Source organism: Anabaena sp. CA = ATCC 33047 (assembly GCF_963870205.1).
Classification (GTDB): domain Bacteria; phylum Cyanobacteriota; class Cyanobacteriia; order Cyanobacteriales; family Nostocaceae; genus Trichormus.
Genome location: NZ_CAWMSA010000054.1, coordinates 1,602 through 47,444 on the forward strand (window position 1 = coordinate 1,602; position 45,843 = coordinate 47,444).

The window sequence follows — 45,843 nt, forward strand, 5'->3', positions numbered from 1 at the left end:
TCTTGATTGCTCCCCTGCTCAATATCTCCCCAACGTTGATTAATTCCTTGCTGCACTGCTGCGGGTAAGGAAGAGAAATATTTTTGATACTTGACAAATGATAAACTTTGTTGTATTGGTCGCCAGTCTCTACCTTCTGGGTCGTTGGTGACACCAGATGTTAAACGTGCAATTAATTCATCGCTGTTATCAGGGGGATTTTCGACTATGTACCCAGCCGACTGCAAAGCTTTGAGGATTTCGATACAACTGGCTGGGGTGTCTAGTCCGACACCGTTGGCTAAACGTCCGTCACGGTTGGGGTAATTAGCTAAGATGAGGGCTATTTTCCGGTCTTGGGGGGGTTTATGACGCAGTTTGACCCAATTAGCGGCTAATTGAGCCACAAATTCAATGCGATCGCTCACTGGTTCATAAACTACCACATCTGTTTCTAAGTCAGGATTGCGGGTTTGTACTGCCTTAAAGGAGACAGCACGGCTAATTATCCGCCCATCTACCTCTGGTAATGCCACATTCATGGCGATGTCACGGGGAGAAAGTCCGTTTAACTGTGCTTCCCACTGTTCCAAAAATCCGCCACTGAGAATTACCTGTAAAACTGGCACATCTAACTTTTCCCACAGTTGAGTTTGGGGTGATTCTGTGTCTAAACGGGCTAGGGAAAAGCTGGTGGTATTGAGTAACAAGCCGATTTGTTCTGAGTCTTTCGGCTGGAAAAACTCACATAATTCTACCTGCACATCAGGATCACGTAAGGAAGAAATAAACACTGGTACAGGCTGTAAGTTTCTTTGCGCTAAAGCCGTACATAGTGCATCAATTACCTTAGTGTTTCCTGCCAAGTAGTGGGCGCGATAGAATAATATACCCACTTTGGGGCATGGGGCATGGGGCATTGGGCATTGGGCATTGGATTGTTCTTCCCCTGCCTCCCCTGCTTCATTGTCCCTAGTCTCTAGCAATTCTTTAATTTTGAATTTTGTAGGCTTGCCTTCCCGTAGGGTATTTTGAATTTTGAATTGATTTGTCCCAATTCCCCAGTCATACAACCCCACACGCGGAACTGGTTGCGCTGGTGGTGGATTATATGCAGTTGCTAGGCAGGTATCAGAAATAAATTTCAGGGCGTTAACAGCATTTTCTACGCCGCCTTCATGGAAATATTGCCATATTTGGTTAACAGTAGCCACTGGCAAGGTAGACTGAGACATTAGTTCAGGATCTAGAGCATCGTCTCCTGGCATTACAATTAAGTTTGTACCAGTACGTTGCACAATTTCCTGCACTACTTCTAAACCGTAACTCCAATATGAACGTCCTCCCAATAGGCGTAAGATAATTACCTGGGCAAGTTCTAATACTTGTTCGCTATAGGTATCTATACTAATCTGCTGCTGCAATAGCAACAAATTAGCCACTCTTAATCCCGGAAATGTTGCTGGTAATTTGGGGAATGCAGCCGCTAAGGTTTGAATGTCAGTATCAGCAGCCGTAATAAATACCACCGGAGCAGGAGTTTGTTCCAGAAAAATTACACCTTCTGACTGATTCCATCCGACCGATGTGCTATTTATTCGGTGCATATCCTTAATTACCGCCTTAAATTATTAGTTAGAACTAAATTTAAATTATTATTTCAGCCCAGCATCCAACCCCTCTTACCAGATATTTGAAAATGCTTAGTTCTCCTGATTTGAGCTTTTCTCGAAACTTGTCTTCAGTTGTGTTTAATCAACTTGGGGAACTGTTGCAGCAAATGGCTCAATCATCAGAAACTGCTGCTTTGGTTCTCACAGAAGCTGTTTTGTCACGGATTCGCATACCTGGGGAGTGGGAAAGACAAAGGTTTACTTTGGTGGTGTCTGAGGGATTTAGTGCGCTGTTGCTAGGAGAACAAGACGAGACGAGTCTCTGGGAAGAATTGACTCCTGTTACCCCAGACTCAACCCATGTTACAGGAGTTTACAGCAATCAAGACTCCATACTCAATACTAAGTTAACTTTTCATGCAGAGGCGATCGCCTCGTTTATCTGGAAATTGAAGGATTTGTTTGGGCGTGATTCGGATACTTACCAACATCTGGAACGTTATCACCAAATTATCAGCCCTAATAATGCTACGCTACAAAGTCAATTTTCGTTGTTGTTATTAGATTTTCTGTTACCACAACCACAAGCAGAATTAACAACGTCTACAGTTGATACTATTCCTGAAGTTTATGCCTGTCAAGCAGTAGAAGATGCTTTAAAAAAACAAATTGCTCAAGAGAGACTGCTGAATCAGGTAACAACCCAAATCCGCAAAAGCCTAGATTTGTCTGTAATCATGACAACGGCGATCGCTAAGGTAAGGGAGTTTTTAGAGTTAGACCGATTAGTAATATATAAATTTCAAGGGTCACGAGTCAATCGGCAAAACTCCCAGTCATCTGTAAGCGCAGATTATCAAATCAAGGGGGGTTGTATAGTCTATGAGGCTCGTGCTACAGATGCGATTAAGTCTGTGCTACATTTTCAAGAAAAAGCTTGCTTTGCTAGAAATTCTCCATGTTGGGAGAAATATCGTCAAGGCTTTACTTTAGTTGTCGATGATGTAGAACAAACTTACGCTCTAGAAGAGTGTTTGTTGAATTTTTTACGAGAAAGTCAAGTTAGGGCAAAATTAGCAGCACCGATTATGTTTGAAGATAAACTATGGGGGTTGCTAATTGCTCATCAATGTTACAGCCCTCGTCAGTGGAATGAAAGCGATAAAATTTTACTGATTTCAATAGCTGAACAATTAGCGATCGCCATTCATCAATCAGAATTAATGCGATCGCTTACCCAAGAAAAACAAACTCTCGAACAACGAGTCATTGAAAGAACAATGGCTTTACGTGATGCTTTACTAGCGGCGGAAGCTGCAAGTCGTGTCCGCAGCGAATTTCTAGCCACTATCAGCCACGAATTACTCACGCCTTTAACTTATGTAATTGGGATGTCATCTACTTTGTTACGTTGGCCTTTGGGTGAATTGAGTCAACGACAACGGGATTATTTACAAACTATCCACGATAGCGGCGAACATTTATTAGAAATGATTAATGATATCCTCGATTTGTCACAAATTGAGGCTGGGAAAGCTGTTTTAAATATTACAGATTTCTCTTTAGCCAACATAGCAGAGAATACGATAGAATCATTACTGGATAAAGCGAAAAGTGAGCAAGTTAGTCTCAAGCTAGATTTACAAATTGACCCAAGACGCGATCGCTTCACTGCTGATGCTCCACGGGTAGAACAAATCCTTTGGAATCTTTTGACTAATGCAATTAAATTTACCCCCGAAGGCGGTAGCGTAACTTTGCGTTTGTGGGTAGAAGATGACACCGCTATTTTTCAAATTGAAGATACTGGTATTGGTATTCCTGAAAATCAATTACCATTACTGTTTGAAAAATTTCAGCAACTCGATACACCCTACCGCCGTCGCTACGAAGGTACAGGGCTGGGTTTAGCATTAACTAAACAATTGGTGGAACTGCACCGGGGTCGAATTGAAGTAGAATCCACAGTGGGTATTGGCTCAATTTTTACCGTCTGGATACCGTTTCAAAAGGGAATGAGTAAGGGCGGGTTGAACAGTGAAAATCTGTAGTCAACTAATTCTTCATCAATCTGCCCGGACTTTAGTCCTGATGCTAAACCAACCTCGCTAATACTTCAGGGTATTCTCAAAATCAATAAAAATTTAAGGATAGTTTGTATACTCTTGCAATATGCTGTGAGTAGGTGATTGCAATTTGAATGTAGTGCAACAACGCAATTGCAAGGCTTGGGAAAACTTTACTATTATTTACATAATCAGGTTTATTTATGCCCACATAATTATATAGTTGGTGCCTGATATTAATACTATGACTTTGATTTGATCAGGTTGGGAGCAAGAGGAAAATGAGTATATTAAAAGCTAAACAGCTATCTCAAATAGTTTCTGTGAGTGTAGTTGCTACATTCGCTGTAAATTTTGATATGAAACCTACTCAAGCCGCAATTTTTCAATATCACTACTCTGGTGTAGTTACCGAAGTTTATGGCGAGGGTGAAGAATTACCACCTAATTTTGAGATATTAGGCTTTCGTGAGGGCGACTCAATTAGTGGCAGCTACGGCTATGATGATACGGTAGCTTTAGGCTCAAACATTTTTCCTTTGACTGAGTTTACTTTAAAAAAAGGCTCAAATGTCATTCAAAGTTTAAATAATTTCCTCGGTGTCCCAGGCCAAGGTACGATAAATTTAAATACTGGAGAGATAAGTATAAATGGGGCAGAAGGATATTTTGTCCCAGGATATATTTCTATCAATCAAGATACTTTATGGTACGGAGTTCACGGTGTAGCTGTGAGGGCTAGCTTTAATCGATCTTCTGCAACACCTATTCACTCTATCCCAGAACCTTCTTATACGCTGTCATTAATTGCTTTCGGTATGACAACTATATTCTGGCGTTATCAACATTTTGCTAAACGTTAGTTATTTAACCTAGCGTTGAAAAATAATCATCTCAGTACCGACAACGGGGTTGCGCCCTACTAACCTATCTTGAGTGTCAATAATTTCTAAATGGGCAAAATCTAATTCTTGTGAACGCTGTAAGATTTCAGCAGCGAGTTGATTTTGTGCGGACGCTTTGAGATTGTACCAGTCATCATTAATTTTCACAGTTAAACTGCTGGTACGAAAGTTAGCTTGAATTGATTGTATTAGTCCAGAAGCAACTTTATCACTAATTTCTGCCACTTGATTTTCAATGGCTGCTATTAAAGTTTGTTCTGGGGTTAATTCTAATTTAGGTGTGGGTTCTGGCTTTGGCGTTGGTGTGGGCGTTGGTGTGGGCGTTGGTGTGGGTTCTGGTGTGGGTTCTGGTGTGGGTTCTACTTCAGGTGGTGGGGGAATTTGCGCTGCTGGTGGTGGTGTGATTTCCTCTGGTGGTTGTGGTTCGGGTAATGTTGGTTCTGGTGGAGTAGTAATTGTTGGTGTGGGGGTGGGGGTGGGAACTTCTTCCACTGGGGGAACTGTGGCTATTTCTGGGGGTTTATTGCTCAAGACAGTTGCAGTTGTCCACAGGATAACCACGGCGATGCTAGCAATGATGCCTGTCAATGCTGTATCCGTCAACTTTGTAGACACGTTGGATGGTAAAAAAGGACGGACTTGCTTAAGTAAAAATCTACTCCATCTTGAAGGGAGCGATGGGCGCAGCCCCGCTTCTGCTTCTGTACCCGGTGGCGGTGCTGTCTCTAATTTCTCTACAGTTGCTTCTAATACTCCTATCGTTCCCCTCAGCAGTTGAATAATTTTCGCCTTCCAAATAGGTTGATTTCTCAACTCATTTGTCGGTTCGGGTTGATTAGCTGGGGATTTAGGGGTATTGTCTTGTGACATGGAACTTTCACCAAAACCAGAAAATCACAGTTAAATAACTGCCCCTAATGTATCACTTCATGGTTAATTGCTTGGGCTAAACTGACTATTTAATCATTGCATTTGGTTAATTATGAAACTCAACCGCCGCCAATTCTTATTTTTAAGCAGTCTCTCTACCCTGGCTACTGGTGTCTTAGCTGGGACAATCACTCGTCAACATGACAAAATTAACTTGGTTGACTTAGCAACCGCTACCACACCAGCTAAAAAAGATTTATTACTACGATTTGTATCTGTGGCTGACACCGGAACGGGAGCCAAAGGACAGTATGCTGTAGCTAGGGCGATGAAGCTTTATCACCAGCGCAATCCTTATGATTTGGTAGTGTTAGCGGGCGATAATATTTACAACAACGGCGAAATTGAAAAAGTTAATGCTGTATTTGAGCGTCCCTATCAACATTTACTTCAGCAAGGTGTGAAGTTTCACGCTTGTTTAGGTAATCATGATATTCGGACTGATAATGGTAATCCACAGGTCAAATATCCTGGCTTTAATATGAATGGTCAGAGGTATTATACTTTTCGTCGCGGGGGTGTGCAATTTTTCGCTTTGGATACTAACAATAATGCCGATTGGAAAAAGCAAATTCTTTGGTTAGAAACAGAATTAAGTCTTAGTAATGCTCCTTGGAAGGTGGTATTTGGACATCACCCAATTTATTCATCTGGTGTCTACGGTAGTAGTCAATCTTTTATTAAAACCTTTACGCCGTTATTTAAAAAATATGGTGTGCAATTATATATTAATGGTCATGAGCATAGTTATGAACGGACTCGCTCTATTGATGGGACTACTTATTTAATTTGTGGTGCGGGTGCTGGTAATCGTCCTGTGGGGCGTTCCGTTTGGAGTGAGTATTCTACCAGTAATTTAAGTTTTGCTGCTTATGAGGTTTATTCTGATAGAATTGAGGTGTGTGGTATTGGTACTAATCATCGGGTTTTTGATCGGGGTGTGATTCGGGTTAGAGATTTTTAAACGCGGAGGGGCGCGGAGGAAACGCGGAGGGGCGCGGAGGTTTGAGGAGTGTTTGGGGGTGAGGTTATTTCAAATTAGATATTAGGCTTTGTATAAAGATGAAAATTATTAGGGCTACGCTGCTTAGTAGGGAAATACTCAGGGTAATTAGAACGGGTATATTCATTGCTTGAATTATGGCGATCGCTCCTAGACTGAAAAGTATTGCAGCTATGAAACTTATACAACTGATCAGATTTTTATTCAAAGTCTACCCCTCTGGTTTATTTATTCATTCTCAATTTACTAATAAATTATTAGTCTGAGTAAATGCTGTAAAGGGAGTTACTTAAATTTGAATCAAATTGTTTGCTAGCAATTACAAAGCTATATACTATTTGAAATTTATTAATTATTGTTGTTAAATATGGCAAGAAGTTTAAGCATCTTGAGGATTTAGCTTTATCATTTGCCAAGTGGTATATGTGCCGATGGGACTCCAAAGTAAGTAAGGTACTAATAATAGTGTCGCCCAACCTGAAACGGTTAAGACGGCGATCGCTAAAATAATACAGATGGTAAAACCTGTACCACCAAGAAGTGTTCCTACCTGAAGACTGCGAATCCGAAACATTACAGGGGTATATGCAATTGTGACAATTTCTAAGAGTAGGTATAATCCCATCAGTAACCAAGTTTTATTACTGTCTGGATCGGTTTCCCAAACAATATAAGCTGACCAAGCTCCACAAGTAAAGATGGTAATCCAAATTAAGGGAATCGCTGACTCAAAGGTTAGCCATCTCGGTCTACGCAAGCGTTTGAACCACTGGCGATCGCTGGGTGTAATCCAGTTAGCTGCTAAAGCTACTAAAATAGCCACCCCCCCAATCACCATCCAAGATTTTATCATGCCCCCGTTTCCTTGCGATCGCTACCTACGACTGAAGTATGAGTGTTGATGTACAAATTTTGTCAGTTGACGGCTGTTTCCCCATCAATCTTAAGTGGGAAATTGGGCTGATGGTATCGGGCATGAAGTTTTTCCCCTCCGCTTCCTCCGCTTCCTCTGCTTTTCCCTCTTTCAACTGTGGCGACTTATGTCTGTAGGTGGGGGTAGAAGCACAGAATTACTCATATCTTTGGGTTAGGGGAGAAGGCTAATTGAGATGAATAAAAATATGCAAGCAGAATCACAAACAGAAACGGGGTTAGTCCATACTACGCCCAAGCTGCATGACATTGCTAAAATGATTCGTACCACAGGCAGGATTGCCTTTTGGGTACAGTTGACACTGGCGGTAGTTACTGCCTTAGCTTTGCTGTTCGCTGCTACTGGGCGGGACTTTGCAGATCGACAAACTTCAGGTTTAGGAGTGGGAATATTTTGGGCGATCGCTGGATTACTCGCCTTATTTTTTAGTGTATACTGGGATTATCGCTATAGTCGCATTGGTAAACTGCTAGACAATCCTAACCCCACCCTGCACCCTAGCAAAGCAGATACAACCAGAGCGATTCGATTGGGAATTCTAGCTAGTTTAATCGGAATTCTACTAACCCTCTTAGGTGCTGGCGCAACCCTAGCAGTATTAACAGCCAAAGTTGTCTCCCAACCCCCAGGAGTAGCCATCATCGATCCCAACAAAATTATCCGCGCCTTAGATGTCTTCGTCATGGTAGCAAACATCAACGGTATCGCCGCCCACTTCATCGGTGCAGTTTCCTCAATGTGGCTACTAGAAAAAGTCCACCAACACTAAAATTAAATCTTCTCCGCGCCCCTTTGCGTTTCCTCCGCGCCCCTTTGCGTTTAACTCCTTCCCACCCACTCCCAACACAATCGCCGAAAATCCTCTCCCCGCACCTCAAAATTCGGGTACTGATCAAAACTTGCACAAGCCGGAGATAACAACACCACAGAAGCGTGATGCTGCTTCGCTAACTCCGCCCCCCTGGGTACAGCCCTCGCCATAGTTTCCACAACTTCATAACTACTATAACCCACCGCTTCTAAACGCTCGGCAAAAGCGGAAGCTGCCGCACCAATCAACAACACAGCCGCCGCCTTACTTTGAATACTTGCCAACCAAGCTGTATCATCCCCTGGTTTCGCTTCACCACCAGCAATTAACACCACAGGACTATTCACAGATGCTAGCCCGACTTCCGCCGCGTCATAGTTCGTAGCTTTGCTATCATTAATAAAGTCTATACCTTCCCAAGTGCAGATATGCTCTAACCGATGACTAACACCGGGGAATTCTCGCACGGCTTTGTCTATCGCTTCTGGGGCAATTCCCGCCAAACGTGCTGCACCTACAGCCATGAGTAAATTCTGTAAGTTATGGCTTCCCACCATCCGCAATGCTGAAGCTTCTATAATTCTTTGCGGTGCAGAGTCGGGTTGTAATTTTTCTACAAGCCAACCATCTTCTATATAAAAGCCTTTCTCACTGACTAGAAAATCTTTCCCTTTCACACTTGTCCAGTAAGCGTCAGGCCAGTGACTTAAACCAACTTGATGCAGGTAAGCATCATCACCGTTGAATATCTGCAAGTCTGACTGATTTAATAGTTTAGCTTTGATGTTGTAGTAATTTTCTAAAGTTTTGTGTCGAGCCAGATGATCTGGTGTAAATGTTGTCCAAATGCCGATGCGAGGAGCGAGAGAAACAGAGGATTCTATCTGATAGCTGCTAATTTCTCCAATCACCCAATCTGGTTGTTTTTCTGCTAAAGCTACTTCACAGGCAGCATAACCAATGTTACCACAGGCAGGGGCATCAAATCCGGCGGCTTGAAAAATGGCGGCGACTAAGGCGGTGGTGGTGGTTTTGCCGTTAGTACCTGTGATTGTTACCCAAGGAAGCGATCGCAAATGTCGCCAAGCTAGTTCCATCTCGCCAATTGTTTCTATCCCCATACTTCGCGCTTGCACTAATACGGGAATATCCCAAGGTACACCGGGACTAACCACAATTAAATCGGGGACATCCGCACCGTCTAATTGTAGTGCGTATCCCAGTTTAACTGTGATGTCTTCCTGAGCAAGTTCTTGTTGTTGGGCGAGGAGGGTTTCGGAGGTGTTGCGATCGCCTAGCACTACCTCCCAACCTTCCCGTTTCAACAATCTCGCCGCAGCAATACCGGACTTTCCTAATCCAATGATCTGAGCTTTGGACATAGACTGTGGCAGAGTTCCCTGGTTAAGCAATCATCATAGTATCGCTTCTTGGCAAAAATTACACCTGTTTTTTGTTGCTTTATATTACAAATTTTTGACGATCGCCCCAAAGTCAGCTAGTACACGGGCATGATTTCGCAATAATCCCAGTAAATTCAAGCGATTGCGCTTAATTTCTGGATTTGGATCCATGACTAAAACGCTATCTGCACCATCAAAGAAGTTACTCACTGTCGGCGCAATATCGGCTAGTGCGGCTACTAACAGTTGATAATTGCGTGATGCTTGTGCGGCTTGAGTTTGGGGGACTAGCTGCACTAAGGCTGCATAGAAAGCTGATTCTGATGACTTTTGGAATAGTTCGGGACTGACTACAGTTGTAGGATCTAGCTGTTGGGTGTCTAAATCACCTTGGGCGGCTAGACGTGTAGAACGGTTGACGGTTTCGTAGATTTTATCGAGTGTACCATCTTGGCGGATTTGTTGCAAGTATAAGGCGCGATCGCGTACATCTAGTAAATCCTGCAATGCCCGTTCTGTGTATTCTGGGTCATTATCTCCCAAAACTGCGTTGACTAAATCATAGTCAATCTGCTTTTCTTCTTGCAACAAGGTGCGAATTCGTTGTAAGAAAAAGTCTTGTAAAGCGGTGGTTAAAGATTTCGCATCTTTATTATATGTTGCTGTAAAATCGGCGATGATTTGACCCAATAGCTGTGATAAATTTATTGGTAAATTTGCCGCCCAAGTAATGTTAATTACCGCATTTGCCGCCCGACGCAATGCAAAGGGGTCAGAAGAACCAGAGGGAATTAAACCTAAGCCAAAGATACTGACTAAAGTATCTAATCTATCTGCTAAACCAACAACTTGACCTGTGAGGGTGTTCGGTAAACTAGCACCTGCACCTGTAGGTAAATAATGTTGAACAATTGCCGTTGCCACTTCGGCATCTTCGCCACTGGCGACAGCGTATTTTTCTCCCATAATGCCTTGCAATTCTGGGAATTCATACACCATCTGGCTGACTAAATCAGCTTTACATAATAAAGCAGCCCGGTGGATTTTTTGGCTTTTATCTGACTCTAATTGTAATTGGTTAGAGATATAATCAGCGATTTTGACTATTCTATCTACCTTGGCACGTAATGAACCTAATTCTTCTTGGAAAGTAACAGTTTCTAATTGAGGTAAATAGCTTTCTAAGGGTTTAGCTAAATCAGATTCATAGAAAAATCTGCCATCAGCTAATCTGGCACGAATCACCCTTTCATTACCTACAGCAATAATGTCTGATTTTGTGGGGTTGCCGTTAGAAACTGTGATAAAATTAGGTAGTAATTTTTCCTGTTCTGCACCGTCTTGGAATACAGGGAAATAACGCTGGTGAGTCACCATGACTTCTGTAATTACTTCTGTGGGTAATTGCAAAAATTCCGGTTCAAATTTACCGACGACGGCGGAAGGATATTCTACTAAATTGGTGACTTCTTCTAACAAGTCGGGGTAAATGACTGTCGAACCGCCAGAGGTTTGGGCAGCTGTGGTTACTTGGTCTTGAATTTTGTGGGCGCGTGTTTCTGGGTCAACGATAACATAAGCATCATTGAGGGTGTCTACATAACTTGTAGCTTGGGGAATGGAGACAGGTGAGGGATGTAAAACGCGATGACCATAGGAGATGCGATCGCTGATAATAGTTTTAGAACCATTCTCTAGTGTAATTGGGAGAATTTCCGCATCTAACAAAGCCACTAGCCAACGAATGGGACGAGAAAAGCGCATATCTCCATCACCCCAACGCATCAAGCGTTTACCTTCTAGCTTAAAAATCCATTGCGGTACAAGTTCCGTGAGAATTTCCGCCACAGGACGACCGGGGGTTTTTTTCTGGACAAATACAAAATCGCCTTTGTCAGTGGGACGCACTTCTAAAGCTGCAATGTCCACACCTTGCTTTTTAGCAAAACCTAAAGCGGCTGGGGTGGGTTGACCATCTTTAAAAGCCGCTTGGGCGGGTGGGCCTTTGATTTCTTCTTCCCGGTCTGGTTGCTGGGATGGTAAACCTGTAATTAGTACCGCCAAACGCCGGGGAGTACCGTAAACTGCTACAGATTCACTGCTGAGGCTATGATCTGCTAAACTTTGAGGGATGAGCGATCGCCATTGTTCCATAGCATCGCTGAGAAAGTTTGCAGGTAGTTCTTCTGTACCAACTTCTAATAAAAATGCCGGCATAGGACTCTGTTTTTAACTTTGCGTAGCTTAACGTTATTGGTCAATTCCAACAGTTTACCTCGCCACAAGGCTGACGTGACGTAGACCATGCAAAGCTGTACAGTTAATTCTTGTCATTAATGACAGATTAGTGGTTCTATGACTATTTAGCTGTTGTTGTCACAAATGGATGTTTACTTGTTCGCCGCCTGAACAACATCTGAAACTCGCAGAGGTTGACAAACGGGACTAGAACCAGTTTGTCATGGTCAAACTGTGACTCCTTTGTAGTTTCATCCTGTGGATCAACAATTTATGGATAACTCACATCTTGCACCAATAAAAATCGATGTAATTTTATTACTCAGTAAAAAGACAAAAGCCTTGATTTATCGACAAAAGCCTATAAAAGTAAGGTATCTTTATCGCGCATCTTTTTACTTTACCTGCGGTTGTACGTAGAGGTGCAAGATATGAGTCTCCGACTATCGGACTACGCCGCTAGTGATATATGAAAGAAACACAGTAAGCTAGAGGAAAATTTAATAGTTTGAGGCTATAATTCATGCCTACCTTGACAGCTAAAACCGTCGTTTGCATGGTGCTTGTTTCGCCCGTATATGAGTCTGGTTCTGAGTGATATTGGTGAATTTATTGGTGAAGTGATGGTTGAACTACCACTATCCCGTTTAGGAGATTAGATTTGGACACCTCACTCAGGTCAGGGTAGATCATTACTTTCAAAAGCGCGATTGCCATGATGGAGATTACCATGAGCAAATTTAAATCGCAGCCAAACTCACCAAGTTCTAACTTACCATTAATTAACCCGAATGCGGCAGGTATAGATATCGGCGCAGACAGACATTGGGTTAGCGTTCCTGTTGATAGAGATCAAGACTCAGTACGCAGTTTTGGCTGTTTCACTGCTGATTTGTACGCAATGGCAGCCTGGCTAAAGACTTGTCAAATTGAAACTGTGGCAATGGAATCAACGGGAGTTTATTGGATACCTGTGTTTCAAATTTTAGAAACCAAAGGCTTCGAGGTTAAACTTGTTAATGCTCAATATGTAAAAACTGTACCTGGTCGCAAGACTGACGTACTAGATTGTCAGTGGTTGCAACAGTTACATACTTATGGATTGTTAGCAGGTTCGTTTCGTCCAGACGATCAAATTTGCGTCCTGCGTAGCTATATCCGACAACGAGATAACCTGATTAAAAGTGCTTGTATCCATGTACAAAGGATGCAAAAAGCTATGACTGAAATGAACATACAACTACATCGGGTGATTAGCGATATTACAGGCACTACAGGTATGGCAATGATCGAGGCAATTGTTTGTGGTGAGCGCAACCCTACTAAGCTAGCTGCTCTAAAAGATCAACATATTAAGGCAAGTTGTACAAGTATTGCTGCTGCTTTGACTGGAGATTATCGACCAGAACTTGTGTTTATTTTGTCACAAGAATTAGGACTGTATAAATTTTACCAGACACAAATTACTGAATGTGATGCTCAAATCGAGCAGTGTTTAGCTCAATTCACAGATAAAATAGACGTTAAAACTAACCCTTTAGGTAAGCCAAAGCGCAGGGGTAAAAAGCAACCAGGAAACGCCCCTCAATTTGATTTACGTACTCACTTGTACCGCATTACGGGCGTAGACTTTACTCAAATTAACGGCTTTGGTGCTTTAACCGTATTGGTTATATTGTCTGAAGTCGGATTAGACCCGTCTCGTTTTCCCACAGTTAAGCATTTTGTTTCTTGGCTAGGGTTATGTCCTGGTAATCGTATTACTGGTGGTAAGGTCAAAAGTTCCAAAACTCGCCCTGTTATCAATCGGGCTGCCAATGCTTTCCGTATGGCAGCACAAACTCTTTGTCGTAGCAATTCAGCCCTAGGTGGATTTTACAGACGGATGCAGTCTCGCATGGGAGCGCCAAAGGCAATTACTGCGACTGCCCACAAACTCGCACGTATTTTTTATCGTCTCTGGACATCAGCAGCCGCCTATACAGACCCTGGTGTTGATGCTTATGAACAAAAGTACCATGAACGTATGGTGAACAACTTAAAGAAAAAAGCTCACGCTTTGGGTTTTGATCTAGTTGTTCAACCTACAATTAATGAGGAACTGTGCGCTGTATAAGATGCTTTCATTACCCCAGTAATAGAAGCGTTACTCAAAAATTAACCCATGACCAAGGCGACCCATTAACTCCCAATTACTTTGTGCATTATAAAAACAGTCATATAACGCGCTGTTTGTTGATCATCAAGCGTGATAATTACCATGAAAATTAAGCGCGTTCTTCAAATCGTTACGCCCCTACCAAATAAAGCTGCGATGGGATGTGTTTCTTAGGAGATAATCTCCAAAACTATGCTAAATAAGTGGTATGCTAAAATCAATTTACTTGTGTCAAGTTTGACTTATTATTTTTTATGATTTTATAATTGATTAATCAAATTTATGAATCGAGGCAATACTAACAAACATGAAAATTATGAAATACTTAATCTAATTGGATATGGCTTGGCAAAATTTGATTCAGATTTTGTTAGAGAATTTGGCTTTAAAACTAAGCAAGAGTTTTTTCTATATATTGTAAGCATTGGCATTGCTAAAACTACAGGAACAGTCAAAAATAGGCAAGATTTATTTGACCATTTTTTTGATAATCCCAGAAAAGGATGGTGGCAGAAGGGAGATACATATATTCATCGCAAAATACTTATAGATTCTCTATTTGGTTCAGAAGATTGTAAATCTTATACAAACATAATAAAATTATATTTACACCAAAAAATTAGTAATAGGGAAATCTTAGATGCAAAATCTATCAGCCCTATTTTAAATAGTAAATTTAAACATTTACAAGATACTGGAAAAGCTGCCGAAGTTTATTTTATAAAAAATTACCAAATTATTCAAGAATTTAAAGATGGTTTTTTAGAAGATGCCCGAACATTTGGAGATGGGTATGATTTTCAAATAGATGTTAAAGAAAAATCATTCTTAGCAGAAGTAAAAGGCATTAAATCTAATTATGGAAGCGTAAGATTAACCAATAAAGAATTTTTGAAAGCCCAGGAATATAGAAATGATTATGCACTTGTTGTAGTAAGTCGTTTGGAAGATGTTCCAAAAATCAGCATTATTGTTGACCCTGTAACCAATATTAAATTTACACAAAACACTATAGTGCAGACACAAATAACTTTTAATTCAGAAGCTATGATCTGGTGATATACAGACTAATTTGGCTAATATAATGCCTGTCTATGTTTGATAACGTCTGTCGCTTTTTAGCCGAGTCATTTTCAGCCGATTTTGCCACCTGGCTACTCGGAGAATCGATTACACTCACCCAACTCAGCCCATCAGAATTATCCCTCGAACCGATTCGAGCCGATGCGTTGATTCTGTTACAGTCTGACGAAATTGTGCTGCACATCGAATTTCAAACCGAAGCCAAAGCCGAAATTCCCTTTCGGATGACAGATTATCGGTTAAGGGTGTATCGCAGGTTTACCCAAAAGCGGATGTGTCAAGTTGTGATTTATCTGCAACCTACCACATCGGAATTAGTTCAGCAAACTGCTTTTGTTTTAGAAAATACCCGCCATGAATTTGGCGTGATTCGTCTTTGGGAACAACCCAGCGAGATATTTTTAAATACTCCTGGTTTATTGCCATTTGCAACCCTAAGTCAAACAAAAGACAAAACCGGGATACTACAACAGGTTGCAACAGCTATTGCACAAATCAACGACACCCGCATCCAAAGTAATATTGCTGCGTCAACGGCAATCTTGGCTGGGTTAGTATTAAACAAGGAACTGATTAAAAGGTTATTGCGGAGTGATGCTATGCGCGAGTCTGTAATTTATCAAGATATCCAGCAAGAAAAAGCCTTAGCGATTGTGAAGCGACAAATTAGCCGTAAAGTCGGAACTGTTCCACCTGCACAGTTATTGAAAATTCAAGCTTTAGATTCTACACAGTTGGATGATTTAGCCGAGGCTTTACTTGATTTTTCGAGTTTAACCGATTTAGAAGCTTGGTTAACGCAACATCAAGGTTAAGAAGATGTTTGTCAAGGTGCAAAGCAGACTAAAAACCCCTCTCCAAACCTCTCCCCTACAAGGAGAGAGGCTTTAAAACCCCCATTCCCTTGTAGGGAAGGGGGGTAGGGGGGTTAGGTCTGTCCAGAGGAATTACTTTCAATCCAAGCGGCGTAAGGTGCATAGATGTGTTCTAATGCGAAGGCGTGAATCGCTGGTAGTTCGTAAGAGTGGAGTTTTCTGATTGCATCCTCAACGGCTTGGTAGTTTGCGTCAGTGGTTTTGAAAAGTATGCGAAACTCCTTTTCGTTGTGAACTGCGTCATTCCAAACGTAGAAGCTTTCAATCTCGGAAATTTGGGCGCAAGCGGCTAGTTTTTGTTCTACCAAAGTGCGGGCTATGTGTTGCGCTTCGGCGAGACTGCCAATGGTTGTGACAACGGCGATGTAATTCATCTGTATAAAAATGCAAACTTCCCCGTGAGACTATCTTACTGGATACCGATGCGGAGTATGATATTTTGACGCATCCCGTAATTTGGGTATTTACCGTCAGTTTTTTGTAGTATGTACAGACGACATTTACTAAAATGTCTGGGAGCTAGTGCATTAGGAAGTGCGATCGCCTATAGTAGATCATTCCCAGCATCAGCTACCACTTTAGATCAAATTCACTGGGGTTATATTGGCGCAGCTAGTCCCGAACATTGGGGAGAACTATCTCCAGATTTTCAACTGTGCCAAACCGGAAGACAACAAACACCAATTAATCTTGAAGATACAACCGTAACTGAAGCAGAAGCCCTCATCTTTAATTATCGCCCCACACCACTGAAAATTATTCACAATGGTCATAGCATACAAGTAAACTACGCACCGGGTAGTGCGATGACATTTAAGGGTGAAAGCTTTAACTTGGTTCAGTTTCACTTTCATCATCCCAGCGAACACCAAATTACTGGACAACCTTTTGACTTAGAAATCCATTTAGTACATCGTAGTCAAGCTGGTAAGTTAGCCGTTGTCGGGATATTTGCTCAAACAGGCACATTTAACCCAGTTTTGCAAAGTATTTGGGATGTCATGCCTATTCAGCCACAACCTGAACAAATCACGGCTAATACCAGCATCAATGTTAGCCAATTATTGCCGAGCGATCGCAGTTTTTATGAGTATCGCGGTTCTCTCACCACTCCACCCTGTTCTGAGGATGTACTGTGGTTCGTCATGCAGCAACCCATAGAAGCATCGAAACAACAAATACAACAATTCGCCGCCCTTTTCCCCCACAATTCCCGCCCCCTTCAACCACTCAATAGCCGCACTGTACTGCATTCGAGTTAAAATAGTGATTGGGGACTGGAAGGGACTGGGGACTGGGTGAAGGATTCTTTAATTTTGAATTTTGTAGGCTTGCCTTCCCGTAGGGTATTTTGAATTTTGAATTGATTTGTCTCCCTACTTCTCTCCCTTTTGCTGTTGATAACGCAACTTAAATAGCCGTTGTTGTTTTTGATGATCAACTATCGGTTGAGGATAGCCCACAGCACGACGTTCTAAAGGTGTAATTTTACCAGTCACTAAAAATTCCGTATCTATAGACCGCAATTCTGGCAACCATTGGCGGATATACTCAGCATCAGGATCAAATTTTTGCGCTTGACTGGCTGGGTTAAAAATCCGCACAGGTTTAGGATCCATTCCACTAGATGCACTCCATTGCCAACCGCCATTGTTCGCAGATAAATCACCGTCAATTAGCTTCTGCATAAAATATTTTTCTCCCCACTGAGGATTAATTAACAAGTCTTTGGTGAGGAAACTTGCAACTATCATCCGACAACGGTTGTGCATCCAGCCAATTTCATTCAACTGGCGCATGGCTGCATCAACGATGGGATAACCGGTTTTACCTTCACACCAAGCCTGAAAATGTGCTTCGTTATTTACCCACGGGAAATTTTTAAAGATATCGCGGTAAGCACCATCAGCTAGTTCGGGGAAGTGATACATGGCGTGTTGATAAAATTCCCGCCAAGCTAGTTCTTGTTGATATGTGCGGATGCTGGCGATCGCTTCTTCGCTATTGCAATTTTCTAATAGTTCTGTTGTCGCTTGCCAAACTGTGCGGATTCCGATTATACCAAATTTTAACGCCGCACTCAATTGTGATGTGCCATCAACAGCAGGAAAATTACGCTGTTCTTGGTATTCTGTAATGGCTTTGGCGGTAAATTCCTCTAGTTTTGCTTGGGCTGCTGCTTCCCCTGGCGCAATTATCAAGTCTGCATCCCAAACAAATCCTAAGTCTTTGGCTGTCGGTAAAGCTTTAACACCTGCTTGTTTAGCTAGTTCTTGTTCTTTTTCGGTTAGCCCTTCCGCATTTTGCAGAGTTGCGACTGGTTGCGCCTTGGGTTTGCTAACCCAATTTTTCCAGAAGGGGGTGTAAACAGTGTAAGGTGTATTGTTACCTGAGTAAATTTCTGCTGGTGAGTGGAGAATTTGATCCCAGTTGTCGGTGAGAAATGCGATACCTTTGGCCTTTAAGGTTTCTATGATAGCGCGATCGCGTGTTTGCGAATATGGTTCAACATCCCAATTCCAAAACACAGCCTTAGCTTGCAACATCTCGGCTAAAGCAGGAATCACCTCTACAGGTTCACCATGCAGGATTAATAACTGACTTCCCGCTTCTGCATATCGCTGTTGTAATGCTTGCAAACAGCCAATCATGTAAGTCACTCTAGCCGGTGCAACATCATCTCGTTCTAAAATATTAGGATCAAGACAAAACACACCCGCCACTTTAGAACTTTGCTCTCTTGCCAAAGCTAAACCTGTATTATCAGCAATGCGTAAATCGCGACGATGCCAAAACAAAATTAAGTCAGACATTGGAGTTTTATATATAGTTCACTCGTACTAGCTTAAACTCTACTAGCACTATTTAATGTAGCTAAGGCTTTTTTGATACGGTTCAGTAATACAACTCCAGTAACCCTATCGGAAATAGTGGATTATTGAGTCAAAGTTATGTATACTCTTGTTAAGAGTAAATTTAATGTTTCTGTCATGGCAACCTTGTTACTGGAAGACGGCACAATAGAGAGCGAGTTACCAGAAATAGTTCGAGAACTTGAAGCTCTTGGTATCTATTTAAAACACTACGACCCAGGAACATCGTTGCTATTTCCCGACCTGTTAGGGCAGGAGTTATTGACAGATGGCGAGAAGCACCATATTGTAGATTTGCATAACAGTGTGTTGGAATTTCTCCAACAGGAAAACGGCTCTCTGTGGTGTGATTTGTTGAATGTGCATCCAGGGTTGCCAAATCTCGACACATTCATCACTACTTATAGTCAGTATCACACTCACACCGCCCCTGAATCATTATATGTGTTGGCTGGAGAAATGATTTTTGGTTTTGTGAAACCAGACGGTAGCCAAATACAACTGTTAGTTGAGTCTCAAGATTATCTGCACATCCCGCCTGGGGTAGAACATTGGTGCAGTCCCACTGCTTCACTACATTGCAAAGCAGTACGCTATTTCAGCACCGCCGATGGTTGGCTTCCCAATTATACAGGCACTCAGTTGAGTGATTCTATGAACAAGCCCGGCTACTGATTCCAAATTAATTCTAACCGTTCTTGTGCTGTTTTGAGAGCCTTTTCGGGAGACTCACCTAATAACGTGGCTTCAATTGCTCGACCTAGACTATCAGATAGGCGACTATATCCCGCAATTATCGGTCGAGAACCCGCTACAGACATCTGTTCTGTAAATACTTTTAATACTGGTTGTTTGCTGATGAATTGCTGATAAGCTTCACTTTGAGTAGCTTTGATATTCACTGGTAAAAAACCCGTGCCGATACTCCATTCTGTTTGGAATTCTTCACTCAACACATATTCCAAAAACTTGAGTGCAGCTTGTTCTCTGGCTGGCGTAGTTTTCATCAAATACATCACGCCCGTAGCTGTCACTGTCGCCCGTCCATCTTTTGCAGGTATGGGAAACACATCATAATCAACGTTAGATTTCATGATATATGTCCAAGGCCCTGTAATTTGCATCGCCACTCGACCAGAAATAAAAGCGTCCTCTTCATAACCGCGTTCTGGCACAGAAAGGGTTGCAGAACCATCTTTCATCAAGTCGTTCCAGAATTGCAAAGCATTAATAGCTTCTTGGTTTGTCAAATTGGGTTTATTATCTGTTACTATCTCGCCCCCAGCACTCAATAAAAAAGGAAACCAACTAAACACAGTCCATTCTTGCTTTCCTAAAGGTAGTAACATTCCATACTGTTCAGGTCTGTTATCACCATTGCGGTCAATAGTCAGCTTTTTAGCAACTTGCCTTAATTCTTCCCAAGTCTGAGGCGTTTGTGTAATTCCCGCAGCTTGGAACAGCTTTGGTCTGTAAAAAATACCGAGATTGGCAGTACATAGGGGAATTGACCAAATATGGTCATCTAACTGCAATTCTTCCCATAAGTTGGGAAGGACTTCCGACTTCAACGGTAATTTGTCTAACCATTCATCTAAAGGTTGAATTGCTCCTAATTCGGCAAACTGGCCTGTAGTTTGTGGGTCATAAGCCAGAATATCTGGAGCCGCATTACCCACAACAGCTGTTAAGATTTTCGGCAATTGTGGTTGACCGATAAAGATAGAATCAACCTGAATATCGGTGTGAGTTTGATTAAATTTGTCTACTAATCTGTTAAACACATCCCGATTCACAGGGGGATTGATTGATTGCCATAGTTTGACATGAATTACTTTGTCATCCTGCTGATTTATCCCCTGACAACCAGTTAAAAATATGAGACATATACTCAGAACAATCCCCAGCAGTGATAACCGCCTAGCTAAATTGAGCATCTGACCAAAAAAAATCGGAATTTTGGAGGGAAACAGGGTAAAGTTCATGCTAATTAGTTATTTTTACCTTACCTATAGTTATTAGTAAAATTCTTACTTACACTACTTTCTGCTCTTGTATAAACATAAGTTTCTGGTTCTTTGATTTTTTGTGTTTTGAATATTTTTTCGGCTCGTTCCCATAAATCTGTGTCTTCTCCATAAGCCATGTGATTAAATCCCTGTAATTCAAAGAATACCTTTCTTTTTCCAAAAAATGTAGCACCTAAAACACATTCTCGCAAATCAATGAGTTTTTCTGGCTGATAATAATCTGCAACTAAAATTTCTTCTTCGCTAAAAACTCCCCCTTGAATCAAGTCAATTTCTGGATGAGCTTTCATATATGCTAACCGTGGTTCTAAATGATTTGGTTTATATGAATCATCACTATCAAGGAAGGTGAGATATTTGCCGAAAGATGCCTGAATACCGGCGTTTTTAGCGTAACATTGTTTTTTATTTTGATGTTTTAGATAACGGATATTATTGTATTTAGCTAGATATGGATTGACAATTTCAACGGTATTATCACTGCTGCCATCATCCACTATCAATAGTTCCCAATTTGTAAAAGTTTGATTCAGGACGCTATCAATGCATTTATTTAAGTAACGAGCGCGGTTATATGTACAGATGATAATGCTGATTTCTGGGCTGATGTCAAAAGCAATAGGACTCATAATGTGTTATTTGCAGATACAAGATAGGTTATTAGCAGAGATGCTCAAGAAGCAAAACACACTTTTGATATTATCATAATTTGCTGGAAAATGAACTATTTCAATACGTTGTTACTAATTACAGATCATGCTCAAGGTCGGGTTTTAGATTTTGGTGGTGGAATTGGGACGCATACCCTTGGTACGGCAATGTATCCACAGGTTGAGCAGGTTGTATATTGTGATATTAATCCGATTAATCGTGATTTGGTTAAATATCGGGCTGAACAGTTGGGGTTAAGTGAAAAAATTGTGTTTTGTCAAGAGTTGCCTGATAAAGAAACTTTTGACACTATTATTTCTTTTGATGTTTTAGAACATTTGCCAGACCCTAGCCAGCAGTTATTAAAGTTTCATCAAGTTCTAAAAGATGAGGGTAAAATTATCATGAATTGGTGTTTCTTTAAAAGTTATAATCAAGAGCATCCTTTTCATCTTGATGATCCTGATTTGGTAGAAGTTTTCTATCGTACCCTTCAAAGTCAGTTTTTAGAGATATTTCACCCTCACCAAATTACGGCTCGTTGCTACCGGAAGTTAGTTTAGTTGCATTGATTATGGCTGATGTTTAACTATTTTTGATTTTCAACAGCCATTGCAATTTTTCTAGATCAATTTATTGTTGAATTTCTAATATCCCTGCATTTGCATCTAAAGTGACTTGTATTCCAACGGGTAAAGCTGCATTCGGGCTATCATGACCAAAGGGTAAATCTGAAACTATGGGAATACCTAAATCAGATAAGCGATCGCGCAATACTTCCTCTACACTAAAACTAGGCAGGTGGGCTGGGGCTTCGCATTTAGTAAAGCCACCTAACGCAATACCTTTGACTTTTGCTAAAATCCCACTTAAACGCCATTGTGTCAGCATTCTATCAATGCGGTATGGTGCTTCGGTGACATCTTCTAAAGCTAAAATTACACCATCAAAGTTAGGTTGAATTGGTGTGCTTAAAAGATGGGTAGCCACTGTCAAATTTCCTGGGAGTAAAATCCCAGTAGCCACACCACCACCCCAACCGCATCCTTTCAGGGGTGGCAGGGTTTTTCCTTCTACCCAATCGAAAAGACGCTGAATTGACCAGTCTGGTTCATCAGCTAAGGTGGTTAATACAGGGCCATGTACACTAGATATACCTGCGTTGTAAAGACTCCATAATAAAGCGGTGATATCAGAAAAGCCAATCAGCCATTTAGGAGTGGAGTTTACTTGCCAATGCCAATTTTCTAAGATGCGAGTGCTACCAAAACCACCTCTAGCACAGAGAATACCACGACAGTCTGGGTCTTGCCAAGCGGCTGCTAATTGATATCGACGAAATTCATCTTTGTGGGCGAGATATCCCCAACGATGAGCAATATCAGGACTTACTTCTATACGATAACCGCGCGATCGCCAAATTTCTATACTTTGCTCAAAGGCTGCAAATTCTCGCAAAGCACCACTGGGGGCAATAACTCTTAGTAAATCTCCGGGTTTGAGAGGTTCAGGTAAGATAGTCGATTTCATTTATAATTCTGACAAAGTAAAAACTTAGAATAGCCGAGAGAAAACTTTATACCAAGTTTTCAATCGTAATATCCTACACTAAGTTGTCTTGTCAAATACCATGACTGATATCATGTCCGTTTGTCCGTTTGAATAGTTATCATATCTGTTGGGGTAGCTGATATCTTGCACCATTCTCAATAACCGTAGGGCGATGCACTGCCAACAACGTAAAAATCAGGGTTTGAGGGAATTTTTGGCATTGCCCACCGCCCTGTAATCGCAATAAAGCAACTGGTGCAAGATGTCAGGTAGGGAACTCTGAACAGGGAACAGGGAACAAGAAAAGATCAGCATCGAAAACTGATCACCAGTAATTAGCCGGACATGATATGATTTTTTAGCCCCACAAACGAAATTTTCAGCAGCTTGTAGAGACTAACCATGCTGATTGTCTACACCTGTGGTTTAATTAACCAAAAACTGCTGTAATCAGCGTGGGTGGGTTAACCGATGCTATGAACTGCATACTTGAGCAAAGATCAACTAATTTTCCTGGTACAATTGCTGTGCATACCTTGACACCAGCATAGACATTTTTGGGTAGAAGCTTTTGGTAACGAGGCTATTGAAGCGTTAGCCTGTGATGTACCGATGATAGCTGCTCGTCATGGTGGACTCACTGAAATTGTCCAAGATTCTCAAACCCCAATGGGCGATCGCATGGAGCAGTGGTTGAGAGATATTTTAACATCTGTAGCGAAACAACCAACTGTAAAATTATAAGAAAGATGGTCAGGGCATAACAGGCATGAAATCAGACACTATTGAAAACCGATAGAGTTAATCGGGTGAAGGTGTAGGTGTAGGTGTGGGTGTGGGTGTAGGTGTAGGTGTAGGTGTGGGTGTAGGTGTGGGTGTAGGTGTAGGTGTGGGTGTAGGTGTGGGTGTGGGTGTGGGTGTAGGTGTAGGTGTTTCTTGGGCAATTAAATCTGATTTTTGATTGACTGCTTGAGAACTGTAAACTACTAACCCTGTGAAAGCAGTTCCCAAAAACATTGCTACAGCAAGGGACACTAAATTTCTCATAAGTTACCTTTGGTGAGATGATGCTCATCTATTGTGAGCAATCTTGAAAGTCCCTATCTCTCTCTGACGATAGAAGCATGAGTTTTTAGTTCCGACAAAAGACAGTTACGGTAGAGGGCGATCGCTCCCTACCGTAAACTATTCAACTATGCAATCACTGTCATATTAATATTGCTCAGGACTGCGTTATTGGAGAGTTGAGCAATTCTGACTTGTGCTGTACCACCGAAACCATCGACATCAAAGAATAGATTACCTGTAGATTGGTCATAGATCAAGCGATCGCTTGCCGTGGTTGCAGTTGTCCCCAATCTGAATACACTCACATCCAACACACCCAAGGCTTGACTTAAACCAAACTCCGCTTTGGAAAGGAGGATTTTGTCATCGGCAACATTGAAATCGGTGATGGTATCAAAATCACCAAACAGGGGAAGACTTAATTGGAAATTATCCTTACCAGCACCACCAGTTAAGGAATCACTACCACTACCACCGATGAGGGTATCGTCACCATCATTACCATGTAGGGTATCATTACCATTGTCACCGATCAGGCGATCGCTACCACCCAACCCAGAAAGCCAATCATTGCCATTACCGCCTGACAACACATTCGCCGCCGAGTTACCAATCAGGATATTATTACCACTGTTACCAGTACCGTTAATGGCATTACTTCCTGAAAGTGTTAAGTTTTCTAGGTGATTGCCCAATTGCCAACTGATAGTAGAGATAACTGCATCTGTACCACCATTTGCCTCTTCAACGATGGTGTCTCCTGAATTATCTACAAAGTAAATATCATTGCCACTACCACCTACCAAACTGTCTGCACCAGCACCACCATCTAGCCAATCGTTACCAGTGCCACCACGCAGGGTATCATTACCTAACTCGCCATACAGCTTGTCATTACCGTCTAAGCCGTCAATAATATCGTTGCTAGCTGTACCGTTGAGGGTTTCTGATGCTGATGTGCCAATATTCTGCTGAATGGGAGCAGGTAATTGATATTCTGCAACTAGGCCACCAAATCCGAATAAATTAGGCTTGCCACTGCCTGCAATGTTAAATGATACGGAACTGCTTCCTAGTTGGTATCTAAAGCTACGTACATCCTTGAGGTCATACAAAGCAGATTGCCCCCAATACTGTCTTAAATCTGCATGAAATACTGATAACTCAGACTTATCTATAAATCCGTTATCATCAGTATCTTCTCCAGTAAAGTAATTTAGACCAAATGGGTAAATTCCAGGAGAATAAAACGTAAAAGTTTTGAACTGAGTAGTTGGAGGTGCGATTTCGGCAACAGTGATGTTAGTATTGGCAAGGGCTGGCTTATTCGACAGTTGAGCAATTCTGACTTGTGCAGCACTACCATTACCATCGGCATCAAAGAATAGATTACCTGTAGATTGGTCATAAATGAAGCGATCGCTTGCCGTGGTTGCACTTGTCCCCAATCGGAATACACTCGCATCCAACACACCCACGCCTTGACTCAAACCAAACTCCGCTTTGGAGATGATAATTTTGTCATCGGCAACATTGAAATCGGTGATGGTATCAAAATCACCAAACAGGGGAAGACTTAATTGGAAATTATCCTTACCAGCACCACCAGTTAAGGAATCACTACCTCTACCACCAATCAGGGTATCGTCACCATCATTACCATGCAGGGTATCATTACCATTGTCACCTAAGAGGCGATCGTTACCTCCTAACCCAGAAAGCCAATCATTGCCAATACCGCCTGACAATACATTCGCCGCCGAGTTACCAATCAGGACATTATTACCACGGTTACCAGTACCGTCAATAGTATTGTTGCCTGTGAGTGTTAAATTCTCCAGGTGATTGCCCAATTCCCAACTGATAGTAGAGATAACTGCATCTGTACCACCATTTTCATGTTCAACGATGGTGTCTTGTGTATTGTTGACAAAGTAAATATCATTGCCACTACCACCTACCAAACTGTCTGCGCCAGCACCACCATCTAGCCAATCGTTACCAGCATCACCATACAGAGTGTCATTACCAGTATCACCTAATAAGGTGTCATTCCCTGCGTCACCATACAGACTGTCATTACCAGTACCACCTAATAAACTGTCATTCCCTGCGTCACCATACAGACTGTCATTACCATTATTGCCTGACAATACATTCGCCGCCGAGTTACCAATCAGGACATTATTACCATCGTTACCAGTACCGTTAATGGCATTACTTCCTGAAAGTGTTAAGTTTTCTAGGTGATTGCCCAATTGCCAACTGATAGTAGAGATAACTGCATCTGTACCACCATTTGCCTCTTCAACGATGGTGTCTCCTGAATTATCTACAAAGTAAATATCATTGCCACTACCACCAATCATCTCGTCTGCACCTGTGCCACCACGTAGGGTATCATTACCTAACTCGCCATACAGCTTGTCATTACCGTCTAAGCCGTCAATAATATCGTTGCTAGCTGTACCGTTGAGGGTTTCTGATGCTGATGTGCCAATATTGTGCTGAATGGGAGCAGGTAATTGATATTCTGCAACTAGGCCACCAAATCCGAATAAAGTAGGTTTGCCACTGCCTGCAATCTTCCATGATACTGAGTTACTTCCTAGTTGGTATCTAAAGCTACGTACATCATTGAGGTCATACACGTATCCCCAATATCGTCTGGAATCGAAATAAAATGTTGATAACTCAGACTCATCTATAAATCCGTTATCATCAGTATCTTCTCCAGTAAAGTAATTTAGACCAAATGGGTAAATTCCAGGAGAATAAAACGTAAAAGTTTTGAACTGAGTAGTTGGAGGTGCGATTTCGGCAACAGTGATGTTAGTATTGGCAAGGGCTGGCTTATTCGACAGTTGAGCAATTCTGACTTGTGCAGCACTACCATTACCATCGGCATCAAAGAATAGATTACCTGTAGATTGGTCATAAATGAAGCGATCGCTTGCCGTGGTTGCACTTGTCCCCAATCGGAATACACTCGCATCCAACACACCCACGCCTTGACTCAAACCAAACTCCGCTTTGGAGATGATAATTTTGTCATCGGCAACATTGAAATCGGTGATGGTATCAAAATCACTACCCACAGGACGACTTAATTGGAAACTATCCTTACCAGCACCACCAGTTAAGGAATCACTACCTCTACCACCAATCAGGGTATCGTCACCATCATTACCATGCAGGGTATCATTACCATTGTCACCTAAGAGGCGATCGTTACCTCCTAACCCAGAAAGCCAATCATTACCATTATTGCCTGACAATACATTCGCCGCCGAGTTACCAATCAGGACATTATTACCATCGTTACCAGTACCATTGATGGCATTGTTGCCTGTGAGTGTTAAATTTTCTAAGTAATTGCCCAATTCCCAACTAAAATTAACACTCACTGTATCTGTGCCACCATTTGCATCTTCGATGATAGCGTCTCCTGAATCATCTACATAGTAAGTGTCATTACCACTACCGCCAATCATCTCGTCTGCACCAGCACCACCATTGAGCGAATCGTTACCAGTGCCGCCGTACAGGGTGTCATTATCAGTACCACCTAATAAACTGTCATTTCCTGCGCCACCAACCAGCCAATCATTGCCACTACCGCCTGACAACACATTCGCCGCCGAGTTACCAATCAGGACATTATTACCACTGTTACCAGTACCATTAATAGTATTACTGCCTGTGAGTGTTAAATTCTCTAGGTGATTGCCCAATTCCCAACTGATAGTAGAGATAACTGCATCTGTACCACCATTTGCCTCTTCAACGATGGTGTCTCCTGAATCGTCTACAAAGTAAATATCATTGCCACTACCGCCAATCATCTCATCTGCGCCAGTACCACCATCTAGCCAATCGTTACCAGTGCCACCACGCAGGGTATCATTACCTAACTTGCCATACAGCTTGTCATTACCGTCTAAGCCGTCAATGATATCGTTGCTAGCTGTACCATTGAGGGTTTCTGATGCTGATGTACCTGTAATCACATTGTTGATAGTTAAGTAAACAGTCGCAGTGTTGTTACCACCCTGCCCATCACTGATACTGTAGGTAAAGCTATCTGTGCCGGAGTAGTTTTGATTGGGGGTGTAGGTGTATGTACCATTGTTGTTATCGATCAGGCTGCCATTAGTTGGCTGTGTGATGGTTGTAATTGACAGAGTGTCCCCATCTGCGTCGGTATCGTTGGCTAGCAGTGTCGCCGCACTAATGATGATGGGTGTGTTCTCATTAGTAGTGATGCTGTCGTTGCTTGCGACAGGAGAGATATTAACAGACTCAGGATTTACAAGAAATGCCCACAGTTGACGGTTGTAGTAGCCACCACTGCTAGATGCCAAAAAGTAAACAGTGTTATCGACCTGGTAAATATCACTGGGAGAAGAAGAAGCAGACCCCGGATTAATGATATCTGTTAGTTGTACTAGGTTGGCAGTATGCTTGTCAAGCACCCACAATTCAAACCCTGTAGATCCATTATTCGCCGTGAAATATAAATTACCATTGATATTGGTGAGATTACTAGGATTAGAAGATCCAGCCCCCGGATTTATATCCTTAACTTGTACAACAGCGTTTGTAGTCAGGTCAAGTTGCCAAAGTTCTTGGCCTGAATTACCATTATCTGCAATGAAGTAAACCTTGTCATTGACTTGAATCAGGTTAGAAGGATTAGAAGATCCAACTCCCGGATTGATATCTGCTACTAAGACAGGGTTGCCTGTGCTATTGTCAACTTTCCACAGTTCTCGGCCAGTATTACCACCATTGGCAACAAAGTACAATGTGTTATTGAATTTGCCCACGAAGCTGGGATTAGAAGATCCAATCCCCACATTGATATCTGCTACGAGTACAGGGTTGCCTGTGCTGTTGTCAATCTTCCACAACTCATTGCCCCTGATAGCGTCATTGAGAACTAAGTAAAGAGTGTCATTGGCACTGCCCAGAAAATAGGGTTGATTATTGTATCCACTTCCGGGACTGATATCCGCTACAAATACAGGGGTGCTTGTACCGTTGTCAATTTTCGACAAATTATACCCATTACTGCGGTTATATCCGATGACGTAAAGTGTGCCATTTACTTCGTCAAAGTCAACAATATTATCCTGCTGTTGGATTACCAGTACAAAGTCTTTTGTGGTGTTGTCAATTTTCCACAATGAGATATTCCCGCTTTCATAACTATAATCTACTCCTATTGTTGTTAGGTAGAATGTGCCATTTACATTTTTCAGCGATTCATTAAAAGAATAATTTGTCTTAAAAAATACTAAATCACCAGAGGCTTGAATCCTTCCTCCAATCTCTACAAACTTTCCTGTGGAATTATCCAGTTTATAGATTGATGAGATTTGATCAGTTGATCTACTGATGCTAGCTAGGTAAAGAGTGTCATTTATTAATGCTAAACGACCACCAGTAATCTCACCATAACCACTAACATACTCTACATTGCCGGTAGTCTGGTTAATTCTCCAAATTGCCGTTGTGTCTCTCTGTCCGAATGAGCTAATGTACAAAGTGTTATTAACTGTGGTCAGCTTGTTAATGATGTAATAACCATCGTCTAGGCTATCCACAACGACGTATGGTTGAGAAACATTGATGTTGACTGTGGCAGTGCTGACACCCCCTTGTCCATCACTGACGCTGTAAGTAAAAGAGTCAAAGCCATAGTAGCCAGTATTAGGCGTGTAAGTGTAAGTGCCATCGTTGTTATTGACTAAGCTGCCATAGCTAGTTTGACTTACCCCTGTCACCAACAAATCATCATCATTGGGATCTGTATCATTAGCTAAAAGAGTAGCTAGGCTAATGGTGATGGGTGTATTGGCTGCTGTCTTCACCAAGTCGTTTTCTAGAATGGGATTGAGATTAGGCATATCAGTGGCTAATTGCTTATTTTCAGGATTTATGCCCACAGAATTTTCCCAGGTAATTGATCAGGTAAATATCTCATTTATAGGGGGTTGATCTAGGATTAAATTGACTCTACTTAAACAGCAGATTAGTTAAAAAATTTTCTAATTGCTACCCTATAAGTGAAATTCACCTCATAAATTACTCTCGGTAAATTCGGAGGCTATGCAAGATTATTTAGTAAAAATTTTAAAATAATCCAGAATTTAATTTTTACTTAAATTTTAAAGTTTGTATAAATTTTTGCTCTCTTAATATGCCTGAAATTAACCAAATTGATATAGCAAAATCATTTCTGCTTCCAGGTAAAAGGCTGATTAATTACATTGTGACCAATATAATTTAATTTATATAAAATTTATTTTTAAGAATTAAATTAATGCTATGACATCCATTTTTTTTCTAGGAATAAATATAATTTTTTATTTAATAAAAGAATAAATCAATTTATTTTTAGATAGAAAAATTGCACATACATATTTTCATCTGAGATATTAAAAAATATTAAATATTCAGGTGGGTAACACCCACCTGATGATAGGTTTAGACTTTGGCTACAGCAGTATGAGGAAGATTAACTTTTAACCTTTGAAACATGGCTTCTCTGGCTTGTAGGGCTAAATCATCATTTAATGGCTGGAGAGTAATAGGTTGCTGATACTTTAACCGCAAGGCTGTTTGAATGAGCCAGTCAGCGACAAAGGGATTTTTTGGTAATAAAGGCCCGTGGGAATAGGTGGCTATGGCATTTTGATAGAATGCGCCTTCTGTACCATCTTCGCCATTATTGCCTAAACCATAGACGACTTTTCCCAAGGCTTCGACTTTGCCTAATTTGGTACGTCCACCGTGATTTTCAAACCCGACTAAATAGGGTTTAGTTCCAGTCATCTCTTCTAAGTCTCGCGCTAGTCGGCTAGCTGTGACTTCTATGACTAAGTTACCAATGCAACGCTTGGTGTTTTCGCCGGGATGGACTGAGACTAAATCGAGTATACCTAAACCTTGAATACGTTGCCCTAGTCCGGGTTCGTAATAGTGTCCTAATAGTTGCGGTGAACCACAAGTAAAGACTCCTGGTGTACCAGCTTCGATTTTTTCACGGATGGCTTCAGCTTTCGCGCCTTGTAAATCGCGCATGACGATTTCTTGCTGTCTGTCTTGTGCGCCACCTCCAACTATGACATCTACAGATTTAATATCATCTGCGGTGGCGTTTTGGTCGAGGGGTATGACTTTAACACTATATCCCCGCCATTGAGCGCGACGTTCTATAGTAATGACATTACCGCGATCGCCATAGGTACTCATCAGTGTAGGATATAGCCAACCGATTGTTAATTCTAATTCTTGAGAATTCATAGTTTTAGCGACTGGGGACTCTTGACTGGGGACTGGGGACTCTTGACTGGGGACAAGTCAAGTCAAAAGTCAACCTCCCCAATGAACTAATGACTAATGACTAATGACTAATGACTAATGACTAATTTAAAGAATTTTACGTCCTGTGAGAATTTCTCGCACTTCTAGCATGGCTGAGTAGGTGGGGAGAATGTGCAAGGTTTCATTGGCTGGTGTGTGTTCTAAGGCAGTGGCGATCGCTTGCCGCAAATCTTCCTCGACAATTAAATTTAGATGACTCTGGGGTGATTTTTCACTGTAACGCAGACGTAAGGCCATATCATAGACGCGATCGCCACTCACCACTAATGTCCCTCCTCTTTCGACTAATTTCTCTGTATCTACATCCCATATCCACGATACATCTGTACCATCAGGAGTGCGATCGTTTAACACCATTAATGTTGTCTTATCGCTGCTTTGAGTGACAACCCGAATTGTCTCATTCGTTCCCACAGGATTTTTTGATAATAAAATTCTGACTCGTTTACCATCAATGACTAAATCTTCCGCCCTTCCGAAAGCAGCTTGAAAATTATTAATAGTATCTCGAATGGTACTTTCATCTACGCCTAATTCTTTAGCGGCTGTGACTGCGGCTAAGGTATTGTATTTGTTATACAAACCAACTAAAATCTGTTGCCATTCCTGACTTGCTAAGGTTGGCTGACTCTTACTAAATCCACAGCTAGGACAAGTAAAATCTCCTAAATGAGATAAATATACACCTTGATAATCTAAAGAATGCCCACAGCGAGGACAATATATCGAATCAACGGCGTGGGGAATAGCTTCTAAATAATGTTCTGGCTCATTTAAACCAAAGAATAACACCTTTTGCGCTAGCTGTTGACCGAGATAAGATAAAGTAGGATCATCAGCATTGGGAATGACTACCGTTTCTGGTGGAAGAGTTGAAATAGCTTTTGTCCATCGCTTGCTGATGGTGTCTACTTCACCGTATCGATCAAGTTGATCCCGAAATAGGTTCAAACAGAGGATGATTTTTGGCTGGAGTGGTGTTAACACCTTGGGGACAATATTCTCGTCTACTTCCAGAATTCCATAATCAACATCCAGCGTCCCTACTAAGTTAGTGCTTTCTAGCAACGCTGTCATCAAACCATTTTCCAGATTTGCACCTGTGGAGTTATGGGAGACGCGATAGCCTTGGTTTTCTAAAATTGTGCGTAAGAGTAGAGACGTTGTAGTTTTGCCGTTAGTACCAGCGATGATAATTACGCCGTTTTTGACTTGCTGACTGAGTAATTGTAACAGACGTGGTTCAATGCGACGAGCAATAGACCCTGGTAATACACTAGCAGCACCGAGACGGAGCGATCGCACCCCAAACGTCACACTTTTCGCTGTCAACACCGCAAACCCTAAACGCAGTCTATCTATGAGATTGATTTTATTACCCACATTCGTATCCTCAATATTTTAGTTAATAGTCATTAGTCATTAGTCATTCGTCAAGAGTAATTGATTAATTCAAAATTCAAAATTCAACATTCAACATTAAAGAATTCTGGGGTAAAAATCTTCCTCATCCCCCTCATCCCCCTCATCCCCTCATCCCCTACTCCCTGTAAATTCCCCCAAGAGGTATCTTAAGAATAGTAGACGGGTGTCATATATCCAGCCCTGTTTGCCGAATTCAGCACACCTAACGATAAATAGTAGCTTGCAAGGTTCTGTTTTGATGATTAGTATCAAGTTTCATTTTTTACATAAAAAAATTGCTGACTGGCGGCGGTTGGTTTCCAAATGCCTGTTATTGTTGACTTGTTTGTTGATTGTTACTACGCAGCCAGTCTGGGCAGGTATTAATGATGACAATTATGATGGCAATATGTTTGTGGTTTATGCGGGTAATGGTTCCCTAGTACCGCCTAAACTCACGTTAGCCCAAGCTTTAGCCGAACATAAACCGACGGTGATGGCTCTTTATTTGGATGATAGTAGTGATTGTAAACAGTATGCGATTGTGATTTCACGAGTACAAGAATTTTACGGTCAAGCAGCTGAGATTATGCCGGTGAGTGTAGATACCATTCCCGCTAAACCGAGCTACGACCCCACAGAACCAGGATATTACTATACTGGAGGTGTGCCTCAAGTTGTAGTCTTTAATCAGTCAGGTGAGGTAGTTTTAAATAAGCAGGGTCAAGTACCCTTTGAAGAGATAGATGATAGACTGCGTGAAGTGTTTGATTTATTACCACGTACAGAATCAGTACAATTAAAGCGGCGATCTTTCAACGAGTTCAGCAGCGAGTTAGCTAAATAATTGTCAGGGTAGACCAAATTGGTCTGCCCTGTATTTTAGTACCATCTGTTACTGTATTTTTCATGTTGCAAAGGATAATCTTGATATATCTGCTTTTTAGTTAATAGTCCAAATTTAATAGTCCAGAGTTTTTTCCTAATGACTAATGACTAATGACTAATGACTAATGACTAATGACTAATGACCAATGACTAATTGAGAGTGTTCTGATGTCAAAGGTTTACACTACCGAGGAGCTAATTCAAATTTTGGCAGCTGAACGTCAAGCTTGCCTTAAAGGTGAACGTCTCAAGTTAGAAGTAAAGGTTTCTGGTAATCCTGTGATTGACCAGTTTATCAGAACCGAGGGTCTACAGAAATTCACAGCTTATCAAGACTTTAAAGCTGCGATTCACGATTATCAACGAGAAAATCAAGTTTCGGGTGTGATTTGGCGCGAGATGACAGTCAAAGGTAAAAGCTTGCGCTATCCAGAAGTAGACACGCAATTAATTGCACTCAATAGCGACTTGGAAATATTGAAATCAGCCAAAAATTCTATTTGGGATTTTTGGTGTGCAGTGACGGCAAAGATGGATTTGTATTTGAGTTTTAATAATAGTAAACAACATCAAAAAGTCACTATCGCTGATGTCGAGAGAATTGCTCACATCACAGAATGGGCTAGTTTATGGAAGTGGGAAAATTCTAACTTTTTGGAGATAATTTTACAGCTTGGTTGGGGTAAACCAGAAGAAGCAAGTTATAAACGTGGTAGACCAAAATCAGGTAGTGAATTTATTCATGCTGTAAATCCTGGTAATCTGCCGATAGGTTGAGTCAGGATATAAATTAAATGTAACACACCACAATTATGCGGTGCGTTACGTGCTGCTTTGAGGCATCCTACAATTAAATGATGAATTAGTTCTCCAGTGCTTCCGGTGGAGAAATATCATTGCCGACACTTTTACCCAGCGCACCAGACTTAATCCCTGGTTTGGCTACGGTTTCAGTCTGATGGCGTGGTGATGGCGAAACTGATGAAGATGGTGGAACTATGTCTTTTTCTCGCCGACTATCAGTAGTTGTTGACTGAGATATATAAGATAATCCTCCTACTGCTCCAGCTACGAGGGCTGTATAACCTACATATAAATGTAGTGGACGTAATTCTAATTTTAAGCCTGTGGGATGAGTTTTCTGTTGACACCAAGAAGGGACAACTGACGGCTCTGTGGTGGGTTTAGGTAAAGAAGCTGCTAAAATTGTGCCATTTAATCCTAAAGCATTTGCCATGACGCGGATAAATCCCCGCAAGCAGACATCTTCTGGTAAAACGTCAAAGTTGGCATTTTCCACCGCTTCCATTTGGTGGGGGGAGATGTGAGTATAAATGTAAAGTTGACTCAAACTGAGTTTTTTTGACTCACGGGCTTGTTTAAGTTGCAAGCCTATTTTACGCATTGTTTCTAGACGCTGTTCTTCTGCTATTTGCTCGGCTAGATTAGTTTTGGCAGGTTTTTTGTTTGATTTTAACCACTGGTTGAGTTTGCTAACTGGATTGTGTTCAGCATCTTTTGCAGTTTTCACTTCTGTAGAAGCGGATGACTGACTATCTTGGTGAGTATTTGTTTCTGATGGCTCAGAAATTAAGGACGCTGGTGTTGAGCAAGTAGAGGAATGATGAGGATTTTTTGGGTGAAAATTGGGTGAAATATAGGTATTGTAAGGATTGGGTGGAATATCTGCACAATTTTGCTGTTGTTGTTCTACAAATTGCTGACAGGTGATACTAATTGCTTCTCTACCTATAGCTTTGCACAATACTTTAGCTTGTTGACCTGAAGCACCTAATAAGATTTGTAACCTAGATACAATACGACGATAAACTTGACTACGATGCAGTTCAGTCTCAATCTGACTGAGGAGCGATCGCAATTCATCTTGAGAAAGGGCAAAACTCGGCCTTCCGGGAATATTTAATAAATACACACCTGTCGTAGTCATAATTCAGGTATTTTTGAGTAAATAAATAAAGATATTCTGTATAATTTTTTCTTTTCTTCATAAATCTATCCGGAAGTTTTAGTATTAATTTTACAAATTTTCCTAACTTCTAATTAAATCCGTAATTATTCGCATAATTGAATGCGAACTGAAAACCTTGTATATCAAGTAAATATTTGTTGGTATTGTGCTGATAGGTGAGTAGCACTTAAGAAAAATTTCTGTATACTAGGATATAGTTTTAAATTTTAACACTTAAGTATTTCCCAAAAATCTATTACTTTGAATTTGAAAACTTAATAATGTTAAGATTTTTGCCTTAACTCAGCATTTTCCGCAATAAACCAGTAAAATATGTACCCTCTCATAAAACAAGAGGGCAAAGTCTAGTCATGACTAATGACTAATGACTAATGACTAATGACTAATGACTAATGACTAATGACTAATGACTAATGACTAATGAATGCTGCTTGCTGAACAAAAGACTCAATCCATTGCAGATATTTTACACCTGCTACCTTTGCTAATTCATTATGTTCTGCTCCCGGAACTAAAATTAGCTGTTTCGGTTCGGGTGCTACAGCATACAATTGTTGACTCATAAAGGAAGGTATTGTAGAGTCACCAGTGCCATGAATGATTAAAATTGGCATTTGTAATTGTGGTATTTTTTTAATCGATTCAAATTTCTGTGTCAAAATTAAATCAATCGGAAATAAGCGGAAGGTATTGCGATAATCTATAACATCACGGATAGAAGTAAACGTACCTTCTACAATTAATCCGGCTGCTTTGGGCTGTTTGACTGCTAAATCAATTGCTACTGCCCCACCCAAAGAATGCCCATAAATAAAAATTTGTTCAGGTGGAATTTTTTTCTGCTGTACTAAGTAATTCCAAGCAGTTTCAGCATCTTGATAGATGTTGATTTCATTAGGGAAATTCCCTTCACTGCGGCCATAACCCCGGTAATCAAGTAACAATACAGAGAATCCGAGTTGATGAAATCTACTAGCGTGTGCTACATTTGCGCCAATATTTACCCCATTTCCATGCAAGTACAACAAAACCTGAGATTGGGGTGACTCGGCGGGAATCCACCAAGCGTGCATACGTTCCAGCTTACCAGAACTTACTTCTACAGGTAGCCATATATCTTGATATGGAAGTTGAAAATACTCTGGTGTAATTTCAATGCTACTAGAGGGAAAGAAAATAAACCGAGTTTGTTTGACAAACAGAAATAGGCAAATAGTCAGATAAGCGATCGCTGCGATTGTGCTAGCTACAGGTAGAAGCTTAAAAATTAATTGTATCATAGTTGACAATTTTTTGATATGTAAGCAGCTAATTTGATACTTTAACAAATATTGATAAAGACATAATTATTTAATAACCAGAATCAGTTAACATTTGCTAATTAGAAAGTCTCATTAAAATGAAAATGTGATGCCAAAATTGAAGGACACAGTAATCATATTAACTGGATTTAATTAGACTGACAGGTGAATAGTCAAATTAGTGAATGGTGGGAGAAGACTGTGAAGCTATTAAACCAAGTGCAAGAAGAACAACTCCGAGAAATAAGTAAACAGTTAGTACAGGTAAGACAAGAGAAATACATACGTATAGAAGAAGTAGCTGCTAAAACACATATTAGACTAACTTTCTTAAAAGCTCTGGATGCAGGCCAGTTTGAAGAATTACCAGAACCAATTTACATTCAAGGATTTATCCGTCGTTATGCAGATATCCTAGGGTTGGATGGTACGGCTTTAGCTAACTCCTTTACAGTGAACGTTTTACCACCAGAGTCTCAAGAGGAAAATCCACAGGAAGACAATCAAATTGCCCATAAAATATCTAAAATTCGCTTACCGCTTCCTGTCCCCTATGTCTTATTATCAGCAGTGGCTGTGATTGGACTGATTTATTTACTCAATTCCAAATTAACAGCTCAATCTTCGGCAAACAAACAAGACTCATCACCCACGCCTGTTGCTTCATCTCCCATAGCCGAAACTTTACCGAGCAAACAAGATGCTGTAGCCGATAATACAGCAAAAACCACTCCATCACCTGTCAGTACAGCATCTTCACCCTCACCCAAAAGCCCTGATAATTCCCAGGTGACAGTCTCTCTAGAACTGCAAGGTAACTCATGGATAGAAGTGAAAGCCGATGGTAAAACGGAGTTTGTAGGGAATTTAACCAAGGGACAACGGAAAACTTGGACAGCAGAAAATCAGCTGACTGTGCGTTCCGGTAATGCGGGTGTGGTATTGATTGCTGTCAATGAGCAACCAGCAACATTGTTAGGCAATTTAGGAGAAGTTAAACAAGTGACTTATTCTGCAAAAGTCAATAATCAATAGTCAATAGTCATTAGTGTTTCTCTCCTGCTCCCCCTGCTCCCCTGCTCCCCTACTCCTCAGTCTCCTATACCTCAACCTAGTTGCGGCTGACGTTGGTGCCAATTAGTTGATTGTTCATAAGCATAGGCTACTTGCAGTAGTTGGTGTTCTCCTAGCACTTTGCCAATGAGTTGTAAGCCAATGGGTAGTCCTTGCTCATCAAAACCACAGGGGACGCTGATTCCTGGTAAGCCAGCCAGGTTGACGGGAATAGTCATCAAGTCATTCAAGTACATACTCAGGGGATCAGTTGTTTTTTCCCCGGCTTTAAAGGCTGTGGTAGGTGCTGTAGGTGTTACCAGGACATCCACTGTCTCAAAAGCTGTTTCAAAGTCTTGTTTAATTAAGGTGCGGACTTTTTGCGCTTTCAGATAATAAGCATCGTAATAACCAGCAGACAGGGCGTAGGTACCAATCATAATCCGACGCTTGACTTCTGCACCAAACCCAGCCGCACGGGTACGAGTGTACATAGACAGCAAATTATCTGCTTCTGGCGCACGCCAACCATATTTTACGCCGTCGTATCGAGCTAGGTTAGCTGATGCTTCTGAGGGGGCGATAATGTAGTAACTGGCTAAACCATAACGGAAGTTAGGACAAGAAATTACATGAATTTCTGCGCCTAAGTTTTGTAGTTGTTCGATGGCTGTGGTTACGGCTTGTTCGACGGCAGAATCTAAACCTTCGCCAAAGGTTTCTTTGATGATGCCAATTCTTAGTTTACCTCTAGCTTTCAGGTCTGGTTTTAAGCTGGCTGCATAGTTGGGAATTTCAACTTTCAAGCTGGTGGAATCTTTGGGATCATAACCGGCGATCGCATTCAATAATATCGCCGTATCTTCCACTGAGCGACCAAACGGCCCAATTTGATCCAAAGATGAAGCGTAAGCCACCAAACCATAACGGGATACTAACCCATAAGTCGGCTTGAGTCCCACTACGCCACAAAAAGATGCTGGTTGGCGAATTGAACCACCAGTATCAGAACCGAGTGAAACAACGCATTCGTCGGCTGCTACGGCGGCGGCTGAACCCCCAGACGAACCACCAGGAACTCTCGACACATCCCAAGGGTTAGCAGTCACTTGATAGGCAGAACTCTCGGTAGAGCTACCCATTGCAAACTCATCTAGATTTGTTTTACCAACAATCACCGCCCCGGCATCAATCAATTTTTGTGACACCGTTGATTCATAAGGCGGAACAAAATTTTCTAAAATCCGAGAGGCGCAGGTGGTAGGAATTCCCTTAGTACACATATTGTCTTTCACGCCAATCGGAATTCCCGCTAGTAGTCCTATTTCTTCACCAGCAGCAATTTTGGCATCCACAGCCCTAGCCTGTTCTAAAGCTTTTTCTGCCGTTACGTGTAAGAAACTGTGCAATTTCGGCTCTAAAGCTTGAATACGGTTTAAAGCTTCTTGGGCAATTTCAACAGCCGAACGTTCTTTTTTTACTAGCTGTTCGTGTAACTCGCGGATGGATGCCATGATTACTCCCTCAGTGACTCAAACCATTGATTTTAGTACATATTGGGGGGCATTGGGGATTGGGGACTGGGGACTCTTGACTGGGGACTGGGAAATCAGAAGAATTGGGGTTCTTTGCAGGGGGAAAAGGGGAAAGTCTTCTCCCCCTTGCTCCCTGCTCCCTGCTCCCCTGCCTCTCTCGCTCCCTCATCTCCCACCCTGCGGGTGAATCCTACGGATACGCTGCGCGTTCTCTACGAGACGCTACGCGTTCGCGTAGCGTCTCTGTTCGCGGAGCGTCCCGTAGGGAAAGAGAAGCAAGCTACATCTCCCTCATCTCCCCCTACTCCCCCCACTCCCCTAGTCTAAAATTTTGTATATCCCTTAGACTAATTTTCCTCCGGGTGAAAAAACATTATGGTTAAAGTTGTTACTCGTAAATATATTGGTAAACAAAATGTCTATGATATCGGGGTTGAGCGTGACCATAATTTTGTGATCAAAAATGGTTTAGTCGCTTCTAATTGTTTCAATAAATCCCACTCAACGGCCTATGGATATGTAACTTATCAAACTGCATATCTGAAAGCTAATTATCCATTGGAATATATGGCGGCTTTACTGACTGCTAACAGTAGTGACACAGACAAGGTGCAGAAATATATTTCTACCTGTCTGAGTATGAATATTCAAATAGAACCACCAGATATTAATCGCTCTGGGGTGGACTTTACACCTGTGAATGGAAAGATTTTGTTTGGGTTTTCGGCGGTGCGGAATGTGGGACATAATGCGATCGCTGCTATTTTGGCAGCTAGGGATGAAGGCGGTGTGTTTACATCTTTGTCGGATTTTTGCGATCGCGTCGATCTTCGCACCGTCAACCGTCGGACTCTCGAATCATTGATTTACTGCGGAGCTTTTGACAAAATTGAATCTAATCGTCAACAATTAATCCAAGATTTAGAATTAGTTTACGATTGGGCGCAAAGTCGTGCTAAAGATAGAGCCACCGGACAAGGAAATCTCTTTGATTTGTTGGGTGTTCCTACTACCACGGATAAAAAAACAGCAAACGCCTTTGAGTCTGCACCTAAAGCTAAACCTGTGAACGATTATCCACCACAGGAAAAATTACGCATGGAAAAGGAACTCTTAGGTTTTTACGTTTCCGACCATCCTCTCAAATCTTTAACACACGCACCCCTTTTAACCCCAATTAATCTTTCTCAACTTGGTGAACAACGGGAAGACGCAAAGTTGTGTGTGGTTGTCATGCTCAACAATGTTAAAAAAGTGATGACCAAGAAAGGCGAAGCAATGGCAATTTTGCAAATCGAAGACTTAACATCTCAAACAGAAGCCGTAGTGTTTCCCAAAATTTACGAGCGTATAAGTTTTCTTTTGCAAGTTGATGTCAGATTAATTATTTGGGGTAAACTAGACCGACGAGACGAACAAGTGCAATTAATTGTAGAAGATGCAGAACCAGTAGAAACAGTGCAGATGGTGATGGTGGAGTTAAATACCCAACAAGTAGGCAACATCGAAGAATTACATCGCTTGAAAACTATTTTACAAGAACATTCAGGTGATAAAGAAAAGGCAAAAATGCCGGTGGTAGGAGTTATACAATCTGACAATTCTCGGAAGTTAGTCCGCTTGGGCTGGCAATTTTGCGTGCAAGATGCTCGTATTACCGTTCAAGCTCTGCAAAATGCTAGATTCTCTGCACACTTGCGATCGCTCACTGGTGGTTAGAGGCTTGTAGGGTGAATAACAACTCACTATTGACTATTGACTTGTAGAGACTCAGCAGGGCTAGTCTCTACATCATATATGCCCAATTCCTTCCACTCCCCAATTCCGCATATTCCCTTAATATTCATGAAAATTAATACTTTTTTCGTTACTTATGCGGATGTTAGTTTTAGGTAACTCATGGTATTTTTTTATGCCATATTGACTTAGGCAAGATTTAGGGGAAGGAGTTGAAACTGAATGATTACAACTGACTTAAGTAAATTTGTCTCGTATTGTAAAAAAATTCAACCCCAAACTCACGAAGAAATTAAACAATTCTTTGAGGGTGTGATTGTCTTTCCCTATGATAAAGAATTACTTTTGCAAGCTTATCTATTTTTAAATATTAGTAATTTGTTTCCTTCTTGCCATGAGTTATTGTTATTTGAAAAGTCTCCCATTGCCGATTACACAGATTTAGGAAAATGTGATTTTGTGTATTTGACCTTTCAAGGTAATCTGTTTTTAATCGAAACTAAATTTATTGATACACAAGCAACGGGAGCAACCGAAAGAAAACGCCGAAATAAGCACAGAAATAAGGTATTTGAACAAGTTATTACTTTAAAAAGTCGGTTTATTCATTATTGGTATATCCCCCCGGAACAATTAGAATGTGGCGTTTTTACTACAGATTCAGAAATGGATTGGCGAGGTGAATGTATCAACGTTGTTACTAAATCCATCTCTATTAATCATCTAGAGAAATGGCGCAAAAGTTATCAGCGAATTAACTATTTATAGCATTCCTAACTCCTCCCCGTTGACGAGGAGGGTCATCCATGCAACTATTGACTATTGACTGCTGAGACTGCATCTAGTAAAACTTTAGCAACTTGTAGGCACACAACTTGCACCTGTTCCTTGATGATAATTTTTGTAGGGTGGGCATTGCTTGCAACTTGCTGAAAGCCTTAGTTTTACGTCATTGGATGTGCAGGGAGCGACGCTTATTGAGAAAGGTGCAAGATATGACTAGGGGTTGTTTTTATTTTTGGGAATCATAATCAAAGTTTTGTTTAGGGTGCGTCAGCAGCGATAATTGGGTAAAAAAGAACAGATTTTCAACATCTGACGCACCCTAACAATGTGCCAGTTGCGTAAGTTCTGATTCAATTAAAGGAGAATCTCGTGAGTACAATCACCCAAACTCAAGCATTAGATGTCCCAAAAGCCATTATTCAGCGTCGCTCGATTAAAACATTTAAAACAGATGCGATCGCGCCAGAACTGCTTCAGCAATTAGTAGAGTTAACCGTAGCTGCACCTAGCAGTTTTAATACACAATCCTGGCGAATTATTCTGGTGCAAGACGAAGCACAAAAAGCCGCATTATCAGCAGCATCTTGGAATCAAAAACAAATTATTCAAGCCCCAGTTACCTTTGTATTCGCCGCCGATGCTAAAGCTGGCGAAGCAGACTTAACCCCAGTGTACGAAAAAGCCTTGCAAAATGGCGCATGGAACGAAGGCACTGTTAATTACTTTAAAAATGCGATTCCCCAATTTCAAGCCGGATTGGGAGACAAACGGCGAGAATATGCGATTAAAGACGCGATGATTGCTGCTACACATTTAGTCTTAGCCGCAGAAAGTTTGGGACTATCTACTTGTTTTATGAATGGTTGGATTGAAGAACAAGTCAAAGCAGTGATAGGTGCAGAGAATGAACCTGATTTAGCGATCGCAGTATTAGTACCTGTAGGCTATGCAGCCGAACCCCGTTTAGATCCTGGTCGCTTGCCATTATCTTACAACGTCTTTGTAGACAAAATTAATCATCCTTATCAAGATTAATTTAATAGTGAACAGTAGGGGTTTAGCATTGCTCAACCCTTACCTGTTCCGTATCGCACTAGGAGAAATCACCTTGACTTCTAACTTATGACTATAGACGGCTGCTGTATGATTCTACATATTGATTGAGTCACCTATATCTCTAGTAGGGTTAAATACATTAGATATATTTGTTACGGTTGCTAAAGAAATCAAAAGATGAAACTAGCAATCATTATGACTTATACACAAACCAGCGATCCAACTATTCGGGAATGTGTTCAATCCTGGCGAAAATTGAATGTAGACGAACAGCTTGCTTTGTTTTGGTTTGTCTATAAAGAAATGGGTAACACCGTCACACCAGCCGCCCCTCGTGCTAGCACTGTGTCGCCAGAAATTGCCGAAGGTTTATTTAATCAAGTCAAAGCATTAAACCATGAACAGCAATTACAACTACAACGTGACTTGATTAACTGTGTAGATAATCAAATTTGCCGCGAATACGGCTCTTTGAGTGATACCACCAAGCTATTATTTTGGTATCGTTTAGCTCAAGGTATGGAAAATACAACTATTGTTCCCATGCCTCCTAACTATCAACTGTCATCTCAATCACAACAACTGTTAGATAAAATTAAAGCTTTATCTTTTGAACAGCAGATTAATCTTTTCCGTGATTACGTTTCACCGATGGGTGCAGAAGCAAAAGCAGGTGCTGAGATTTAGATAATAAGCATTGTCTAGCAAAATCTGGTTAGCGGATTGATCAGCAATATTTGTCTGGGTAAATCAGGATAAATAAATAAACACAGAGGATAAATCATTTTTCTCTGTGTTTAATTAGCTGCTCTTGAGTTGAGATGCACCCTCAATAACGCCCTTTGCTTTGTAATCCATAATTTAAGTTGATTGATTAATGAATCCATCTGCCTTTTGACTGGTTTAAAAGGATTGATTGTAGCAGAAAGAGTCTATCTTTTTATAGTGTTGCAAATACCACTAAAATTTTTAACCTAAACAAAGGTATAGCTGATTTAAATCATAATTATTACATTGTAGATTTTCTGACTCAACAAACAGCAATTAATTATGTTTTGTTAAATAAACCAACCTGACATGAGGGAGGACTTTATGACTTCTACAAATGTGAATCCTGTAGAACAAGCTGTATCTAATTTTAAAAATTTGGATATAGATGACCGTTTAGTAGTATTCGGTTCAGTGTTTGGTAAAGTTGTCGAAACAATATCTACCAGTGAGATAGACAAGTTACCAACTCAAAAAGCTGCGGAGTTAGTCGCGCAAATTCAGCAGCTTTCCCCAGAAGAACAACTTTATGCCTTGCGTGATTTGCTACCAGCTTCTAGAAATGATCAAGATGAAGTCATGCTTGACCCTCATCCGAGTAAAGCAATGGTAGAACTAGCTCAAGGTGGTAGTACAATTCCCACAGGTGAGTATGGCGCAATGAACGCTGAAGGTAAATTAGCTTTTTGGTATTTCCTAGGTCAAAGATTAGGCAGCACAGTCATTGACATACCAAGGGATTATAAACCGTCAAACCAAGCCACAGAATTAATCAACACTTTGAAATCTTTAAATACTAATGAGTTGGTTTCTTTCCTGAAACAAGTTTTACAGACGAAAGTCAAGGCATAAATAATTAAGTATTGCTGATGAGGGGGAGCAAGAAATTAAATCTTGTATCCCCTTTTTTTAGGCATAGCAGAGGGAACAGGGGAGAATTTTGAATTGATTTGTCCATGACTTCCTTGTTAAATCCCCATTATTTATTTATGGGGATTCCCTCCTGCCTCCTTAACCTGAAATATGGTTATGTGATGAAAAGCAATGTTAATTCAATTCAAAGCTAACCGAGTCATATCATGTCCGGCTAATTACTGATGATAAGTTTTCAATGCTGATTTTTTCTCTTTTCTTGTTCCCTGTTCCCTGTTAAGAGTTCCCTGTCCTCACGATCCGTATTCGGTAGCGCAGGTGATGATATCATGAACGGTGGCGAAGATGCTGGAGCCAGAGAGATTTTACGGAAATTTTCGCCTATTTTTCGCCAGCAGGAGCAAGTTTGCGTAATTCTCGCCTTGTCTCTGAAAAATGCTTGATATATAAATACTAAAGATAAGTTTAATACACTGATACCTGAGTAATTTACCAGTCCTTAGAAACTTGAGCCTTGGGTCAAACTAGGTGGCTTCACCGAACAATTAGCCTCTTGCCTAGATTACCGGGTATGGGGTGTTTTTGTGATGTGACAAAAGTAACTCCAATAATACACAAAAAAACTAGGTAACAAGTATGACAATTTAACCAAGCATTAAACTCACAATCCGTCAATTTCTCAGTCCTGGTTAAGCTACAGGAGATCAATTCATTTTTTATGTTGACAGCAAATTAACTTACATTCAAGTCACAATTATGTCTCAAGCATTCTTACTCAAAGATATCAACCCTGATGGTGATTCCTATCCCGACGACCTGATCAACATCAATGGCACACTCTACTTTGTGGCGGATGACGGTACTGGTGAGGAGTTGTGGAAGATAGACG

General features: G+C 41.1%; 36 protein-coding genes. 19 read left to right on the forward strand and 17 right to left on the reverse strand.

Going from position 1 to position 45,843, the window contains the following annotated elements; genetic code table 11:
* On the reverse strand, positions 1–1,586 hold a 1,586-nt coding region (locus tag AACS98_RS16540; RefSeq protein WP_198161145.1), incomplete at its 3' end, for a cobaltochelatase subunit CobN.
* Positions 1,587–1,678: 92 nt separating this feature from the next.
* Here AACS98_RS16540 and AACS98_RS16545 point away from each other — a divergent pair.
* Positions 1,679–3,643 (forward strand): GAF domain-containing sensor histidine kinase, encoded by a 1,965-nt coding sequence (locus AACS98_RS16545; RefSeq protein ID WP_066381808.1) that lies wholly within the window; start codon positions 1,679–1,681, stop codon positions 3,641–3,643.
* A gap of 296 nt (positions 3,644–3,939) precedes the next feature.
* Entirely contained in the window at positions 3,940–4,521 is a 582-nt protein-coding gene (locus tag AACS98_RS16550) for a hypothetical protein (protein WP_066381810.1), read from the forward strand.
* A gap of 9 nt (positions 4,522–4,530) precedes the next feature.
* Here AACS98_RS16550 and AACS98_RS16555 read toward each other — a convergent pair whose 3' ends face one another.
* On the reverse strand, positions 4,531–5,433 hold the full coding sequence (locus tag AACS98_RS16555; protein WP_066381812.1) for a hypothetical protein: 903 nt from the start codon (positions 5,431–5,433) through the stop codon (positions 4,531–4,533).
* Between the two features lie 112 nt (positions 5,434–5,545).
* Between AACS98_RS16555 and AACS98_RS16560 the strand changes: the two genes are divergently transcribed.
* A complete protein-coding gene (locus AACS98_RS16560) occupies positions 5,546–6,457 on the forward strand; it encodes a metallophosphoesterase family protein (protein WP_066381814.1) in 912 nt (303 codons plus the stop codon).
* Positions 6,458–6,875: 418 nt separating this feature from the next.
* Here AACS98_RS16560 and AACS98_RS16565 read toward each other — a convergent pair whose 3' ends face one another.
* On the reverse strand, positions 6,876–7,349 hold the full coding sequence (locus AACS98_RS16565) for a TspO/MBR family protein (RefSeq protein ID WP_066381815.1): 474 nt from the start codon (positions 7,347–7,349) through the stop codon (positions 6,876–6,878).
* A gap of 268 nt (positions 7,350–7,617) precedes the next feature.
* Here AACS98_RS16565 and AACS98_RS16570 point away from each other — a divergent pair, with 268 nt between their 5' ends.
* Complete coding sequence (locus AACS98_RS16570) at positions 7,618–8,199, forward strand: DUF3611 family protein (RefSeq protein ID WP_084386924.1); 582 nt, start codon at positions 7,618–7,620, stop codon at positions 8,197–8,199.
* 50 nt (positions 8,200–8,249) lie between these two features.
* Here the strand turns inward: AACS98_RS16570 and murD are convergent, their stop codons facing one another.
* Together murD and glyS are read right to left on the reverse strand one after the other, a co-directional pair.
* A complete protein-coding gene (gene murD / locus AACS98_RS16575) occupies positions 8,250–9,623 on the reverse strand; it encodes a UDP-N-acetylmuramoyl-L-alanine--D-glutamate ligase (protein WP_066381817.1) in 1,374 nt (457 codons plus the stop codon).
* 84 nt (positions 9,624–9,707) lie between these two features.
* Positions 9,708–11,861, reverse strand: a complete 2,154-nt coding sequence (glyS, locus tag AACS98_RS16580) for a glycine--tRNA ligase subunit beta (protein ID WP_066381819.1) — start codon at positions 11,859–11,861, stop codon at positions 9,708–9,710.
* Between the two features lie 751 nt (positions 11,862–12,612).
* On the opposite strand from glyS, the gene AACS98_RS16585 reads away from it, so the two are divergent.
* The 3 genes from AACS98_RS16585 to AACS98_RS16595 all read left to right on the forward strand — a co-directional run bounded on the left by AACS98_RS16585 (position 12,613) and on the right by AACS98_RS16595 (position 15,938).
* Positions 12,613–13,998 (forward strand): IS110 family transposase, encoded by a 1,386-nt coding sequence (locus AACS98_RS16585; protein WP_066381821.1) that lies wholly within the window; start codon positions 12,613–12,615, stop codon positions 13,996–13,998.
* Between the two features lie 324 nt (positions 13,999–14,322).
* The gene (locus AACS98_RS16590) at positions 14,323–15,099 is read left to right on the forward strand and encodes a DUF3883 domain-containing protein (RefSeq protein WP_066381823.1); all 777 of its coding nucleotides are present in this window, start codon (positions 14,323–14,325) and stop codon (positions 15,097–15,099) included.
* Between the two features lie 35 nt (positions 15,100–15,134).
* Positions 15,135–15,938 (forward strand): Rpn family recombination-promoting nuclease/putative transposase, encoded by an 804-nt coding sequence (locus tag AACS98_RS16595; protein WP_066381825.1) that lies wholly within the window; start codon positions 15,135–15,137, stop codon positions 15,936–15,938.
* 113 nt (positions 15,939–16,051) lie between these two features.
* On the opposite strand, the gene cutA is transcribed toward AACS98_RS16595, so the two are convergent.
* The gene (gene cutA / locus AACS98_RS16600) at positions 16,052–16,372 is read right to left on the reverse strand and encodes a divalent-cation tolerance protein CutA (RefSeq protein ID WP_066381828.1); all 321 of its coding nucleotides are present in this window, start codon (positions 16,370–16,372) and stop codon (positions 16,052–16,054) included.
* Positions 16,373–16,483: 111 nt separating this feature from the next.
* Between cutA and AACS98_RS16605 the strand changes: the two genes are divergently transcribed.
* The gene (locus AACS98_RS16605) at positions 16,484–17,260 is read left to right on the forward strand and encodes a carbonic anhydrase (RefSeq protein WP_066381830.1); all 777 of its coding nucleotides are present in this window, start codon (positions 16,484–16,486) and stop codon (positions 17,258–17,260) included.
* Between the two features lie 114 nt (positions 17,261–17,374).
* On the opposite strand, the gene AACS98_RS16610 is transcribed toward AACS98_RS16605, so the two are convergent.
* Positions 17,375–18,811: a deoxyribodipyrimidine photo-lyase, 8-HDF type gene (locus AACS98_RS16610; RefSeq protein ID WP_066381832.1), complete on the reverse strand. Its 1,437-nt coding sequence runs from the start codon at positions 18,809–18,811 to the stop codon at positions 17,375–17,377.
* 177 nt (positions 18,812–18,988) lie between these two features.
* Between AACS98_RS16610 and AACS98_RS16615 the strand changes: the two genes are divergently transcribed.
* Positions 18,989–19,546 carry a cupin domain-containing protein gene (locus tag AACS98_RS16615; RefSeq protein ID WP_066381835.1) on the forward strand — a complete coding sequence of 186 codons (558 nt, stop codon included), beginning with the start codon at positions 18,989–18,991 and terminating at the stop codon, positions 19,544–19,546.
* Here the strand turns inward: AACS98_RS16615 and AACS98_RS16620 are convergent.
* Both AACS98_RS16620 and AACS98_RS16625 read right to left on the reverse strand, forming a co-directional pair.
* Positions 19,540–20,808, reverse strand: a complete 1,269-nt coding sequence (locus tag AACS98_RS16620; RefSeq protein ID WP_066381868.1) for an ABC transporter substrate-binding protein — start codon at positions 20,806–20,808, stop codon at positions 19,540–19,542. The two genes, AACS98_RS16615 and AACS98_RS16620, sit on opposite strands and share 7 nt — an antisense overlap.
* A 68-nt stretch (positions 20,809–20,876) precedes the next feature.
* The gene (locus tag AACS98_RS16625; RefSeq protein ID WP_066381839.1) at positions 20,877–21,530 is read right to left on the reverse strand and encodes a glycosyltransferase family 2 protein; all 654 of its coding nucleotides are present in this window, start codon (positions 21,528–21,530) and stop codon (positions 20,877–20,879) included.
* Positions 21,531–21,620: 90 nt separating this feature from the next.
* On the opposite strand from AACS98_RS16625, the gene AACS98_RS16630 reads away from it, so the two are divergent.
* The gene (locus AACS98_RS16630; RefSeq protein ID WP_084386923.1) at positions 21,621–22,115 is read left to right on the forward strand and encodes a methyltransferase domain-containing protein; all 495 of its coding nucleotides are present in this window, start codon (positions 21,621–21,623) and stop codon (positions 22,113–22,115) included.
* Positions 22,116–22,185: 70 nt separating this feature from the next.
* Here the strand turns inward: AACS98_RS16630 and AACS98_RS16635 are convergent, their stop codons facing one another.
* The gene (locus tag AACS98_RS16635) at positions 22,186–23,082 is read right to left on the reverse strand and encodes a S66 peptidase family protein (RefSeq protein ID WP_066381840.1); all 897 of its coding nucleotides are present in this window, start codon (positions 23,080–23,082) and stop codon (positions 22,186–22,188) included.
* A 606-nt stretch (positions 23,083–23,688) separates the two neighbouring features.
* Between AACS98_RS16635 and AACS98_RS16640 the strand changes: the two genes are divergently transcribed.
* The gene (locus AACS98_RS16640) at positions 23,689–23,847 is read left to right on the forward strand and encodes a hypothetical protein (RefSeq protein WP_156481634.1); all 159 of its coding nucleotides are present in this window, start codon (positions 23,689–23,691) and stop codon (positions 23,845–23,847) included.
* Between the two features lie 57 nt (positions 23,848–23,904).
* On the opposite strand, the gene AACS98_RS16645 is transcribed toward AACS98_RS16640, so the two are convergent.
* The 4 genes from AACS98_RS16645 to AACS98_RS16660 all read right to left on the reverse strand — a co-directional run bounded on the left by AACS98_RS16645 (position 23,905) and on the right by AACS98_RS16660 (position 32,946).
* Positions 23,905–24,150 (reverse strand): hypothetical protein, encoded by a 246-nt coding sequence (locus tag AACS98_RS16645; protein WP_066381842.1) that lies wholly within the window; start codon positions 24,148–24,150, stop codon positions 23,905–23,907.
* 146 nt (positions 24,151–24,296) lie between these two features.
* Positions 24,297–30,122, reverse strand: a complete 5,826-nt coding sequence (locus AACS98_RS16650) for a cadherin-like domain-containing protein (RefSeq protein WP_066381844.1) — start codon at positions 30,120–30,122, stop codon at positions 24,297–24,299.
* Positions 30,123–30,663: 541 nt separating this feature from the next.
* Positions 30,664–31,482 carry a type 1 glutamine amidotransferase gene (locus tag AACS98_RS16655; protein ID WP_066381845.1) on the reverse strand — a complete coding sequence of 273 codons (819 nt, stop codon included), beginning with the start codon at positions 31,480–31,482 and terminating at the stop codon, positions 30,664–30,666.
* Positions 31,483–31,608: 126 nt separating this feature from the next.
* Positions 31,609–32,946 (reverse strand): Mur ligase family protein, encoded by a 1,338-nt coding sequence (locus tag AACS98_RS16660; RefSeq protein ID WP_066381846.1) that lies wholly within the window; start codon positions 32,944–32,946, stop codon positions 31,609–31,611.
* A 280-nt stretch (positions 32,947–33,226) separates the two neighbouring features.
* Between AACS98_RS16660 and AACS98_RS16665 the strand changes: the two genes are divergently transcribed.
* Positions 33,227–33,814, forward strand: a complete 588-nt coding sequence (locus tag AACS98_RS16665) for a thylakoid membrane photosystem I accumulation factor (RefSeq protein WP_066381848.1) — start codon at positions 33,227–33,229, stop codon at positions 33,812–33,814.
* A gap of 209 nt (positions 33,815–34,023) precedes the next feature.
* Positions 34,024–34,632 carry a hypothetical protein gene (locus AACS98_RS16670; protein ID WP_066381850.1) on the forward strand — a complete coding sequence of 203 codons (609 nt, stop codon included), beginning with the start codon at positions 34,024–34,026 and terminating at the stop codon, positions 34,630–34,632.
* Positions 34,633–34,717: 85 nt separating this feature from the next.
* On the opposite strand, the gene AACS98_RS16675 is transcribed toward AACS98_RS16670, so the two are convergent.
* Together AACS98_RS16675 and AACS98_RS16680 are read right to left on the reverse strand one after the other, a co-directional pair.
* Positions 34,718–35,803 carry a helix-turn-helix domain-containing protein gene (locus AACS98_RS16675; protein ID WP_066381852.1) on the reverse strand — a complete coding sequence of 362 codons (1,086 nt, stop codon included), beginning with the start codon at positions 35,801–35,803 and terminating at the stop codon, positions 34,718–34,720.
* Between the two features lie 452 nt (positions 35,804–36,255).
* Positions 36,256–37,125, reverse strand: a complete 870-nt coding sequence (locus tag AACS98_RS16680; protein ID WP_066381855.1) for an alpha/beta hydrolase — start codon at positions 37,123–37,125, stop codon at positions 36,256–36,258.
* 222 nt (positions 37,126–37,347) lie between these two features.
* Between AACS98_RS16680 and AACS98_RS16685 the strand changes: the two genes are divergently transcribed.
* Entirely contained in the window at positions 37,348–38,181 is an 834-nt protein-coding gene (locus AACS98_RS16685) for a helix-turn-helix domain-containing protein (protein WP_066381859.1), read from the forward strand.
* Positions 38,182–38,252: 71 nt separating this feature from the next.
* On the opposite strand, the gene gatA is transcribed toward AACS98_RS16685, so the two are convergent.
* Positions 38,253–39,713, reverse strand: coding sequence for an Asp-tRNA(Asn)/Glu-tRNA(Gln) amidotransferase subunit GatA (gene gatA, locus AACS98_RS16690; protein WP_066381861.1), 1,461 nt, complete (start codon positions 39,711–39,713; stop codon positions 38,253–38,255).
* A 396-nt stretch (positions 39,714–40,109) separates the two neighbouring features.
* Here gatA and AACS98_RS16695 point away from each other — a divergent pair, with 396 nt between their 5' ends.
* The 5 genes from AACS98_RS16695 (at position 40,110) to AACS98_RS16715 (ending at position 44,933) form a co-directional block, all read left to right on the forward strand.
* Positions 40,110–41,453, forward strand: coding sequence for a helix-hairpin-helix domain-containing protein (locus AACS98_RS16695; protein WP_066381862.1), 1,344 nt, complete (start codon positions 40,110–40,112; stop codon positions 41,451–41,453).
* A 240-nt stretch (positions 41,454–41,693) separates the two neighbouring features.
* A complete protein-coding gene (locus tag AACS98_RS16700; RefSeq protein WP_066381865.1) occupies positions 41,694–42,239 on the forward strand; it encodes a hypothetical protein in 546 nt (181 codons plus the stop codon).
* 387 nt (positions 42,240–42,626) lie between these two features.
* Positions 42,627–43,292, forward strand: a complete 666-nt coding sequence (locus tag AACS98_RS16705) for a nitroreductase family protein (protein ID WP_066381866.1) — start codon at positions 42,627–42,629, stop codon at positions 43,290–43,292.
* 216 nt (positions 43,293–43,508) lie between these two features.
* Positions 43,509–44,000: an orange carotenoid protein N-terminal domain-containing protein gene (locus AACS98_RS16710; RefSeq protein ID WP_066381870.1), complete on the forward strand. Its 492-nt coding sequence runs from the start codon at positions 43,509–43,511 to the stop codon at positions 43,998–44,000.
* A 405-nt stretch (positions 44,001–44,405) separates the two neighbouring features.
* Positions 44,406–44,933 carry an orange carotenoid protein N-terminal domain-containing protein gene (locus AACS98_RS16715; protein WP_066381867.1) on the forward strand — a complete coding sequence of 176 codons (528 nt, stop codon included), beginning with the start codon at positions 44,406–44,408 and terminating at the stop codon, positions 44,931–44,933.
* Positions 44,934–45,843 lie beyond the last annotated feature (910 nt).

Bases quoted from the DNA above. Each gene is read 5' to 3' on its own strand.
- AACS98_RS16630 (WP_084386923.1), top strand. From the start codon at position 21,621: ATGAACTATTTCAATACGTTGTTACTAATTACAGATCATGCTCAAGGT.
- AACS98_RS16620 (WP_066381868.1), bottom strand. From the start codon at position 20,808: ATGCTCAATTTAGCTAGGCGGTTATCACTGCTGGGGATTGTTCTGAGT.
- AACS98_RS16695 (WP_066381862.1), top strand. From the start codon at position 40,110: ATGGTTAAAGTTGTTACTCGTAAATATATTGGTAAACAAAATGTCTAT.
- AACS98_RS16655 (WP_066381845.1), bottom strand. From the start codon at position 31,482: ATGAATTCTCAAGAATTAGAATTAACAATCGGTTGGCTATATCCTACA.
- cutA (WP_066381828.1), bottom strand. From the start codon at position 16,372: ATGAATTACATCGCCGTTGTCACAACCATTGGCAGTCTCGCCGAAGCG.
- gatA (WP_066381861.1), bottom strand. From the start codon at position 39,713: ATGGCATCCATCCGCGAGTTACACGAACAGCTAGTAAAAAAAGAACGT.
- AACS98_RS16625 (WP_066381839.1), bottom strand. From the start codon at position 21,530: ATGAGTCCTATTGCTTTTGACATCAGCCCAGAAATCAGCATTATCATC.
- AACS98_RS16590 (WP_066381823.1), top strand. From the start codon at position 14,323: ATGAATCGAGGCAATACTAACAAACATGAAAATTATGAAATACTTAAT.
- glyS (WP_066381819.1), bottom strand. From the start codon at position 11,861: ATGCCGGCATTTTTATTAGAAGTTGGTACAGAAGAACTACCTGCAAAC.
- AACS98_RS16555 (WP_066381812.1), bottom strand. From the start codon at position 5,433: ATGTCACAAGACAATACCCCTAAATCCCCAGCTAATCAACCCGAACCG.
- AACS98_RS16715 (WP_066381867.1), top strand. From the start codon at position 44,406: ATGACTTCTACAAATGTGAATCCTGTAGAACAAGCTGTATCTAATTTT.
- AACS98_RS16635 (WP_066381840.1), bottom strand. From the start codon at position 23,082: ATGAAATCGACTATCTTACCTGAACCTCTCAAACCCGGAGATTTACTA.
- AACS98_RS16670 (WP_066381850.1), top strand. From the start codon at position 34,024: ATGTCAAAGGTTTACACTACCGAGGAGCTAATTCAAATTTTGGCAGCT.
- AACS98_RS16595 (WP_066381825.1), top strand. From the start codon at position 15,135: ATGTTTGATAACGTCTGTCGCTTTTTAGCCGAGTCATTTTCAGCCGAT.
- AACS98_RS16645 (WP_066381842.1), bottom strand. From the start codon at position 24,150: ATGAGAAATTTAGTGTCCCTTGCTGTAGCAATGTTTTTGGGAACTGCT.
- AACS98_RS16585 (WP_066381821.1), top strand. From the start codon at position 12,613: ATGAGCAAATTTAAATCGCAGCCAAACTCACCAAGTTCTAACTTACCA.
- AACS98_RS16700 (WP_066381865.1), top strand. From the start codon at position 41,694: ATGATTACAACTGACTTAAGTAAATTTGTCTCGTATTGTAAAAAAATT.
- AACS98_RS16710 (WP_066381870.1), top strand. From the start codon at position 43,509: ATGACTTATACACAAACCAGCGATCCAACTATTCGGGAATGTGTTCAA.
- AACS98_RS16665 (WP_066381848.1), top strand. From the start codon at position 33,227: ATGATTAGTATCAAGTTTCATTTTTTACATAAAAAAATTGCTGACTGG.
- AACS98_RS16550 (WP_066381810.1), top strand. From the start codon at position 3,940: ATGAGTATATTAAAAGCTAAACAGCTATCTCAAATAGTTTCTGTGAGT.
- AACS98_RS16565 (WP_066381815.1), bottom strand. From the start codon at position 7,349: ATGATAAAATCTTGGATGGTGATTGGGGGGGTGGCTATTTTAGTAGCT.
- AACS98_RS16680 (WP_066381855.1), bottom strand. From the start codon at position 37,125: ATGATACAATTAATTTTTAAGCTTCTACCTGTAGCTAGCACAATCGCA.
- AACS98_RS16545 (WP_066381808.1), top strand. From the start codon at position 1,679: ATGCTTAGTTCTCCTGATTTGAGCTTTTCTCGAAACTTGTCTTCAGTT.
- AACS98_RS16570 (WP_084386924.1), top strand. From the start codon at position 7,618: ATGCAAGCAGAATCACAAACAGAAACGGGGTTAGTCCATACTACGCCC.
- AACS98_RS16615 (WP_066381835.1), top strand. From the start codon at position 18,989: ATGGCAACCTTGTTACTGGAAGACGGCACAATAGAGAGCGAGTTACCA.
- AACS98_RS16610 (WP_066381832.1), bottom strand. From the start codon at position 18,811: ATGTCTGACTTAATTTTGTTTTGGCATCGTCGCGATTTACGCATTGCT.
- murD (WP_066381817.1), bottom strand. From the start codon at position 9,623: ATGTCCAAAGCTCAGATCATTGGATTAGGAAAGTCCGGTATTGCTGCG.
- AACS98_RS16605 (WP_066381830.1), top strand. From the start codon at position 16,484: ATGTACAGACGACATTTACTAAAATGTCTGGGAGCTAGTGCATTAGGA.
- AACS98_RS16675 (WP_066381852.1), bottom strand. From the start codon at position 35,803: ATGACTACGACAGGTGTGTATTTATTAAATATTCCCGGAAGGCCGAGT.
- AACS98_RS16560 (WP_066381814.1), top strand. From the start codon at position 5,546: ATGAAACTCAACCGCCGCCAATTCTTATTTTTAAGCAGTCTCTCTACC.